We start from the raw sequence: 56,164 nt of genomic DNA, 5'->3' as shown, positions 1-56,164 counted from the left end.
CGCTCTCGCGCCAACGCGCGTGAAGCGCGGTTTTCCCTCCAGTTCAAAACGACAATGGCACTCATCGTACACAAATACGGCGGCACTTCGATGGGCTCGGTCGAGCGCATCAAGAACGTCGCCAAGCGCGTCGCCAAATGGCACAAGGCCGGCCACAAGATGGTCGTCGTGCCCTCGGCGATGTCCGGCGAAACCAATCGCCTGCTCGGTCTCGCAAGAGACATCAAGGCCGACCCGGACCCGCGCGAACTCGACATGATTGCCTCGACCGGCGAGCAGGTGAGCGTGGGGCTTCTCGCCATCGCGCTGCACGCCGAAGGTCTCGACGCCGTGAGCTACGCCGGCTGGCAAGTGCCGATCAAGACGGACAGCGCGTTCACGAAGGCGCGCATCAGCGAGATCGACGGCGAGCGCGTGCTGAAGGATCTCGACGCGGGCAAGGTCGTGGTCATCACCGGCTTCCAGGGCGTCGATCCCGAAGGCCATATCGCGACGCTCGGCCGCGGCGGCTCGGACACGTCGGCGGTGGCGATCGCGGCGGCCATGAAGGCGGACGAGTGCCTGATCTACACCGACGTCGACGGCGTCTACACGACCGACCCTCGCGTCGTCGAAGAAGCCCGCCGTCTGGACCGCGTGACCTTCGAGGAAATGCTGGAAATGGCGAGCCTCGGCTCGAAGGTGCTGCAGATCCGCTCGGTGGAATTCGCCGGCAAGTATCAGGTGAAGACGCGCGTGCTCTCCAGCCTGACCGATCCGCTGATGCCGCTCGCCGATGAGATGCACTCCGGCACCCTGATTACTTTTGAAGAAGACGAGAACATGGAAAAAGCAGTGATTTCTGGCATCGCGTTCCAGCGCGACGAAGCGCGCATCGCGGTCATGGGCGTGCCCGACAAGCCGGGCGTCGCGTATCAGATTCTCGGGCCGGTCGCCGATGCGAATATCGACATCGACATGATCATTCAGAACCAGAGCGTGAACGGAAAGACCGACTTCACGTTCACGGTTGGCCGCGGCGATTACCACCGCGCGCTCGAAATCCTGAACAACCAGGTGAAGGGCCACGTTCAGGCGGAAACCGTTCTGGGCGACCCGAAGGTGTCGAAGGTGTCGGTGGTGGGCGTCGGCATGCGCTCGCACGTTGGCATCGCGAGCACGATGTTCCGCACGCTGTCGGAAGAGGGCATCAACATCCAGATGATCTCCACTTCGGAAATCAAGATTTCGGTGCTGATCGACGAGAAGTACACCGAGCTCGCCGTGCGCGCGCTGCACAAGGCATTCGAACTCGACCGTGCGTAATTGCGTGTGACACGCGTGTGAAGGCTCGCAGGCGTTTCGAGTCATTCACGCCGTTGCGGTTTGCGGACCCGGCGATTCGGTATTGACCGTTTTGAAAAAAATAATCATGCGAATTTGACCCGCGCCTGCGAACACGCTATTATCTCGATCTCGTTGCACTGCACTCCCGGTGCAACGAAAAGTTTGGGAGACGTGGCCGAGAGGTCGAAGGCACTCCCCTGCTAAGGGAGCATCTGGCTAAAAACTGGATCGAGGGTTCGAATCCCTCCGTCTCCGCCAGTTGTCGTAGAAAGGCCCCGCAAGCTTAAAACTTGCGGGGCTTTTTCTTTTTGCGCTGCGATCTGCCTTCGTGGCTCTCCATTATTTCGTCATCCTGCACGAATCGCATGCGACAAGAGACACTCTAGCTTTAGGAAATGTCCGCTTTCTATGGTGACCGTAGGTAACTAACCTCGCGGGTTGCTTGTCCTTGGGCAAGCAAAGTGCAACGTACGCAACGTACGCGTTCGTTGTCCCGATTGACGGTTGTTGCCCAATGCGCAGTCGGCATCAGGCAACACCATTTCAAGGTTGGCCAGTTCAGTCATGGTATCTATCAGGAAGCTCATTGCTCCAGCGCTCATGTCGCTGCTTTGCGCAGCACAGGCGCATTCGGAATCGCTCGATCCGACTCTTCTCAAACTGATGGGCGTACAGGGCCCGCATAGCCAGTTCGCCGGTCCTTATGTCGGCGCCAAGTTCGGTGCCAACTGGTCGGACATCACGGGTCCGAATCAGAAGACCACGCATACGACGTTATTTCCGGGCCTCGTGGCTGGCGTCAATTACGACGTCGACCGTTTCGTGGTTGGTTTCGAGGGATTCATGGATTTCCACGGCGGCTCGACGACCAAGAAGGACGGTGGCATCGACGTGAGGTTCGGCATGCCGGTCAACGAGAACATCTTGCCGTACGCACGCATCGGCTTCACGGGTACGTGGCCCGATACGCGCCTGCATTACGGCGGCGGCGTCGAATACAAATTCGAAAAGAACTGGAGCGTGGCCGCCGAATACACCGGCGATACGTCGAGCTACCAGGGCGGTCATCGCCGCAACGATAGCCTGACCGTGGGCGTGCACTACTACTTCTTCTGATCGGTTCCTGCCGACACGCGCGTCACCGCGCGCGTTGCGCTCAACTACCCGTTACTTTCCCGACGCGATCCGATCCTGAATATGCTTCGCCCGCGCCGGCGACGACGGATGCGAGTCGAGCATGCTCGATTTGCCGCCATCGATCGATGCGAGCTTCTGGAACGCCGTCACGAGTCCCGCCGGGTTGTATCCCTTCTTCTTCTGCATGTCGAACGAGTAGTCGTCGGCGGCGGATTCCTGCGACTGCGAGAACTGCGCATTCACGAACTTCTCCGACAGATCGCCGAGCTGCGACGCCGACAGGTTTCCGACGACGCCGCCTGCCGACGACGCCACCGAGCGTGCCGCCGACGTCGCATACGCGACCTGCATCGCCTTCTTGGTGTGGCCGAGCGCGACGTGACCCATTTCGTGGCCGACGACGCCGCGCACTTCGTCATCGTTCATCAGGTCCATGAGGCCGCTGTAGACGCGCACGCAACCGTTGGCCATCGCCCACGCGTTGACGTCCTTCGTGATGTACACCTTGTAGTTGACGGGCACGCCGTTGATGTTGTCGCCGAGTTGCTTCGAGATCTTGTTCAGGCGCTGCGTGTATTGGCTCGACGCGGGCGCGACCTTGTTCTCGCTGTCGAGTTGCGCGCACGACTTGTCGGAGATCGTGCGCACGTCGGAATCGCTGAGCGACAGTGCCTGCGTCGCCAATTGCCCGGATTGCAACAATTGGTTCGGATCCATGCTGCTCATGCTGCTGCACGACGCAAGGGTGAACACGGCGGATGCCGCCAGCGCGATGCGGAAGATCGTCATAGTTTTACCTTTGGAATGTCATTGTGGTTGTCGTTGCGCGCGGATGCGCGGACGCCGGCGCAATGCTAATGACAGGCGACTTGTAAGCAACACGAAAATTCCGATTTTGCTGGCAGAACGGATGGAAAATCCAGCGCCAAGCGCGAATCAGTCGCGCATGCGAAGCGAATCAATCGCTCGCGCGGTTTCGTGCGATGCGCACGCGCGCGGCAATCGAGCCGATCGGCGATGCGTCGGTGGCCTGGGCGGGCGCGCCGGGCAGGGCGTCGGCGAGCAGGGAGGTCAGCGTCTGTCCCGGCGGCATCTCGACGAAAACATTCGCGCCGAGCTCGGAGAGCGCAATCGTCGAATCGTGCCAGCGCACCGGATAGGGGAGATTGGCGGCGAGGTATTCCCGAATGGCGTCGGCGCGGCGCAGCACGCGCACCGCGATTGCCGACATTACGCGATGCGCGGCGTGTCGATGCGCACCGTGCTCGCCGCTTCGATCAGACGGTCGGCGGCGCTTTCGAGCAGCACGCAATGCGACGGCACGCTCACGCAGAGCCGTTCGGCCTTGCGCGCGCCGCGCGACAGTGCGATCTCGCGGACCTGCGCGAGCGCGGCGTCGCTGCCCGATACGACGATCTGGCGCGGCGCGTTCAGATTGCCGATGTAGGCATCGGCGCCGCCGGAGACCAAAGGGCAGGAGCTGCCGAACTGAGTGATGTAAAGCCCGTGCGCGGACTGCGGCCTTCGTGATTCGAAGACCGCTTTTCTATAGACGCGAGCTTACGTTTTCGTAAGCTTTTCTTCGGTAATAGCAGGTTACGAAGTCGAACACTTGAAGCCCCATCCGTCCGATATAGTCCCGTCAACACAACAAACAACCCATCGAGGTGGGGCATCACATGAACAAGGTATCGAAGGCTTCCGTGCTGGCGGGCGCCGTGATGATCGGCGGTCTGATGCTGTCCGGCGCTGCCAATGCAGGCGTATCCGTGGGCGTCAACATCGGGGTGCCCGCGCCCGTGTACGTCGCGCCTGCGCCGGTCTATGCGCCGCCTCCGCCGCCCGTCGTGTACGCGCCGCCTCCGCCGGTCTATGCGCAGCCCACAATCGTGGTCGGCTGGCATGGCGATCGTTACTGGGATGGCCGTCGCTATTGGGATCGAGACGACTACTATCGTCATTACGATCACGGTCATGATCACGGCCACGGTCATGGACACGACAACGGCCGTCACAACGGCTGGCATTGAGCGTCGCGCATTGCAGGCAAACGGCCCCGAAAGCCACCCGTTCTAGCGGGTGGCTTTTTTGTTGCGGCGCTACCTGACCAGGGCAGCTTCGCCGATAAAGCAGCAGCCTAAGGCAATATGCCGCCTCGACGCAATGTAACAAAAGGTAAGCTTTCTCCTGACATTTGGCCGGAGCGCAGAGGAACTTACAAAGCTGAAATATTGCGTTGAAAGCTTTCCGTTATATTTCGGCCAAGCGAACAAGCATAAAAGCGAGGTCGGATTGCAGATGAACAGGAAATTCTCGGGTCGATTCGTGGCGGGTGTGCTGGCGATTGCGGCGGTGAGCGCGACGAGCGCGGCACGCGCCGACGTGCACGTGGGCGTGAACATCGGCATTCCGGCACCGGTGTATGTCGCGCCTACGCCGGTCTATGCGCCGCCTCCGCCGCCGGTCGTCTATCAGCCCGCGCCGATGTATGCGCCGCCGGTTTTCATCGGCTGGCACGGCAATCGGTATTGGGACGGCCGGCGCTACTGGAGCCGCGGCGACTGGGATCGCTATCACGGGCATGGGCGCGGGCCGCATCATGGTCCGCCGCCGGGACACGGTCATGGAAACGGGCACGGTCACGGTCACGGCGGTCCGCACGGGCATCGCTGAAGGCCGGGCGCGAATCGGCCGCAGCCAGCAAAAAGCGCCGCTCACGCAAGGTGAGCGGCGCTTTTTTTGATGCAGGGAACAAGCGGTTATTCCGCTTCGCCGCCCATTCCGCCGACGACCGCATGGAACCCGGCATCGACGTGAACGACTTCCGCGCTCACGCCGCCCGACAGATCCGACAGCAGGAACGCCGCGACATTGCCCACTTGCTCGATCGTCACGTTGCGCTTGAGCGGCGCGTTCTCTTCGACGAAGTTCAGGATCTTGCCGAAGCCCTTGATGCCGCTCGCCGCGAGCGTCTTGATCGGGCCGGCCGAAATGGCGTTGACGCGCACGCCCTTGCCGCCGAGCGACGGCGCTGCCGCCATATAACGCACGCTCGCCTCGAGCGATGCCTTCGCGAGACCCATCGTGTTGTAGTTCGGCAGCGCGCGCTCGGCGCCGAGATAGCTCAGCGTGAGCAGCGACGAGCCGTCCTTCAGCATCGGCAGGGCGGCCTTCGCAAGCGCGGGGAAGCTGTATGCGGAGATGTCGTGGGCAACGCGGAAGTTCTCGCGCGTCATGCCGTCGAGAAAGTCTCCCGCGATCGCCTCGCGCGGCGCGAAGCCGATGGAATGCACGAGGCCATCGAGCGCGTCCCAGCGTTCCATAAGCGATGCGAAGAGCCCTTCGATCTGCGCATCGTCGGCGACGTCGCAGGGATAGACCATGTCGCTGCCGAACTCGGTCGCGAATTCGGTGATGCGCTCCTTGAATCGCTCGCCGACATACGTGAACGCCAGTTCCGCGCCTTCGCGCTTGCAGGCCGCGGCAATGCCGTAAGCGATCGAGCGGTTCGACAGCAGGCCTGTCAGCAGAATTCGTTTTCCAGCGAGAAAGCCCATGAATGCTCCTTCTTTGATGTCAGTGTCGCGCGCGGGCGCCGGGGTGAACGAAAGCCGCGGATGCCGCGCGTAGCGTGCGTCGTGCGATCGGCCTGCATCGGGACGCCTGGATGCCGGGCCGAACGGTGCGTGATTTTGGGTAGAATTCTCTCACATCGCAATGCCCCGCCAAGGATTCTCGCGGCGTTCGCTTCGGGCGTCTGCCCGGGTCACTCAAACGCATCACACCCTCATATCGCGCCAAGAGGCACATGACGACCCGTACGACGATCCGCCCATTTCGCGCCTCATCCCGTTTCTTCGCGCTTGCACTGGCCGGATCGATCGCATCGTTCGCGAGCCCGGCGCATGCGGTTCACGCGATCGCGCAATACGGCGAGCCGAAATATCCCGCGGGTTTCAAGCACTTCGATTACGTCAACCCCGGCGCCCCGCGCGACGGCACGCTCGTGCTCGCGAATCCGAGCCGGCTGACGAGCTTCGACAAGTTCAATCCGTTCACGTTGCGCGGCAACCCGGCGCCCGGTCTTTCGCTGATGTTCGAAAGCCTGACGACGGGCAGCTCCGACGAAGTATCGACCGCGTATGGCCTGCTCGCCGACGATATCTCGGTCGCGCCGGACGGCATGTCGACGACCTTTCACATCAATCCGAAAGCGCGCTTCTCGAACGGCGATCCGGTCACGGCCGAGGACGTCAAATTCTCGTTCGAGACGCTCAAAAGTCCGCTGGCCGCGCCGCAGTTCTCCGTCTACTTCGGGCAGATCGCGCGCGCGGTCGTCGTCGATCCGCTCACGATCCGCTTCGAGTTCAAGACCGCGACGCGCGAAATGCCGCTGCTCGCGGGCGGCATTCCCGTGTTCTCGCGCAAGTGGGGGATGAAGCCGGACGGTACGCGCATTGCGTTCGATCGAATTGCGTTTCAGAAGCCGATCGGCAGCGGGCCGTATCTGATCGACCGCTACGACAACGGCCGCACGATCTCATACAGGCGCAATCCGGAGTACTGGGGCGCGTCGCTGCCGGTGCGCGTCGGCATGTTCAATTTCGCGCACATCGACTACAAGCTCTACGGCGATCCCACCGCGCGTCTAGAAGCCTTCAAGGCGGGCGAGTATGACGTGCTCGTCGAATATGTCGCGCGAAGCTGGGTGCGGCGCGATATCGGCAAGCGTTTCGACAGCGGCGAACTCATCAAGCGCGAGTTCCCGCAGCACAACGGCACGGGCATGCAGGGATTTTTCATCAACACGCGCAAGCCACTCTTCAAGGACGTGCGCGTGCGCCAGGCGCTCGATCTCGCGCTCGATTTCGAGTGGCTCAACCGGCAGCTTTTCTTCAATCAGTACAAGCGCATCGACAGCTTTTTCGTCAATACCGATCTGCAAGCGAGGGCCACGCCGAGCGAAGGCGAACTCGCGATCCTGAACCCGCTGAAGAGCCAACTCGATCCGGCCGTGTTCGGCGAGATGCCGCGTCAGCCGGACACCGATCCGCCCGGCTCGCTCCGCGCGAATCTCATCAAGGCGCGCGAATTGCTCCGTGAAGCCGGCTGGACATATCGCGACGGCGCGCTGCGCAACGCGAAGGGCGAGCCCTTCGTCTTCGAGATTCTCGACGACACGGGCGGCGGCGCATCGATGGAGCCGGTCGCGGCCGCGTTCGGGCGCAATCTGCAGAAGCTCGGCATCACGATGAACTTTCGCACCGTCGACTACGCGCTCATCCAGAAGCGGCTCGATGCCTTCGATTTCGACATGACGAGCGTGCGCATGCCAGACGTGCAGGTGCCGGGCACCGAGCAGGTCTCGCGCTTCGGCAGCAAGTCCGCCGACGAGCAGGGCTCGGACAATCTCGCGGGCGTGAAGTCGAAGGCCGTCGATGCGATCCTGCAGAAAGTGATTTCCGCACAGACGCGCGAGCAACTTGTCGACGCGACGCACGCGCTCGATCGCGTGCTGATGAACGGCTACTATGTGGTGCCGCACTGGTACTCGGCGACGCATCGCGTGGCGTATCGCAATACGCTTGGCTTTCCGTCGACGTTGCCGCTGTATTACGGCGCCGAGGAATGGGTCATATCGACGTGGTGGGCCAAGTCCGCGCCCGCGGCGAAATAAAGGACGGTGCGCCATGTGGAGCTACATCCTTAAACGCATTCTCCTGATGATCCCTACGCTCATCGGCGTGCTGACGCTCACGTTCGTCGTGATCCAGTTCGTGCCGGGCGGTCCCGTCGAGCAGGCCGTGCACGATCTGCGGCGCGGTCAGTCGGAGGGCGGTGGCGGCGGTTTCGGCCTGCGCACGCATACGGGCGTCGATGCGCAGCAGGTCGAGCAGCTCAAGAAGCTCTATGGCTTCGACAAGCCGCCGCTGCAACGCTACTTTCTGATGCTCGGCAAGTTCGCGCGCTTCGATCTCGGCGAGAGCTACTTCAGGCATCAGAGCGTGTGGTCGCTGATCGTGTCGAAGCTGCCGGTGTCGATCAGCATCGGCTTGTGGACCTTTTTCATCACGTATCTGATATCGGTGCCGCTCGGCATCGCGAAGGCCGTCAGGAATGGCTCGAAGTTCGATGTCGCGACGAGTCTCGTCGTGCTCGTCGGTTTCGCTATTCCGGGCTTCGTGCTGGGCGTGCTGCTGCTCGTGCTCTTCGGCGGCGGATCGTTCTGGCAACTGTTCCCGCTGCGCAATCTCACGTCCGACAACTGGGCGGCGCTTTCTCTCGGCGGCAAGATTCTCGACTATCTGTGGCACATCACGTTGCCGGTGACGGCGTCGGTGGTGGGCAGCTTCGCCATCATCACGATGCTCACGAAGAACGCGTTTCTCGACGAGATTCGCAAGCAGTATGTGCTGACCGCGCGCGCGAAAGGCCTGGGCGAGCGTCGCGTGCTGTGGAAACACGTGTTTCGCAATGCGCTCCTGCCGCTGATCGTCGGCTTTCCGGCGGCGTTCATCGGCGCGTTCTTCACGGGCAGCCTGCTGATCGAGACGCTGTTCTCGCTCGACGGGCTGGGCCTGCTTTCGTACGAATCCGTCGTGCGGCGCGACTATCCGGTCGTGCTCGGCACGCTCTATCTCTTCACGCTGATCGGCCTCGCGACGAAGCTCGTCTCGGACCTTTGTTACGTCTGGGTCGATCCGCGCATTCAATTCGAACAACTGGAGCGCTGATTTGAATCGAGCCGCTTCATCGGAATCGTCACGGCGCGAGCCCAACGGCAGCGACGCGCAACCGTTGCGCGGCGAGGCATCGGTGCCGCCGGGGCGGCGCGTCTGGCTGCGCTTCAAGCGCAACCGCCTCGGGTACTGGAGCCTCGTCGTGTTCATCGCGGCGTTCGTCATCAGCCTCGCGGGCCCGCTCTGGTCGAACGACAAGCCGCTCGTCGTCCGGTACCAGGGGCACATGTACTTTCCGCTCGTGAAGACCTATGCGGAGACGACTTTCGGCGGCGATTTCCCGACGCCCGCCGATTATCTCGATCCCTTCGTGCGCGACCGTTTCAGCGCGCCCGGCAACTTCGCGATCTATCCGCCGAATCACTACTACTACGACACGCTCAACTATTTCTCCAAAGGCTCGAACCCGGCGCCGCCTTCGCGCGAAAACTGGCTCGGCACCGACGACCGCGGCCGCGACGTGTTTGCGCGGCTCGTGTACGGCTTTCGCGTGTCGGTGCTGTTTGCCCTCGTGCTGACGGTGATCGGCACGATCCTCGGTGTCGTCGCGGGCGCGGTTCAGGGTTACTTCGGAGGACGGATCGATATCACCGGGCAGCGGCTGATCGAGATATGGAGCGCGCTGCCGGAGCTCTATCTGCTCATCATCTTCGCGTCGATCTTCGAGCCGAGCCTGATCCTGCTGATCATCCTGCTGTCGCTGTTCGGATGGATCGGCTTGTCGGATTACGTGCGCGCGGAGTTTCTGCGCAATCGCACGCAGGACTATGTGCGCGCGGCGCGCGCGATGGGCCTGTCGAACTGGCAGATCATCTGGCGGCACGTGCTGCCCAATAGCCTCACGCCTGTCATCACGTTCCTGCCGTTTCGCATGAGCGGCGCGATTCTCGCGCTGACGAGCCTCGATTTTCTCGGTCTGGGCGTGCCGTCGCCGACGCCCTCGCTCGGCGAGCTGCTCGCGCAGGGCAAGGCCAATCTCGACGCCTGGTGGATTTCGCTTTCGACCTTCGGCGTGCTCGTCGCCACGCTGCTCTTGCTGACCTTCATGGGCGATGCCTTGCGCAACGCGCTCGACACGCGCATCGCCGATGCAGTGAAAGCGGGAGGCGGGCAGTGAGCGAGCCACTTCTTTCGATTCGCGACCTGCGCGTGCGCTTCGGTGACACGCTCGCCGTCGACGGCGCGAATCTCGATATCCGCGCGGGCGAGCGTGTGGCGCTCGTCGGCGAATCGGGCTCGGGCAAGAGCGTGACGGCGCTGTCGATCCTGCGCCTGCTGCCCGACGCCGAGGTGGCCGGCTCGATCCGCTTCGCCGGCGAGGAATTGCTGTCGAAGAGCGAGCTCGCGATGCGCGGTTTGCGCGGCTCCGATATCGCGATGATCTTCCAGGAGCCGATGACGGCGCTCAATCCGCTCTACACGGTGGGCGACCAGATCGGCGAGACGATCCAGCTACACGACGGCACGAGTCCGCGCGAGGCCCGGCAACGCGCGATTGCGCTGCTCGCGCGCACCGGCATCACCGAGCCGGAAAGGCGTGTGGACAGCTATCCGCATCAGCTTTCGGGCGGGCAGCGCCAGCGCGTGATGATCGCGATGGCGCTCGCATGCCGGCCGCGCCTTCTTCTTGCCGACGAACCGACCACGGCGCTCGACGTGACGATCCGCGCGCAGATCGTCGAATTGCTGCTGGAGCTTCAGCGCGACGAAGCCGAGAAACGCGGCATGGCCGTGCTGCTCATCACGCACGACCTGAACCTCGTGCGGCGCTTCGCGCAGCGCGTCGCGGTGATGGAGAAGGGCGTGCTCGTCGAAAGCGCCACCGTGGAGGAAATTTTCACGTCGCCGCAGCATCCGTACACGAAGCGGCTGATGCAGAGCAAACCGAAGCGCAACGTGCTGCCGGTGCTGCCGATCGCGCCGGTGCTGCTCGACGCGAAGGATGTGTCCGTCGATTATCCGACGCGCCTGACCGGTTTCGCGGGCTGGTTCCGGCGCGGCCGCTTCAGGGCCGTCGATGACGTCACGCTGACGGTGCGGCAGGGCGAGACGCTCGGCATCGTCGGCGAATCGGGTTCGGGCAAGTCCACGCTCGCGATGGCGCTGCTCGGGCTGCAGCGGACCTCGACCGGCACGGTGCAGTTTCAGGGGCGCGCAATCGGCGATTTTCGCGGACGCGAAAAAGCCGTGCTGCGCTCGAATCTCCAGGTGGTCTTTCAGGACCCGTTCAGTTCGCTGTCGCCGCGGCAGACGGTGGAGAGAATCGTCGGGGAAGGGCTCGCGCTGCATCGTCCGGAACTCGATGCCGCCGCGCGACGCGCGAAGGTGATCGCGGTGCTGCGCGAAGTCGGCATGGAGCGTGCGGCGCTCGATCGCTATCCGCACGAATTTTCCGGCGGGCAGCGGCAGCGCATCGCGATCGCGCGCGCGCTGGTGCTCGAACCGAGCATCCTGATCCTCGACGAACCGACGAGCGCACTCGATGTTTCCATTCAGGCTCAAGTACTTGCGCTCTTAGCCGACATTCAGAAGAAGCACAACCTCGGTTACGTTTTCATCAGCCATGACCTGCAGGTGATCGGCGCGATGGCGCATCGCGTCGCGGTCATGCGGAATGGATTTGTCGTCGAGTCGGGCGAAGTAGAGAAGATTTTTGCGAACCCTTCTGACGAATACACAAGAAAGCTACTGAGAGCAGCCCTGAATTCCTAAAAATCTTTCTTTTTCACCAATTGGGTGCCCGTCTTAATTGTATTTTTCTATTTCTTTTGACAGTTAAATACTTTGTGGCTAGTATCCCTCCAAACTTTCTCGTATCTCCCTGATTTCGCAGCTTTTAATTGTAAAACCTACCGACCGATGCAACCACTAACGTTGACTCAAACATGCGCGCGCGCCGCCGCGGGTATGTTAATCGGCCTTCTGATGACAACAACTTCCGGCGCATTCGCCGATGAAGTCAGCAGTAGTAGCCAAAATGCCAACAACGGCATTTTTTCGTCCAGTAAATCCAGTGACGCAAGCGCAGACGCCGCCCGCACTCCGGGCGGTGCAAAGTCATTTCTGTCCGGCGTGGCGAGCAAAGCGGGCGACGTCGTCGTCGGCGCGCTCAACATGATCGGCGTGCGCTATCGCTGGGGCGGCAACACGCCGGATTCCGGCCTCGACTGCAGCGGCTTCGTGCGCTACGTCTTCCAGGACACGCTGGGCATGACCTTGCCGCGCCGCGCGGAGGAAATGAGCCGTGTCGGAGAAAAGGTGACCGTTTCCGATCTCAAGCCGGGCGATCTCGTGTTTTTCAACACGATGCGCCGCTCGTTCTCGCACGTCGGTATTTATATCGGCGACAACAAGTTCGTGCATTCGCCGTCCACCGGCAGCACGATCCGTGTCGACGACATGGAAGACGGCTATTGGGAGAAGCGCTTTCAGGGCGCGCGCCGGATCGAGAATGCGCCGGTCGGCGATGGCTCGGAACTGCGCCAGCGTGTGAGCGCGTCGATCGGCGGTTACTGATCGTCATCAAGCATATGAAAAAGCCTGCCTCCTTCAGGGACGCAGGCTTTTTTTGTTTTCCGCCAGGTTCAGCGCAATGGCGCGGCAAGTGTGAAGCGGTCAGGGCATACCGAGGACCCGTCACCGGGAACGTCAAACGGCGCCATCGGAAAGCCTCATTGCACGCGCCTCTAAAAGCCGTTATAGTTTTTGAATGAACTTTTTCCCGTTCCCCTCCTCGCTATTCCCGGCTGGTGCGTCGCTACACGCACTATCGCTGCTAGCGCGCCTACCGCGCTGATTCGTCTCGCCTCCCGTCTGCTCGTCTTTCAGGTTTTCGACGCCAGCGGTGGCGCGAACACCCGAATTCCCTTTTGCCTTATCGTTTTTCACCCAACAATCGATAAATCTCCCCACAGGAGCCCAGCATGGCAGCAGACAAGTTGATCATTTTCGACACGACCTTGCGCGATGGCGAGCAGTCCCCCGGCGCGTCGATGACGAAGGAAGAGAAGATCCGCATCGCGAAGCAACTGGAGCGCATGAAGGTGGATGTGATCGAGGCGGGTTTCGCGGCCAGTTCGAACGGCGATTTCGACGCGATCAACACCATCGCATCGCTCGTGAAGGACAGCACCGTCTGCTCGCTCGCACGCGCGAACGACAAGGACATCCAGCGCGCCGCCGATGCGTTGAAGCCCGCGAATCAATTCCGCATTCACACGTTCATCGCCACGTCTGCGCTGCACATGGAAAAGAAGCTGCGCATGACGCCGGAGCAGGTCTACGATCAGGCGCGCCTCGCAGTGCGCTTCGCGCGCAAGTTCACCGATGACGTCGAGTTCTCGCCGGAAGACGGCAGCCGATCGGACATCGACTTCCTCTGCCGCGTGCTCGAAGGGGTCATCGACGAAGGCGCACGCACGATCAACATCACGGATACGGTCGGCTACGGCATTCCGGAGCACTACGGCAACCTCGTCAAGACGTTGCGCGAGCGCGTGCCCAATTCCGATAAGGCTATCTGGTCGGTTCACTGCCACGACGACCTTGGTCTCGCGGTCGCGAATTCGCTCGCGGGCGTGCAGATCGGCGGCGCGCGTCAGGTCGAATGCACGATCAACGGTCTCGGCGAGCGTGCAGGCAATACGTCGCTCGAAGAAATCGTGATGGCCGTGAAGACGCGCAAGGACTATTTCGGGCTCGATGTCGGCATCGACACGACGCAGATCGTTCCCACCTCCAAGCTCGTCTCGCAGATCACCGGTTTCGTCGTGCAGCCGAACAAGGCGGTCGTCGGCGCAAATGCGTTCGCGCACGCGTCGGGCATCCACCAGGACGGCGTGCTGAAGGCGCGCGACACTTACGAAATCATGCGCGCGGAAGACGTGGGCTGGAGCGCGAACAAGATCGTGCTCGGCAAGCTGTCGGGCCGTAACGCGTTCAAGCAGCGTCTGGAAGAGCTCGGCGTGACGCTCGAATCCGAAGCCGACGTGAACGCCGCATTCGCGCGCTTCAAGGAACTCGCCGATCGCAAGGCCGAAATCTTCGACGAAGACATCATGCAGATCGTCTCCGAGGAATCGGCGGAGGCGCAGGCGAAGGAACACTTCCGCTTCGTCTCGATGAAGCAGCATTCGGAAACCGGCGAGCAGCCGCAGGCGAAGGTCGTCTTCGCGGTGGAAGGCAGCGAAGTCACGGGCGAGGCGGGCGGCAACGGTCCCGTCGATGCGACGCTGCACGCGATCGAATCGAAGGTCGGCAGCGGCGCGGAACTCGTGCTGTACTCGGTGAACGCGATCACCACCGGCACGCAGGCGCAAGGCGAAGTGACGGTGCGTCTGTCGAAGAGCGGGCGCATCGTGAACGGCGTCGGCACCGATCCGGATATCGTCGCGGCGTCGGCGAAGGCCTATATCGCCGCGTTGAACAAGCTGCATTCGAAGGTCGAGAAGCTCAATCCGCAGCTTTGATTCTCGGGGCGCAGTCTGGTCTGAAATGGAAAAAGCCCTCGCGAGAGGGCTTTTCGCTTGGCGCGGCGCGGATGCGCTCAGAACAAATTGCGTCGGTCGGGATCGTGGAGCGGATCGGGCGTCTTCTGCGTCATGCGCAAAATGCCCTGATCGTCAAAATAGAAGTTGTACATCAGATACCAGATGTTCGCTTCCATATACCGATAGGTCCAGACTTCGCGCTTCATCAGCGGAAAATAGGATGTCTCCACGGGCCGGCCGAAGTTCACGAGCACATCCTTTCTCGTCCACGTGCCGATCTGCGCCTTGTAGAACTCGTTCTCGTCGAGCACCTGTCTGACGTTGACGATCTTGCCGGATGCGTCGATGTCGGCGGCGGTGGTGAATTCGCCGAGCGGTTGCGTCGGCCACATCAGGCGCTTGCCGCCGTCGGGCAGATCGTAGACTTCGCGCGGCGGACCGAGGCGGGCGACGATCGTCGATGCATCGGCGCCCGTCTGATAGTTCTGCCACGGCTGCGCGCAGGCCGACAGAAGGAGCGCGACGCTCGCGCATGCAAGCGACGCGCGCATGCGGTTGAGTTTGTGCAGCATTGAAGCCTCCACGTGCTTGCTCCTCGCGGCGGCGAGCAGCGTTTATTCGATGTTTCCCGTGATTTTGACACGCGCGCGCGGCAAACGATTCTCCGGTACGCCGCGGTATTCGGGCGGATGTGTCGGCAATGCCGGACTTGCGCGGCCCGCCCGGTGCGGCCTATGATCCGCGCTTTCGGCGGATCGGCGGAACGGCATGGAGAAAGAAATCAGCGCGACGCGTTGGCGTCGCATTGTGGCATCGGCGTGCTTCGCGTTGTCTTTGACGGCGCATGCGGCCGATTTGCCGCCCATCAAGCTTGGGCTGATCGAAGGCATGTCCGGCCCGTTCGCGAACGCCGGCGCGATGGTCGAGCGCAACTTGCGCTTCGGCGTCGAGCGCGTGAACGCGCAGGGCGGCGTAAAGCTCGCCGACGGCATGCATCCGCTGCAACTCGTCGTGCTCGACGGCAAGGGCAGCAGCGAGGCGAGTCTCGTGCAACTGCGCGCGGCGATCGACGACGGGATCGGCTTCGTCATGCAGGGCAACAGTTCGGCGGTGGCGGCGGCGCTCGTCGCGGCGATCGACAAGCAGAATGCGCGCGAACCGGACCGCCGCGTGCTCTTCCTCAATTATTCCGCCGACGATCCCGCGCTCACCAACGACGCGTGCAGCTTCTGGCATTTCCGCTTCGACGCGCACGCTGGCATGCGCATGGACGCGCTCGCCGACGCGTTGAAGGACGATCGCGCTGTCAAGAAGGTGTATCTGCTGAATCAGGATTACAGCTTTGGTCACGACGTGAGCCGTGAGGCGCAGCGCGCGCTCAAGGAGCAGCGGCCGGATATCGTGATCGCTGGCGACGAGTTTCATCCGATCGGCCGCGTGAAGGACTTCGCGCCTTACATTGCCAAGATCCGTTCGAGCGGGGCGGACGCCGTGATCACCGGCAACTGGGGCAACGATCTGACGCTGCTGGTGAAAGCGGCGCGCGAGCAGGGGCTCGACGCAAAGTTCTACACGTTCTACGGAAACAGTCTGGGCGCGCCGGCCGCGCTCGGCGACGCTGGCGTGAAGCGCGTGATCGCCGTGGCCGACTGGCATCCGAACGTGGGCGGCGCGGCCTCGGACGCTTACTACCGCGCGTTCCGCGCCCGCTATCCGAACGCCGCGGACGACTACCTCGTGGCACGCATGCCGCTGATGGTCGAAATGCTTGCGTCCGCGATGACCCGTGCGGGCAGCGCCAATCCGTTCACGGTGGCGCGCGCGCTGGAAGGCATGAAGTTCGACGGCGAAGGCTTCCACGCGATGACCGTGCGCGCGGACGATCACCAGGTGATCCAGCCCCTTTACGTCATGGAAATGGACAGGGCGGGAGCGAAGGGCGTCGCGCTCGATAACGAAGGTTCCGGCTACGGCTTTCGCACGCTGCTCGCCGTTCCCGCGGGAAAAACCGTCCCGCCGACGACTTGCAGAATGTCGCGTCCGGCACGGTAGGGTCGTCGGTGCCTGTCGGAACCGTGCCTCGGGCGGCGGGACGTATGCTATACTCTGCGCTTCGTCTCCGGTTTCGACCGAGCCGATATCCGAAATTGGCAAACCCACGGCACGGCCTTTCTTCCGTGACCGCCTGTCTGTATCAAAGGAAAAGCAAATGTCCGTAGCAGAAATCAAGAAGTCCGACATCGTCGCAGAATATGCGCGCGGCGCCAACGACACCGGCTCCCCCGAAGTGCAAGTTGCACTTCTCACGAGCCGCATCAACGAACTCACCCTCCACTTCAAGTCGCACTCGAAGGATCATCACAGCCGCCGCGGTCTGCTGCGCATGGTGAGCCGCCGTCGCAAGCTGCTCGACTACCTGAAGGGCAAGGATGCGGATCGTTACCGCTCGTTGATCGAGAAGCTGGGTCTGCGCAAGTAATTGGCGTCAAACGGCCGCCGTTAGAACGAAGTGCCTGTGTCAGTCCGCTGATACAGGCACTTTGTTTTTATACGTTCCGGCCGTGAAGCGGTGCCTGATCGCATTTTTCATCGATCGACCCGTCGTAGTAGGTAATTCGGCAGTTCATGGCTTTACCCGGATGCATCATCCGGTTCGACACCCGGTCCGGCCTCGCGGCAGAGCTTTGTGTCATTCCAGCGCGGCGCCTGCGCGCACATCCGGCCAGGCGCCGCGCTGGAATGGCATAACACACCTCCCAAGCGTGGCTCGCGACCGCTCCAGCCAGCGCCCGACAGCCGGCGCGGCGCAACTAGAAGGAGTGACAATGTTCAATAAAATCGTCAAAGAATTTAAGTGGGGACAACACAATGTCCGCCTGGAAACGGGTGAAATCGCCCGTCAGGCAAGCGGCGCGGTGATCGTCGATGTCGAAGACACCGTCGTGCTCGCGACCGTCGTCGGCGCGAAGACCGCCAAGCCGGGCCAGGACTTTTTCCCGCTGACTGTCGATTACCTCGAAAAGACCTACGCCGCAGGCAAGATCCCCGGTGGCTTCTTCCGCCGCGAAGGCCGCCCGTCGGAAGGCGAGACGCTGATCTCGCGCCTGATCGACCGTCCGCTGCGTCCTCTCTTCCCGGAAGGCTTCTATAACGAAGTGCAGGTCGTCATCCACGTCCTGTCGCTGAACCCGGACGTCCCGGCGGATATTCCCGCGCTGATCGGCGCATCGGCGGCGCTCGCCGTGTCGGGCTTGCCGTTCAACGGTCCGGTCGGTGCCGCGCGCGTCGCGTACATCAACAATGAGTACGTGCTTAACCCCACGCGCCCGCAAATGAAGGAATCGGCGCTCGATCTCGTCGTCGCCGGCACGGAGCGCGCGGTGCTGATGGTGGAATCGGAAGCGCAGCAACTCTCCGAAGAAGTGATGCTCGGCGCGGTCGTGTTCGGCCACGAGCAGATGCAGACGGCCATCGACGCAATTCATGAACTCGTTCGCGAGGGCGGCAAGCCCGAGTGGGACTGGCAGCCGGCGCCGAAGAACGAAGCGCTCATTTCGCGCGTCACGGAAATCGCCAAGCCGGAACTCGAAGCGGCTTACCAGTTGCGCAACAAGCAGGCGCGTTCCGCCAAGCTGAAGGAAGTGTACGCGGCGACTTCGGCGAAGCTCGCCGAGGAAGCCGTGGCGGCCGATGCTGCAACCATCGGCAACGTGTTGTTCGATATCGAAGCGAAGATCGTCCGCTCGCAGATCCTGAACGGCGAGCCGCGCATCGACGGCCGTGACACGCGCACGGTGCGTCCGATCGAAATCCGCACGGGCGTATTGCCGCGCACGCACGGTTCGGCGCTCTTCACGCGCGGCGAAACGCAGGCGCTCGTCGTCGCGACGCTCGGCACCAAGGGCGATGAGCAGAACATCGACGCGCTCGAAGGCGAATACCGTGAGCGCTTCATGCTCCACTACAACATGCCCCCGTTCGCAACGGGCGAGACCGGCCGCGTCGGTTCGCCGAAGCGCCGTGAAATCGGTCACGGCCGACTGGCCAAGCGCGCGCTGGTCGCGTGCCTGCCGAGCGCCGATGAATTCGGCTACTCGATCCGCGTCGTGTCGGAAATCACGGAATCGAACGGTTCGTCGTCGATGGCTTCGGTCTGCGGCGGCTGCCTCGCGCTGATGGACGCCGGCGTGCCGATGAAGGCGCACGTCGCGGGCATCGCGATGGGCCTGATCCTCGAAGGCAACAAATTCGCGGTTCTGACCGACATCCTCGGCGACGAAGATCACCTCGGCGACATGGACTTCAAGGTGGCCGGCACGGCGCAAGGCGTGACCGCGCTGCAGATGGACATCAAGATCCAGGGCATCACGAAGGAAATCATGCAGGTCGCGCTCGCGCAGGCGAAGGAAGGCCGCATGCACATCCTCGGCAAGATGACGGCCGCGGTACCGCACACGAACACGGAACTGTCCGACTACGCGCCGCGCATGATCACCATCAAGATCAATCCGGAGAAGATCCGGGACGTGATCGGCAAGGGCGGCTCGGTGATCCGCGCGCTGACGGAAGAGACGGGCACGACCATCGACATTTCGGACGACGGCGTCGTGACGATCGCGAGCACGAGCGCGGAAGGCATGGCCGACGCGAAGAAGCGCATCGAGAACATCACGGCCGAAGTGGAAGTCGGCCAGGTCTACGAAGGCCCGGTGCTCAAGCTGCTCGACTTCGGCGCCATCGTGAACATCCTGCCGGGCAAGGACGGTTTGCTGCACATCTCGGAGATCGTCAACGAGCGCGTGAAGGACATCAACGACTATCTGAAGGAAGGCCAGATCGTGAAGGTCAAGGTCATCCAGACGGACGAAAAGGGTCGTGTGCGTCTGTCGGCGAAGGCGCTTCTGAACGAAGCGGCGCAACAGGTAGAGCCCACGCACCCGCAGCAGTAATGCGGTAATGTGTAGACGGCCGGCCGCTGATGCGAGCCGGCCGTTTTCATGTATGACGCGTCGGATGCTATGCATTGTCCGACGCGTCATCGGACTCGATGGCAGTGTGGAGCGTAATTGCGTCAGGCGCGCGCAGTGCCATCCGGTCCGAATGCACACTGACTCCGGTCGTCACAGGGAGAGGATATGAAGGCCATCGAAATCACCGAGTTTGGCGCACCCGACGTCCTGAAACTGGGCGAACGTCCGACGCCTGCGCCAGGCAAGTGCGAAGTCTTGATCAAGGTGGCCGCTTCCGGCGTGAACCGGCCGGACGTGTTTCAGCGGAAGGGCGCCTACGCGCCGCCGCCCGGCGCTTCGGATCTGCCGGGGCTCGAGGTGGCCGGTGAAATCGTCGATGGCGATTTCGATCCCAAGCACAACCCGTTTGGTCTGAAAAAAGGCGATCGCGTGTGCGCGTTGCTCGCGGGCGGCGGATATGCCGAGTATGCGGTCGCCCCGCTCGAGCAATGTCTGCCGGTGCCGAAGGGCCTGTCGGAGATCGAAGCGGCATCGTTGCCGGAGACGTTCTTCACGGTCTGGAGCAACGTGTTCGAGCGCGCTCAGTTGGGCGCGGGTGAGAACGGCGCGGAAGAAACGCTGCTCGTGCAGGGCGGATCGAGCGGCATCGGTGTGACGGCAATCCAGATCGCGAAGGCGCTCGGCTTTCGCGTGTTCGCCACGGCCGGCACCGACGAAAAATGCCGCGCGTGCGAAGCGCTCGGTGCGGAGCGCGCGATCAACTATAAGACGGAAGATTTCGTCGAAGTGGTGAAGTCGCTGACGAATGACCGCGGCGTCGACGTGATTCTGGACATGGTCGCCGGCGACTATCTGCCGCGCGAACTCAAGGCGCTCGCGGACGGCGGGCGCATCTGCGTGATCGCGCTGCTGGGCGGCGCCAAGGCGGAGATCAACCTGAACGACGTGCTGCGCCGGCGCCTCGTCATCACCGGCTCAACCTTGCGTCCGCGTCCCGTCGCGTTCAAGGCGAAGCTCGCGGCGAAACTGAAAGAGCGCGTCTGGCCGGAAATCGAGGCGGGACGCATCAAGCCGGTGATCCACCAGGTTTTCCCGGCGCACGATGCCGCCGCCGCGCATACGTTGATGGAAAGCAGCACGCACGTCGGCAAGATCGTGCTCGACTGGCGTGAGGACGCGTGACGTTTTCATCCGGCTTGCAGCGTTTCACGTTGCGGCGCGCTTTTGCGGTTTGACCGGTTTCGTCGTAACACAGTAAAATCGCCTGTTTTGCAAGCAGTTTGCGGTTCGTGGCGGTTCATTTTTATAACAGGGCGGCTCTTGCAAGCCGCCGCCGAATGACGAGACATATGTCCAGAGAACGAGCGAAACTGGTGGTGGGCAACTGGAAGATGCACGGTCGCATCGGTGACAACGCGACCTTGCTGACCGAAGTCGCCGCAGGGGCATCGGCTTTGCAAAAGGGCGTGCGCGTCGGAGTGTGCGTGCCGTGTCCTTATCTCGCACAATCGCAGGCGCTTCTGAGCGGCTCGGTCGTGCAATGGGGCATTCAGGACGTGTCGGCGCATGCGGGCGGCGCGTTTACCGGCGAAGTCGCGGCGGAAATGGCGGCGGACTTCGGCGTCACGTATGCAATCGTCGGGCATTCGGAGCGACGTGCGTATCATCGCGAAAGTCCGGAACTCGTCGCGTCGAAAGCTCAGCGCGCGATCGAAGCAGGACTCACGCCGATCGTCTGTGTCGGCGAGACGCTCGAAGAGCGGCAAGCGGGTACGACCGAGCAGATCATCGGTACGCAGCTCGAAGCCGTGCTGCAGATTCTGACCGAAGAACAGGCGGCGGGCATCGTGGTCGCGTACGAACCGGTCTGGGCAATCGGCACGGGCAAGACCGCGCGCCCCGGCCAGGCGCAGGACGTTCACGCATTCCTGCGTCGCAAGCTGCTGGAGAAGGGTGCGTCGGTAGCAAACGTGCCGCTTTTGTATGGCGGCAGCGTAAAGCCTGAAAACGCGGAAGAGCTGTTCGGGCAAAAGGACATCGACGGCGGGCTGATCGGCGGCGCGTCGTTGAAGTCGAAGGATTTTCTGGCGATCTGCCGGGCGGCGCAAACCGTGACGCATTGAGCGTCGAACGGCAGGCGGGCAGGGCAGGCGAACGGGCATAGTGCGACACGAAGGTGTCGCGGAAACATCAGGGATCGGGTGAGTTGAAATGCTGTATTTGAAGACATTGATTATCGTAGTCCAGTTGCTGTCGGCGCTGGGCGTTATTGGCCTCGTGCTGCTTCAGCATGGCAAGGGCGCGGACATGGGCGCGGCGTTCGGCAGTGGCGCATCGGGCAGTCTGTTCGGTGCGACGGGCTCGGCCAACTTTTTGTCGCGCACCACGGCTGTTCTCGCCGCGGTCTTCTTCATCACGACGCTGACGCTGACATATCTCGGCAGCTATAAGCCGCAAACGTCGGCCGGCGTGCTCGGTGGCGCCGCATCCGTGCCGGCATCGGCTCCAGCGGCGGCGGCATCGGCGGCTTCCGCGCCGGCTTCTGCACCTGTCGCGTCGTCCGCGCCGGGCGCTGACGTGCCCAAATAACGACAGAACGAATTTTTCGCAGAATTTGCATTTTGTGCGTTGAACAATTCGTAGGGCCCAGTTATAATTCAAGTCTTGAAGCGATTCGCGGCAATTTAGAAGTAGTTTTCCCGGATTGCAGTACAGTGCCGACGTGGTGAAATTGGTAGACACGCTATCTTGAGGGGGTAGTGGCGAAAGCTGTGCGAGTTCGAGTCTCGCCGTCGGCACCAAAGTTATCCAATGCCAGCCGCTTGCATCGCTTCGGCTGGCATTGTCACTTCTGGAGTACCCTTACGGTTTCGCGGCAGCATCGACAGCGTCAAAGCGGTTGTCACAGTGTGCTGATATCGTGAGCGGTCCCAAGTGAATTCTCCCGCCGGGTGGTCCGTCCCGGCTGAAGGCCCCAATCAATAACAGACCACATCTACCGATCAGAGGATAGCCTTGAACCTCGCACCCTATTACCCCGTCTTCTTGTTTCTTCTAGTGGGCCTTGGTTTAGGTATTGCGTTGGTCAGCATCGGCAAGATCCTCGGTCCGAACAAGCCCGACACGGAGAAGAACGCGCCTTACGAGTGCGGCTTCGAAGCCTTCGAAGACGCGCGTATGAAGTTCGATGTGCGTTACTATCTCGTCGCGATTCTTTTCATCATTTTCGACCTTGAGACGGCGTTCCTGTTCCCGTGGGGTGTGTCCCTGCGCGATATCGGCTGGCCCGGCTTCATCGCGATGATGATTTTTCTGCTCGAATTTTTGCTCGGTTTCGCCTACATCTGGAGAAAGGGCGGACTCGACTGGGAATGACAGTTAGATCACCGGATTCATGGGCGGCTTTGGCTGGCTGCTCATCTGGAGTGGAAAACAAATGAGTATCGAAGGGGTCTTGAAGGAAGGCTTTGTCACCACTACGGCTGACAAGCTCATCAACTGGACGCGCACTGGCTCCCTGTGGCCGATGACGTTCGGTCTCGCGTGCTGTGCGGTCGAGATGATGCACGCGGGTGCTGCCCGTTACGACCTGGACCGTTTCGGCGTGGTGTTTCGTCCAAGTCCGCGCCAGTCCGACGTGATGATCGTCGCCGGAACGCTGTGCAACAAGATGGCGCCCGCGCTTCGTAAGGTGTACGACCAGATGGCCGAGCCGCGCTGGGTCATCTCGATGGGTTCGTGCGCGAACGGCGGTGGCTATTACCACTATTCATATTCCGTCGTGCGCGGTTGCGACCGGATCGTGCCGGTCGACGTGTACGTTCCTGGTTGTCCTCCGACCGCCGAAGCGCTGGTCTACGGCGTGATCCAGTTGCAGGCGAAGATTCGCCGCACCAACACCATCGCCCGTCAGTAAGGGCCTGAGTCTCCCCAAACTATGGCAAGCAAACTCGAGACCCTCAAAGCGAACCTCGAGACGGCGTTTGGCGGCCGTCTCCAGAGCATCACGGAGTCGCTGGGTCAGGTGACGGTCGTCGTCAAGGCGGTCGACTATCTGGACGTCTGCAAGCAGCTGCGCGATGACCCGTCGCTGCGCTTCGAGCAGCTCATGGATCTCGCCGGCGTCGACTATTCGACCTATGGTGACGGTGCCTACGACGGTCCGCGTTTCGCGGCCGTCAGCCATCTTCTCTCGATCACGAACAACTGGCGCGTGCGTGTGCGCGTGTTCGCTCCGGACGACGAAGTGCCCATCGTGCCTTCGGTAGTCGATATCTGGACGTCGGCGAACTGGTACGAGCGTGAAGCGTTCGACCTCTACGGCATCGTGTTCGAAGGCCATCCCGACCTGCGCCGCATTCTCACGGACTACGGCTTCATCGGCCATCCGTTCCGCAAGGACTTCCCGGTCTCAGGCTATGTGGAAATGCGCTACGACCCGGAAGAGAAGCGCGTGGTCTATCAGCCCGTGACGATCGAACCGCGCGAAATCACGCCGCGCGTGATCCGCGAAGATCGCTATGGCGGTCTGAAACATTAAGAGAACGCCATGGCAGAGATCAAGAATTACACGCTGAACTTTGGCCCGCAGCACCCGGCAGCGCACGGTGTGCTGCGTCTTGTGCTGGAACTCGACGGCGAAGTGATCCAGCGCGCCGACCCGCACATCGGCCTGCTGCATCGCGCAACCGAGAAGCTGGCCGAGACGAAGACCTTCCTCCAATCCGTGCCCTACATGGACCGCCTCGACTACGTGTCGATGATGGTCAACGAGCACGGCTATGTGCTCGCCATCGAAAAGCTGCTCGGCATCGACGTGCCGGTGCGCGCGAAGTACATTCGCGTGCTGTTCGACGAAATTACGCGCGTGCTGAACCACCTGATGTGGATCGGCTCGCACGCGCTCGACGTCGGCGCGATGGCTGTTTTCCTCTACGCGTTCCGCGAGCGCGAAGATCTGATGGACGTGTACGAGGCGGTGTCGGGCGCGCGCATGCACGCGGCGTACTATCGTCCGGGTGGCGTTTATCGCGATCTGCCGGACGCAATGCCGCAATACAAGGCATCCAAGATCCGCAACGCGAAGGCGCTCGACAAGATGAACGAGAACCGTCAAGGTTCGTTGCTCGACTTCATCGAGGACTTCTTCAATCGTTTCCCGCGTTGTGTCGACGAGTACGAAACGCTGCTCACCGACAACCGCATCTGGAAGCAGCGTCTCGTGGGTATCGGCGTGGTCAGCCCGGAGCGCGCGTTGCAGATGGGTCTTTCCGGCGCAATGCTGCGTGGCTCGGGCATCGAGTGGGACTTGCGCAAGAAGCAGCCGTACGAAGTGTACGACCAGCTCGACTTCGATATCCCGGTCGGCGTGAACGGCGATTGCTACGACCGTTATCTCGTGCGCGTGGAAGAAATGCGCCAGTCGACCCGCATCGCCAAACAGTGCATTGCGTGGCTGCGCAAGAATCCCGGCCCTGTGATGGTCGATAATCACAAGGTTGCACCGCCTTCGCGCGTCGGCATGAAGAGCAACATGGAAGAGCTGATTCACCATTTCAAGCTCTTCACGGAAGGCTTCCACGTGCCGGAAGGCGAAACGTACGCGGCGGTCGAGCATCCGAAGGGCGAGTTTGGCATCTACCTGATTTCGGATGGCGCGAACAAGCCGTATCGCCTGAAGATTCGCGCGCCGGGCTATGCGCACCTCGCATCGCTCGACGAAATGGCGCGCGGCCACATGATCGCCGACGCTGTGACGATCATCGGTACGCAAGACATCGTGTTCGGCGAGATCGATCGCTGATTTCATCGCCGCCTGCACGGCGCGCTCGTCGAGCCGCCGTTCCGGATTCGCGAAAGCAATAACAGGAACCCGCAGGAACGCCAGGTCTGCCGCAACACGAAGGGCGCGGCAGGTTTTCGTTCGGTAGGAATTGAAAGAGTCGTGTCTGAAAATGATCTCAGCTGAAGGCCTGAAAGAAATCGATCGCGCGGTCGCGAAGTATCCCGCCGAGCAAAAGCAATCGGCGGTGATGGCGGCGCTCGCTGTCGCTCAGGAAGAGCATGGTTGGCTCTCGCCCGAAGTCATGCAGTTCGTGGCCGATTACCTGAGCATGCCGCCGGTCGCGGTGCAGGAAGTCGCCACGTTCTACACGATGTACGAGCTGAAGCCGGTCGGTAAGCACAAGATCACGCTCTGCACGAACCTGCCTTGCCAGCTCGGGCCGGACGGCGGTTCGGACAGCGCTGCCGAGTATCTCAAGCAGAAACTTGGAATCGATTTCGGCGAGACGACCCCGGACGGCAAGTTCACGCTGAAGGAAGGCGAGTGCTTCGGCGCATGCGGTGACGCACCTGTGATGCTCGTGAACAACCATCGCATGTGCAGCTTCATGAGCCGCGAGAAGATCGACCAGTTGATCGAGGAACTTTCGAAATGACGTCACTCCACGATCGTCACATCAAGCCGCTGATCCTCGCGGGCCTTACCGGCGAGAACTGGCATCTCGAGGACTACGTTGCACGCGGCGGCTACAAGCAGCTGCGCCGTATTCTCGAGGAGAAGATTCCGCCCGAGCAGGTGATCGCCGACGTCAAAGCATCGGGTCTGCGCGGCCGCGGCGGCGCGGGCTTCCCGACTGGCCTGAAGTGGAGCTTCATGCCGCGTCAGTTCCCGGGACAAAAGTATCTCGTCTGCAACTCGGACGAAGGCGAGCCGGGCACGTTCAAGGATCGCGACATCCTGCGCTGGAATCCGCACGCGCTGATCGAAGGCATGGCCATCGGCGCGTACGCGATGGGCATCACCGTCGGCTACAACTACATCCACGGCGAGATTTTCGAAGTCTATCGGGTGTTCGAAGCGGCGCTCGAAGAAGCGCGCGCGGCAGGCTATCTCGGCGCGAACATTCTCGGGTCAGGCTTTTCGTTCGAGTTGTATGCGCATCATGGTTACGGCGCGTATATCTGCGGCGAAGAAACCGCGCTGCTCGAATCGCTGGAAGGCAAGAAGGGTCAGCCGCGCTTCAAGCCGCCGTTCCCGGCGAGCTTCGGCGTGTACGGCAAGCCGACCACCATCAACAACACCGAGACTTTCGCGGCCGTGCCGTTTCTGCTTGAAATCGGCCCGCAGAATTATCTCGAGCTCGGCAAGCCGAACAACGGCGGCACGAAAATCTTCTCCGTGTCCGGCGACGTCAATCGTCCGGGCAACTACGAGATTCCGCTCGGCACGCCGTTCTCAAAGCTGATGGAACTGGCGGGCGGCGTGCGCGGCAAGTCCATCAAGGCCGTGATTCCGGGCGGCTCGTCCGCACCGGTCGTGCCGGGCGACATGATGCTCGCGACCGACATGGACTACGATTCGATCGCCAAGGCCGGCTCGATGCTGGGTTCGGGCGCGGTGATCGTGATGAACGAAACCCGCTGCATGGTGCGCTCGCTGCTGCGCCTGTCGTACTTCTACTATGAAGAGTCGTGCGGCCAGTGCACGCCTTGCCGCGAGGGTACCGGCTGGTTGTATCGCGTGGTGCACCGTATCGAGCATGGTCTCGGCCGCAAGGAAGATCTGGATCTGCTCAACTCGGTGGCCGAGAACATCATGGGTCGCACGATCTGCGCGCTGGGCGATGCAGCGGCGATGCCCGTGCGCGGCATGCTCAAGCACTTCTGGGACGAATTCGAATATCACGTCGAGCACAAGCATTGTCTCGTCGGCGGGCACGCGCATCACGCGCCGTCCGAAGCGCTTACCGCGTAATCAGGCGCGCAGTCAGATGCGCGAGACAAGGGTTGAGGATCTCTATCCATCATGGTTGAACTAGAAATTGACGGCAAGACGGTCGAGGTGCCTGAAGGCAGCATGGTGATCCAGGCTGCGCATAAGGTCGATACTTACATTCCTCACTTCTGCTATCACAAGAAGCTGTCGATTGCGGCGAATTGCCGGATGTGCCTCGTCGAAGTCGAAAAGATGCCGAAGGCCGTCCCCGCCTGCGCGACGCCGGTTTCGGCCGGCATGGTCGTACGCACCACCTCCGACAAGGCCGTGAAGGCGCAACAGTCGGTGATGGAATTCCTGCTCATCAATCACCCGCTGGATTGCCCCATCTGCGATCAGGGCGGCGAGTGCCAGTTGCAAGATCTGGCCGTCGGTTACGGCAAGTCGCAGTCGCGCTACAGCGAAGAAAAGCGCGTGGTGTTCCACAAGAACGTCGGTCCGCTCATCTCGATGGAAGAGATGTCGCGCTGCATCCATTGCACGCGCTGCGTGCGCTTCGGCCAGGAAATCGCTGGCGTGATGGAACTCGGGATGCTGGGCCGCGGCGAGCATTCGGAGATCACGTCGTTCGTCGGGAAGACGGTGGACTCGGAACTCTCGGGCAACATGATCGATCTGTGCCCGGTCGGCGCGTTGACGAGCAAGCCGTTCCGCTACAGCGCGCGGACGTGGGAACTGTCGCGCCGCAAGTCGGTGAGCCCGCACGATTCCGTCGGCGCGAACCTCGTCGTGCAGGTGAAGAACAATCGTGTGATGCGCGTTCTGCCGATGGAAAACGAAGCCATCAACGAATGCTGGATTTCCGACAAGGACCGCTTCTCGTACGAAGGGCTGAACAGCGACGAACGTCTCACCACGCCGATGCTCAAGCAGGGCGGCAACTGGATCGAGACCGACTGGCAGACCGCGCTCGAATACGTGGCGAAGGGTCTGAAGGGCATCAAGGCGGATCATGGCGCGAACGCCATCGCCGCACTGGCCACGCCGCATAGCACGGTCGAAGAACTGCATCTGCTGAAGCAACTGGCTGAGGGCGTCGGCACGCCGAACATCGACTTTCGTCTGCGTCAGCACGATTTCTCGGCACCGGTCGGCATCGGAGCGCCGTGGCTCGGCACGATGATCGCGGATCTCTCGATCATCGACACCGCGTTCGTGATCGGCTCGTTCCTGCGCCGCGATCATCCGCTGTTCGCCGCGCGTCTGCGTCAGGCAGCGAAAAACGGCGCGAAGATCACGTTCCTCAACGCCAGCAACGACGATTCGCTGATCCCGACCGCACACCGTCTGGTCGCCGCACCGTCCGCGTGGCTCGACCAGCTCGCGAGCATCGCGGCGGCGGTTGCCGAAACGCGTGGCGTTACGGTTCCGGAGGCGTTCTCGGGCCGCGAAGTGTCGGCGGCGGCGAAGGATGTCGCGGCATCGCTGTCCGCGGGTGAGAAGCGCGTGGTGCTGCTCGGCAATCTCGCGGTTCAGCATCCGGACTTTGCACAGATTCAGGCGGCGGCCCAATGGATCGCCGACAATACCGGCGCTACGCTCGGCTTCCTCACGGAAGGCGCGAACTCGGTCGGCGCGCATCTCGTCGATGCATTGCCGGGCGAAGGCGGTCTCAACGCACGCGAAGTGTTCGAGCAGCCGCGCAAGGGCTATGTGCTCCTGAACGCGGAACCCGAATTCGACACGGCCAATCCGGCCCAGGCCATCGCCGCGCTGAAGGCTGCGGAAATGGTTGTGGTGATGTCGCCGTTCCGGCACGGCATGGATTACGCGGACGTGCTGCTGCCGATCGCCCCGTTCACGGAAACGTCGGGCACGTTCGTCAACGCGGAAGGTACGGCGCAGTCGTTCAATGGCGTCGTGCGCGCGCTGGGCGACACGCGTCCGGGCTGGAAGGTGCTGCGCGTGCTGGGCACGATCCTCGGCTTGCCGGGTTTCGAGTTCGACACGGCTGAAGAAGTGCGTATCGCGGCGCTCGGCACGGGCGAACTGACCGCGCGTCTGTCGAACAAGACCACGGTAGGCGCCAGGCGCGCCGCATCGAATGTCGCGCTGAACGGAAGCGGCCTGCAGCGTCTCGCCGATGTGCCGATCTATCACGCCGATGCGCTCGTGCGCCGCGCGCCGTCGCTGCATCTGACGGCCGCCGCACGCGACGCGAATGTCGCCGGTTTGCCGACCGCACTCTTCGACAAGCTCGGCCTGAAGGACGGCGAAGCAGTGCGTATCAAGCAAGGCAATCTGTCGGTGACGTTGCCCGCGGTCCGCGACGCGAATCTCGCAGAGTCGGTGGTCCGCGTGTCGGCGGGCACGATGGCTGGCGCCGCGCTCGGCGGCCTGTTCGGTGAACTGGTAGTGGAGAAGGCGTAAAAATGGGCTTGTTCGATACGATCAACGCAGGCGGCACGCAGCTTCTTGGCGTCGCATGGCCGACGGTGTGGGCGGTCGTCCGCATCCTCGTGGTTTCGGTGGTCATCCTGCTGTGCGTGGCGTACCTGATTCTTTGGGAACGCAAGCTCATCGGCTGGATGCACGTGCGTCTCGGCCCGAACCGCGTCGGTCCCGCAGGTCTGCTGCAGCCGATCGCCGACGTGCTGAAGCTTCTGCTCAAGGAAGTCATTCAGCCGACGCAGGCGAGCAAATGGATCTACGTGATCGCGCCGATCATGACCGTGGTGCCCGCGTTCGCGGTCTGGGCGGTCATTCCGTTCCAGGCGCAGGCGGTGCTCGGGGACGTCAACGCGGGTCTGCTGTACGTCATGGCCATCTCGTCGATCGGCGTGTACGGCGTGATTCTCGCGGGCTGGGCGTCGAACTCGAAGTACGCGTTCCTCGGTGCGATGCGCGCCGCGGCGCAGATGGTGTCCTACGAAATTTCGATGGGCTTCGCGCTCGTCGTGGTGTTGATGGTCGCAGGCACGCTGAACATGTCCGACATCGTGCACTCGCAGCAACGCGGTATGTTCGCGGGCTGGGGCGTCAACTTCCTGTCGTGGAACTGGCTGCCGCTCCTGCCGATGTTCGTCGTGTACTTCATTTCGGGCATCGCTGAAACCAACCGTCACCCGTTCGACGTGGTGGAAGGCGAATCGGAAATCGTCGCGGGTCACATGATCGATTACTCGGGCATGGCGTTCGCGCTGTTCTTCCTCGCCGAGTACATCAACATGATCGTGATCTCCGCGATCGCGACGACGCTGTTCCTCGGCGGTTGGGATGCGCCGTTCGGCTTCCTGTCGTTCATTCCAGGCGTATTCTGGTTCGTTTTCAAGGTTTTCCTGCTGCTGTCGGTGTTCATCTGGGCGCGTGCGACTTTCCCGCGTTACCGCTACGACCAGATCATGCGCCTCGGCTGGAAGGTATTTCTGCCGGTGTCGGTGATTTGGGTGGTCGTTGTCGGCTTCTGGATCATGTCGCCGCTCAACATCTGGAAGTAAGAGACAAGAGCGGACGAAATCATCATGAACGCAATTCAGAACTTCTTCAAAACTTTCTTCCTGACCGAACTGCTGAAGGGTCTGGCGCTGACGGGCCGTTACACGTTCCAGCGCAAGATCACGGTGCAGTTCCCGGAAGAGAAGACCCCGATCTCGCCGCGATTTCGCGGTTTGCATGCGCTGCGCCGGTACGAGAACGGCGAAGAGCGCTGCATCGCCTGCAAGCTGTGCGAAGCGGTGTGCCCGGCGATGGCGATCACGATCGAATCGGAAACGCGCGCGGACAACACCCGTCGCACGACGCGTTATGACATCGACCTGACCAAGTGCATTTTCTGCGGTTTCTGCGAAGAGAGCTGCCCGGTCGATTCGATCGTCGAGACGCATATCCTCGAATATCACGGCGAAAAGCGCGGCGATCTGTACTTCACGAAGGACATGCTGCTTGCGGTGGGCGATCGTTACGAAACGGAAATCGCCGCTGCGAAGGCGGCGGACGCGCCTTATCGTTGATACGAGTTCGATGCCGGAACCCTGCGTTTCGGCATCGCGCCAGAGCGATTTTGTTGTTGCTGTTTGGCACACTGCGGCGCGCGCCGAGGCCGTGTTCTGTCCGTTCAAAGGAAGAGCACGCCACGAGTGCCGACACACCATGCCTGATGATGGCCTAACGATGAACCGGTAATCATGGAATTCACAACCGTACTGTTCTATATCTTCGCGCTGATGCTGACCGTGTCGGCGCTGAAGGTGATCACCTCGCGCAACCCGGTGTCATCCGCGCTCTTCCTCGTGCTCTCGTTCTTCAACGCGGCCGCGATCTGGATGTTGCTGCAAGCCGAATTCCTCGCGATTCTGCTGGTTCTCGTGTACGTAGGCGCCGTGATGGTGCTGTTCCTCTTCGTCGTGATGATGCTCGACATCAACATCGATGTCCTGCGGCGAGACTTCAAGCGCTTCGTGCCGCTCGCGAGCATCGTCGGCGCAATCATCGTGATCGAGACGGCGCTGATCCTGTGGCACGGCTATGGCGCGACGACGACGCCGCTGCGCGATGCTTCGGCCGGCGCGGGTGTTTCCGGCGCGGCACTGATGCCGAACACGCAGCTGATCGGCAAGGTCATCTACACCGACTACATCTTTGCGTTTGAAATTGCAGGCCTCGTGCTGCTGGTCGCGATCATCGCGGCGATCTCGCTCACGATCCGCGACAAGAAGGACAAGAAGACGCAAACCGTCAGCCAGCAAGTCAAGGTGCGCGCGCAAGACCGCGTGCGCATCGTGAAGATGAAGTCGGAAACAGAGGCGCCGGACGCCAATACGGAACCCGCCGTGACCGGCAACATCGGCGCGGGCACGGTCGACAACAAGGGCTGAGCGCGAAGGAGAAATCGAATATGTTGAGTCTTGCCCATTACCTCGTGCTCGGCGCGATCCTTTTTGCGATCAGCATCGTCGGCATCTTCCTGAACCGGCGCAACGTCATCATCATCCTGATGGCCATCGAATTGATGCTGCTCGCGGTGAACACCAATTTCGTCGCCTTCTCGCATTATCTGGGCGACGTACACGGCCAGATTTTCGTGTTCTTCGTGCTGACCGTGGCGGCGGCTGAAGCCGCAATCGGTCTCGCGATTCTCGTGACCCTGTTCCGTAGCCTCGACACGATCAACGTCGAGGACCTCGATCAGCTCAAAGGTTAATTTCAGGCTAGGCTGTTATGTCCACGACACTCAATGAAAACCTCCTGCTCGCGGTTCCGCTGGCGCCGCTGGCCGGCTCGCTGATCGCAGGGCTATTCGGGAAGGCGGTAGGGCGCAAGGGCTCGCATCGCGTCACGATTCTCGGCGTCTTCGTCTCGTTCATCCTCTCCGCGATCGTCTTTAACGACGTGATGCATGGCGCGAGCTTCAACGCGACCATCTACGAATGGATGAACGTCGGCACGCTCAAGATGGAAGTCGGCTTCCTGGTCGACTCGCTCACGGCCATGATGATGGTCATCGTCACCTTCGTCTCGCTGATGGTGCACATCTATACGATCGGCTACATGGCGGACGAGGAAGTGGGCTACGAGCGCTTCTTCTCGTACATCTCGCTGTTCACGTTCTCGATGCTGATGCTCGTCATGAGCAACAACTTCCTGCAACTGTTCTTCGGCTGGGAAGCGGTGGGTCTCGTGTCGTACCTGCTGATCGGCTTCTATTTCACGCGTGAGAGCGCGATCTACGCCAACATGAAGGCGTTCATCGTGAACCGCGTGGGCGACTTCGGCTTTCTTCTGGGCATCGGCCTGTTACTCGCGTTCGGCGGTTCGCTGAATTACGGCGACGTGTTCGCGCAAGGCGACAAACTCGCGACGATGACCTTCCCCGGCACGCAATGGGGCTTGCTGACGGTCGCGTGCATTTGCCTCTTCATCGGCGCGATGGGTAAGTCGGCGCAATTCCCGCTTCACGTCTGGCTGCCGGACTCGATGGAAGGCCCCACGCCGATCTCCGCGCTGATCCACGCGGCAACCATGGTGACGGCCGGCATTTTCATGGTGACGCGCATGTCGCCGCTCTTCGAGCACTCGGATGCGGCGCTCTCCTTCGTCACGGTGATCGGCGCGATCACGGCCTTGTTCATGGGCTTCCTCGGCGTCGTCCAGAACGACATCAAGCGCGTGGTCGCGTACTCGACGCTCTCGCAGCTCGGATACATGACGGTTGCGCTCGGCGTATCGGCTTATCCGGTCGCCGTGTTCCACCTCGGCACGCACGCGTTCTTCAAGGCGCTGCTGTTCCTCGGCGCGGGTTCGGTCATCATCGGCATGCACCACGATCAGGACATGCGCAATATGGGCGGCCTGCGCAAATACATGCCGATCACCTGGATCACATCGCTGATCGGCTCGCTCGCGCTCATCGGCACGCCGTTCTTCTCGGGCTTCTACTCGAAGGATTCGATCATCGAAGCGGTGAAGTACTCGCATCTGGCGGGCTCGGGCTTCGCGTACTTCGCGGTGGTCGCGAGCGTGTTCGTCACGTCGCTGTACTCGTTCCGCATGTATTTCATGGTGTTCCATGGCGACGAGCGCTTCCGCGGTCCGAAGCATCCCGACTCGCCGATGGGCCAGGCGGAGGCGCACGGCCACGGTCATGACACGCACGGTCATCACGATGATCACGGTCATGGTCCGCATGTTCCGCACGAAACCCCTTGGGTGGTGACGCTGCCGCTCGTGCTGCTCGCGATTCCGTCGATCATCATCGGCGCGATCATGATCGGCCCGATGATCTATGGTGACTTCTTCGCGCACGGCGTGGCGTTCGACAAGGTGATCTTCATCGGCGAGAACCACGAAGGCCTGAAGGAAATGGCCGAAGAGTTTCACGGCTGGGTCGCGATGGCGCTGCACGGCATCATCACGCCGGGTCCGGTGTGGCTCGCGGCGCTGGGCGTGATCGTCGCGTGGTTCTTCTATATGAAGCGTCCGGATCTGCCGGCGGTCGTCGCGAAGACCTTCCGTCCGATCTACGTGCTGCTCGACAACAAGTACTACTGCGACAAGATCAACGAGGTCGTGTTCGCGAAGGGCGCGGTCGCCATCGGCCGCGGTCTGTGGAAAGAGGGCGATGTGGTCGTCATCGACGGCATCGTCAACGGCAGTGCGCGGTTCATGGGCTGGTTCGCCGGTGTGATCCGCTTCCTTCAATCCGGTTACATCTATCACTACGCGTTCGCCATGATTATCGGCATGTTGGGGCTCCTGACCCTGTTTGTGACGCTCGGCGGCAAATAAGGCGAGGGATCCTATGCACTCTTTTCCGATTCTCAGTGTCGCGATCTGGCTGCCGATCATTTTCGGCCTGCTGGTACTCGCAGTTGGTAACGATCAGAACCCGGCGCCCGCGCGCTGGGTGGCGCTGATCGGCTCGGTGCTCGGCCTGATCGTCACGATTCCGCTCATCACCGGCTTCGATACGTCCACGGCCGCGCTGCAGTTCGTCGAGCAGTCGAACTGGATCGAACGCTTCAACATCACGTACCACCTCGGTGTCGATGGCATCTCGATGTGGTTCGTCGTGCTGACCGCGCTCATCACGGTGATCGTCGTGATCGCCGGTTGGGAAGTGATCACGGAACGCGTGTCGCAGTACATGGCCGCGTTCCTGATTCTCTCGGGCATCATGATCGGCGTGTTTTCGACTGCGGACGGCCTGCTGTTCTACGTGTTCTTCGAAGCCACGCTGATCCCGATGTACATCATCATTGGCGTCTGGGGCGGCCCGAATCGCGTGTATGCGGCGTTCAAGTTCTTCCTGTACACGCTGGCCGGCTCGCTGCTGATGCTGGTTGCGTTGCTGTACCTCTACACGCAGACGCATACGTTCGATCTCGCTACGTGGCAAGCCGCGAAGCTCGACATGACGCCGCAGGTGCTGCTCTTCATCGCGTTCTTCCTGGCGTTCGCCGTGAAGGTGCCGATGTGGCCGGTGCACACGTGGTTGCCGGACGCGCACGTGGAAGCGCCGACAGGCGGCTCGGTCGTGCTGGCCGCGATCATGCTGAAGCTCGGCGCGTACGGTTTCCTGCGCTTCTCGCTGCCGATCGCGCCCGACGCGAGCCACTTCCTGGCTCCTGTCGTCATCACGCTGTCGCTGATCGCGGTGATCTACATCGGTCTCGTCGCATTGGTGCAGGCTGACATGAAGAAGCTCGTCGCGTATTCGTCGATTGCGCACATGGGCTTCGTCACGCTCGGCTTTTTCATGTTCGGGCCGTCGAGCCAGCTCGCCGTCGAAGGCGCGATCATCCAGATGATCTCGCACGGCTTCATCTCCGGCGCGATGTTCCTTTCGATCGGCGTGCTCTATGACCGCGTCCACTCACGTCAGATCGCGGATTACGGCGGTGTCGTCAACACGATGCCGAAGTTCGCCGCGTTCGCGATGCTCTTCGCGATGGCCAACTGCGGTCTGCCGGGCACCTCGGGTTTCGTCGGTGAATTCATGGTGATTCTGGCGGCCGTGAAGTACAACTTCTGGATTGCCTTCCTCGCCACGTTCACGCTGATTCTGGGCGCGGCCTACACGCTGTGGATGTACAAGCGCGTGTACTTCGGCGCGGTTGCGAACGACCACGTCGCGAAGCTCAAGGACATCAACAAGCGCGAATTCCTGATGCTCGCCGTGCTCGCACTCTTCACGCTGTATATGGGCCTGCATCCGAAGCCCTTTACCGATGTGATGCACGAATCGGTGGCAAACCTGCTCTCCCACGTCGCGCAGTCCAAGCTGCCGCTGGCTCAGTAACGTCGTGCGGAGGAACTAAAAGATCATGCAAAACGCCTCTATGAGTACCCTTTGGCCTGACGCGATCCTGATGGCCGCGGTCGTGCTGGCCTGGCTGAACGACACGATGTTCGGCGAGAAGAGCCGCGGCACGACGTATCTGATCGCGCTCGTCTCGACGATCGTCGTCGGCGTGTGGTTCGCCGTCACGGCGCTCGATCCGACGCCGCATTACTTCTTCACGCGCATGTATATCGTCGATCCGTTCGCGAGCGCGATGAAGGCGGTGGTCTGTCTCGGCTACGCGGTGTCGATCATCTATTCGAAGAAGTATCTGGAAGACCGCGGCCTGTTCCGCGGCGACTTCTTCCTGCTTGGCATGTTCTCGCTGCTCGGGCAGTGCGTGATGATTTCGGGCAACAACTTCCTTACGCTGTATCTCGGCCTCGAACTGATGTCGCTGTCGCTGTACGCGGTCATCGCGCTGCGCAAGGATTCGCCGCAGGCAAATGAATCGGCGATGAAGTACTACGTGCTCGGCGCGCTCGCATCCGGTTTCCTGCTGTACGGCATCTCGATGCTGTACGGCGCAACCGGCTCGCTCGAGCTGAACGAAGTGCTGAAGGCCGTCGCTTCGGGCCGTATCAACGATGCCGTTCTGCTGTTCGGCGTGATCTTCGTCGTGGCGGGTGTCGCCTTCAAGATGGGCGCCGTGCCGTTCCACATGTGGGTGCCTGACGTGTATCAAGGCGCACCGACCGCGATGACGCTGCTCACCGGCGGCGGCCCGAAGGTCGCAGCCTTCGCGTGGGGCCTGCGCTTCCTCGTGATGGGCCTGCTGCCGTTCGCGGTGGACTGGCAAGAAATGCTCGTGATTCTCGCGGCGTTGTCGCTTATCGTCGGCAACATCACGGGTATCGTGCAGAAGAACATCAAGCGGATGCTGGCTTACTCAGCCATCTCCAACATGGGTTTCGTGCTGCTCGGCTTGCTCGCTGGCGTGGTCGACGGCAAGGTGGCGGGCGCGGCCGGCGCGTATAGCTCGGCGATGTTCTACAGCATCATCTATCTCGTGACGACGCTCGGCACGTTCGGCGTGGTGATGCTGCTCGCGCGCCGCGACTTCGAAGCCGAAATGCTCGAGGACTTCAAAGGTCTGAACCAGCGCAGCCCGGTATTCGCGTTCGTCATGATGATCATGATGTTCTCGCTCGCCGGCATTCCGCCGACGGTCGGTTTCTACGCGAAGCTCGCCGTGCTCGAAGCGACGATGAACGCCGGCCTCACGTGGCTCGCCGTCCTCGCCGTGATGACCTCGCTCGTGGGCGCGTTCTACTACTTGCGTGTCGTGAAGCTGATGTACTTCGACGCGCCGCAAGACGCATCGCCGATCGTTGCCGGCGGCCTGAACCGCTCGCTGCTCGCGTTCAACGGTCTCGCCGTGCTGGTGCTCGGCCTCGTGCCGGGTCCGCTGATGACGGCGTGCCTGACGGCGATCTCGCATACGCTGCCCCTGTAATGTCGGCGGCAGGCTGGTTCATCGTCCTGTTGGCGATCGTTCTCGCGAATGTGCCGTTCCTGAATCAGCGTCTCTTTGCCGTCGCCCCGTTGCGCCTTGCGGCGTCGACGGGAGGCAAGGCGGCGAAGAAGAGCGCGTGGATTCGCATCGGCGAGCTGATCGTTCTCTACTTCGTGGTGGGCGCGCTTGGCTTCATGCTCGAAGCGCGCGCCGGCAACCGATTCGATCAGGGATGGCAGTTTTATGCCGTTACCTTCAGTCTCTTCATCGTGCTGGCCTTCCCGGGCTTCACGTATCAGTATCTCGTCAAACGCCGCTGACGGTTTTTCGCCGTCAGCGGCGTGTTTGCTTTGAAAGCACAGGGCTCAAGATGGCAGATCAATCCTCGATTCCCGGCAACGATGACGGCCTCATCGAAAGGAAGGTCGAAAGCGTCACGTTGCACGAGGGCAAATTCCTCACGTTGAAGCGCGATACCGTGGAATTGCCCGACGGCAAGCACGCGACGCGCGAATTCGTCGAGCATCCGGGTGCCGTGGTGATCCTGCCGGTCTTCGACGACGGCCGCGTGCTGCTCGAACGCCAGTTCCGTTATCCCGTGGGCCGCGTGCTGCTCGAATTTCCGGCGGGCAAGCTCGATCCCAACGAAGACGAACTGACGTGCGCAAAGCGCGAGCTGCAGGAAGAGACGGGCTACACCGCGCGGGAGTGGACGTTCCTCACGCGCATCCATCCGGTGATTTCGTATTCGACCGAGTTCATCGACATCTATCTCGCGCGCGGCCTGCAAGCGGGCGATGCCAGGCTCGACGAAGGCGAGTTCCTCGAAACCTTCATCGCCGATGAAGTTCAACTGTTGAACTGGGTGAAGGACGGCAGCATCAGCGACGTGAAGACGATAATCGGCGTCTTCTGGCTGGAGAAGCTCCGTTCGGGCGAGTGGAAGCTGGGCGAGACGATCACGGACTGAGCGTTGCCTGATTGATCCATGCAGAAGCGGCCCCGAGGGCCGCTTTTGTCGTTTTTGCGTCAGCAAGAGCGTCGAGTGAGCTGACCGGCTAGAATGGGTATTTCGTCGCCCGGCGATCGTTCTCATTCGCCCGAATTTTGGAACGATCGTTCATAAATCGCGACTTTGAGATAAACTTCAACGAAGCCCCATCAGCATGAAGGTCCTCGATTTAAAGTGCTCGCGCGAACATCGGTTCGAAGGCTGGTTCGCCTCGACCGAGGACTTCGAGTCGCAGTTGTCGCGCAAACTGGTTGCGTGTCCGGTTTGCTCGGAGACGGACGTGAGCCGCATGCCGTCCGCGCCGCGCCTGAATCTTTCGTCGGCGCGAGGCGAGGCGGCGCCGCAGCGTACGCAGGCGCAAGCCGCGCCCGAGGCGGCGGCACTTCAGGCACGCGCTTTGAAGTTCATGCGTGAGTTGATCGAGAAGACCGAAAACGTGGGCGAGCGGTTTGCCGAGGAGGCGCGGCGCATTCATTACAACGAGGCGCCGGCGCGCAACATTCGCGGCATCACGACGCCCGAAGACGCGCATGCCTTGCTCGAGGAAGGGATCGACGTGATGCCGTTGCCTGTTCCGGAAGCTTTAAAAGAGCCGCTGCAGTAAGGCTTGAGCGCGGCGTCTTCTGGCTCCTGAACGGGCCATAAGGGAGACACCGCGCATGAACCTCAGTTATTCCCCCGCCGACGACGCCTTTCGCGCTGATGTCCGCATCTGGCTCGAAGCCAGCCTCCCAGGCGCGCTGCGCGAAAAAGTTCTCCATCACAAGCGTCTGACCCGCGACGATTACACGAGCTGGCACAAGCTGCTCGCGGCGCGCGGCTGGTCGGCGGTCGCGTGGCCGAAGGAATATGGCGGCCCCGGCTGGGACGTGACGCAACAACACATCTGGGACGAGGAGTGCGCCCGCGCCGGCGCGCCGATGGTCCTGCCCTTCGGCGTATCGATGGTCGCGCCGGTGCTGATGAAGTACGGCAGCGCTGTTCAGAAATCCCGCTATCTCCCGCGCATCCTTGACGGCACCGACTGGTGGTGCCAAGGCTACTCGGAACCCGGCTCGGGTTCCGATCTCGCCTCGCTGCGCACACGCGCCGAGCGGCGCGGCGAGCACTACATCGTGAACGGGCAGAAGACCTGGACCACGCTCGGCCAGCATGCCGACATGATGTTCTGCCTCGTGCGCACCGACCCTGAAGCGAAGAAGCAGGAAGGCATCTCGTTCCTTCTGATCGACATGAAGACGCCGGGCATCACCGTGCGGCCCATCATCACGCTCGACGAGGATCACGAAGTCAACGAGGTCTTCTTCGAGGACGTCGAAGTGCCGGCGGACAATCTCGTCGGTGAGGAAAATCGCGGCTGGACCTATGCAAAGTATCTGCTCGGACACGAGCGCACGGGCATCGCGCGTGTCGGGCAGTCCAAGCGCGAGTTGCTGTTTCTCAAGCGACTCGCGTTGAACCGCAACAAAGGCGGCAAGCCGCTCCTGCACGATCCGCTCTTCGCCGCGAAAATCGCCGCGCTCGACATCGAATTAATGGCGCTCGAAGTGACGGTTCAACGCGTGGTCGCGAGCGAGGCGGGCGGCCAAGGTCCGGGTCCGGAAGCGTCCATGCTGAAGATCAAGGGCACCGAAGTGCAGCAGGCGCTGACCGAGCTGATGGTTGAAGCAATCGGCCCGCAGGCAGCCGCTTTCGATCCCGCATTCCTCGAAGGCGAGCGTCCGCATAGCGTCACGGGCGACGACGATGCCGCGCCGCTCGCAGCGTACTACTTCAACTTCCGCAAGACATCGATCTACGGCGGCTCGAACGAGATTCAAAAGAACATCATCGCGCAGATGATTCTGGGACTTTGAGGAGCGCGCATGGACTTCACTTTCAGCGATGAACAGCAACAGTTCCGCGATGCGCTGCGCCGTTATCTTGACAAGGAATATGCGTTCGATGCGCGGCAGAAGATCGTCGCGTCGGAGGCGGGCGCCGATGAAAAACATTGGCGCGCGTTCGCCGAACTCGGTTTGCTCGCGCTGCCCGTTCCGGAAGCGCACGGCGGCTTCGACGGCGGTCCGGTCGACATGCTCGTCGTGATGCAGGAGCTCGGACGTGCACTCGTCGTCGAACCGTATTGGGCGACGGCCGCGGGTATCGAAGCGCTGCGGCTCGGTGAGCACAAGGGCAGTGCGATCGCGGGGGAGTTGCTCGAACGCGCCGCGCGCGGCGAGATACGTCTTTCGGTCGCGTTCCACGAGCCGCATGCGCGATACGATCTCTTCGATCTGCGCACGATCGCGAGCGGCGAAGGCGAGCGCTTCACGCTGGCTGGCACGAAGTCGATGGTCCAGCACGGCGCGCAGGCCGATTACTGGATCGTGCCGGCGCGCGTGGAAGGCGAAGTGGCGCTGTTCATCGTCGGGAAGGATGCGGCGAACGTCGGCATCACCGAGTACCGCACGATCGACGGGCAACGCGCCGCGACGCTCACCTTCGACGCAACACCCGCGACGCGCCTTGCTGGCCGCGATACGGGCGCCGCGACTTTCGGGCGCATCGCCGACTACGCGACGTTTCTGCTCTGCGCGGAAGCGCTCGGCGCACTCGATGCGCTCAATCGCGCGACCGTCGACTATACGAAGGCGCGCCAGCAGTTCGGCATGCCGATCGCGCGCTTTCAGGCGCTGCAGCATCGCATGGTCGACATGCTGATCCACACGGAGCAAGCGCGCTCGATCACCTATCTGGCCGCCGCGCGTTACGCGAGCGACGATGCCGTGACACGCGCGCAAGCCGTCTCGGCGGCGAAGGCGCGCGTCGGTCAGGCCGCGCGCTTCGTCGGGCAACAGGCGGTGCAGTTGCACGGCGGCATGGGCATGACCAACGAACTGCCCGCGGCGCACTGGTTCAAGCGCCTGTCGATCATCGAGACGACGCTCGGCGATGTCGATCATCATCTCGCGCGCTTCGCAGCGCTTCCCACTTTTTCCGTTACCGAAGACTGACGCCCATCGAGGAGCTTTTGCATGACATACGCTTATGAGGATTTCGATATCGGCAGCGCCGTTCAGCTGAGCGCGCATACGTTCACGAGAGAAGAGATCGTCGGATTCGCCGAGCGTTACGATCCGCAGCCTTTTCACCTGTCGGAAGCGGCGGGCGAAGCGTCGCATTTCGGCGGACTCGTCGCGAGCGGCTGGAACACGTGTTCCGCGATGATGGGCATCCTCGTGCGCGACATGATCGCCGATTCGACCTCGATGGGCTCGCCCGGCCTCGATAACATCCGCTGGATCAAGCCCGTGCGCGTCGGCGATACGGTACGGCTCACCGTGCGCGTGCTCGACAAGCGCGTGTCGAAGAGCAAGCCGGATCGCGGTATCGTGCAGACGCGCTGGGAAGCCCACAACCAGCACGGCGAACTCGTGCTCACGGTGGATTCGGCCGCGCTCTTCGGCCTGCGCAATCCGGGTGCGCAGGCATGAGTGTCGCGTCGCTGAAGAGCGTCGCGGACGTGTTCGCGGCGGCGGGCGTCGCACGCTACGAACGCGAATGGACGACGATCGATCAGGCGCGCGTGAACCGCTTCGCCGACGCCACCGACGATCATCAATGGATCCACGTCGATGCAGAACGCGCCGGGCGGGAGTCGCCGTTCGGCGGCACCGTCGCGCACGGCTTTCTCACGCTCTCGCTCGTACCGATGTGGCTTCTGCAATGCGTGCCGCTCGCCGCGCGCATCAGCGTGAACTACGGCATGAATCTGGTGCGCTTCATCTCGCCCGTGCGCGTCGGCGTACGTCTGCGCGCGGTCTTTGCGATCGACCAGGCGGTCGAAGTCGAAGCGGGCAGCGTGCAGGTGACCTGGCTCGTCACGGTCGAATGCGAAGGCGCCGCTAAGCCCGCGTGCGTCGCGGAGTTCATCACGCGGCACGCGTTCTAAGTTCTTCAGACGTCGGCGTATCTGCCGAACTCCAGTTTCGCGATGGCGTTGCGATGCACTTCGTCGGGGCCGTCGGCGAGCCGCAGCGTGCGGGCCGACGCATACGCATATGCGAGCGGAAAGTCGTCGCAGACGCCGCCAGCGCCATGCGCCTGGATCGCCCAGTCGATGACCTGACACGCGACGTTCGGCGCCACGACCTTGATCATCGCGATCTCGCCGCGCGCGCCCTTGTTGCCGACGGTGTCCATCATGTATGCGGCCTTGAGCGTCAGAAGCCGAGCCTGCTCGATCATGATGCGCGCCTCGGCGATGCGCTCTTGCGTCACGCCGTGGTGCGCGATCGGCTTGCCGAACGCGACGCGCCCGAGCGTGCGCTTCGTCATCAGCTCCAGCGCGCGTTCCGCGAGTCCGATCAGGCGCATGCAATGATGAATGCGCCCCGGCCCGAGACGGCCTTGCGCGATTTCGAAGCCGCGCCCAACGCCCAGCAGCATGTTCGTCGACGGCACGCGCACGTTATCGAGCGTGATGTCCATGTGGCCGTGCGGGGCATCGTCGTAACCGAAGACATTCAGCGGCCGATGCACCGTGATGCCGGTCGCATCGGCGGGCACGAGAATCATCGACTGTTGCGTGTGCCTGGGCGCTTGCGGGTCGGTCTTGCCCATCACGATATACACCTTGCAGCGCGGATCGCCCGCGCCCGATGACCACCACTTGTGGCCGTCGATGACATAGCTGTCGCCGTCGCGCACGATGCTGCACCGGATGTTGGTCGCATCCGACGAGGCGACTTCCGGCTCGGTCATCAGAAACGCCGAGCGGATTTCGCCGCGCAACAGCGGTTCGAGCCATTGGGCCTTCTGCGCGTCGCTGCCGTAGCGCTCGATGGTTTCCATGTTGCCCGTGTCGGGCGCGCTGCAGTTGAACACTTCCGGCGCCCACGGCACGCGGCCCATGATTTCGCAGAGCGGCGCGTATTCGAGATTCGTCAGGCCTGCGCCGCGTTCCGATGCAGGCAGAAAGAGATTCCAGAGTCCTTCGGCGCGTGCCTTCTCCTTCAGGCCTTCGATCAGTCGCGTCGGCGTCCATGCATTGCCCGCCGCGCGATTCGTCGCGATTTCGTCGGCGTAAGCGCGTTCGTTCGGATAGATGTGCGCATCGAAGAACGCGAGCAGCCTTTCGCGCAATGCTTGCACGTTGGGCGTGTAGTCGAAGTTCATGCCTTTCGTCTCCCTGGCTTTTATCGGCCGACTTTCTGCGCGTATTGCCACGCAAGTTCGGCCATCGGCCGCGCGCGCTTGCCCGCATCGACGGCTTGCGCGCTCGCGGCCGTGCCATCGACGACGCGCTTCATGATGCCTTGCAGGATCGCGGCGATGCGGAACATGTTGTAGGCGAGATAGAAGTTCCAGTCGCCTTCGATCGTGAAGCCCGTGCGTTCGCAGTAGCGCTTCACGTAGGCGGTTTCATCAGGGATGCCGAGCGCGGCCCAGTCGAGCCCGGCGATGCCGCGAAACTGCGACGGATCGACATGCCATGCCATGCAGTGATACGCGAAGTCGGCGAGGGGATCGCCGAGCGTCGACAATTCCCAGTCGAGCACGGCAAGCACGCGCGGCTCGCTCGGATGAAAGATGAGATTGTCGAGCCGATAGTCGCCATGCACGACACTGACGCGCGCGCCTTGCATCTGCGGAATCTGCTGCGGCAGCCATTCGATCAGGCGATTCATCGCCTCGATCTTCCCGGTTTCCGACGCGACGTACTGCTTGCTCCACCGCCCGATTTGCCGCTCGAAGTAATTGCCCGGCTTGCCGTAGCTCGACAGCCCGGCGGCTTCGACATCGACCGTATGAAGTGCTGCGATCACGCGATTCGTTTCGTCATAGATCGCGGCGCGTTCGGCGGGCGTCATGCCCGGCAGCGACTGGTCCCAGAGGACGCGGCCCTGCACGAACTCCATCACGTAGAACGCGCGGCCGATCACGCTCTCGTCCTCGCACAGCGCGAGCATGCGCGCGACGGGGACATCGGTGGATGCGAGCGCGTCCATCACGCGATACTCGCGCTCGATTGCATGCGCGGAAGGCAAAAGTTTCGCCGCGGGTCCCGGCTTCGCGCGCATCACATAGCTGCGGGCGGGCGTGACGAGCTTGAACGTCGGGTTCGACTGACCGCCCGCGAATTGCTCGACGGTCAACGGACCGCCGAAGCCGTCGACATGCGCTGCGAGCCATGTCGAAAGGGCATGGGCATCGAAACGCTGGTTGTCCTGCACCGGGCGCGTTCCTTCGAACGCGGAGAAATCGGAGTGCTTCTTCTGTTGTTCGTCCTGCATCGTCTCCTCCCGTTTTTGCGCGGCGCCGTCAGTCCATGTCGCCGGGCTTGTAGCGAACGAACTGCGCATAGAGCAGTTCCATCGTCGTGTTGCGCACGTCGGCGTGCAGCGGCGACGGCGGCGAATGATTGATCGCGTGCACGACCCAGTCGCCGGACTTGTCGCCGACGTCGAGCGCGTTGATACAGCCCGTCGCCTGCGACAGATGTCCGAAGAACGCGCGGCCGCCGGCGGTGATCGCGTGCGAGAGCAGCGCGCGATTGACGCCGCCATGCAGCACGAGCAGCACCGTGTCCCACGAGCGGTCCTCGCGCAGGCGCGCAACCGCAGGCAGCGCGCGATCGAGCAACTCGCCGATCGTCTCGCCGCCGAGAAATCGTGTCTCTTCGGGCACGACGCCATCGAACACGGAAAGAAACGCGCGCTCGATGTCCGACGTCGTGAGGTCCTTGAGTTTGCCGCCGCGAATTTCCTGCCACTCGGGCCAGATTTCCGGGTCGATCGATTGACCCGTTTCCGCGAGCACCCGCCGCGCCGTTTCCACCGTGCGCGGCAATCCGCTCACGATCACGCGATCGAAGCGAATCTTTTGCGCGGCGAACTCGCGGCCCGCCGCGCTCGCTTCCTCGCGTCCGCGTTCGTTGAGCGGGACGCTTTCGGGATCGATCGCGCGGCCGCTGTCGTCGAAGTACGTGACGTCGCCATGACGCATCAGGAAGATGCGGCGGCGCCTGGGCAATTCGTAATGAGCCATGGGCTTAACGATAATTCGGCTGGCGCTTTTCGAGGAACGCGGTGATGCCTTCGAGCGCGTCGCCGTGATGGAGCGCATCGACGAAGCTGTCGCGTTCCATGTCGAGATGCGCGTCGAGCGGCTGCACGTCGGCGGCGTTGATCAGCGACTTGATGCGCGCCATCGCTTTGGGCGACACGCTGCCGAGATCGTCGGCCCAGGCGATGGCCGCATCGAGCGCGATGCCTTTTTTCGTCAGCCGGTTCACGACGCCGACTTCATGCAGCCGCGCCGCGCCGATCGGCTTCGCTTCGAGCAGCACTTCGCTCGCGAGCGTGCGCGGCAGCGCGCGCGACAGGAACCACGAAGCGCCGCCGTCAGGCGTGAGGCCGACGCGCGCATACGACATGACGAACCTGGCGTCGTCGGCGGCGACGATCAGATCGCACGCGAGCGCAAGCGAAAAGCCCGCGCCCGCCGCCGCGCCTTCTACCGCCGCGATCACCGGTTTTGTCGATGCACGCAGCGCGCTGATCCATTCCGCCAGCATGTCGATGCTCGCGCCTTGCACCGACGGATCCTGCGCACGGTTCTCGAGCAGGCGATTCAGATTGCCGCCCGCGCAGAAGAAGTTGTCGGCGCCGGTCAGCACGATCGCGCGCACGGTGTTGTCGCGCTCCGCCGTATTCAACGCCTCGATGCCGGCGGCGTACATGTCCGGATGCAGCGCGTTGCGCGCGCCGGGATTGGACAACATGAGCACGAGCGTGGTGTCGCTGCCCGCGGGACGGTCGGTCAGTAGTTCGGCGCTCATCTGAGCTCCTCGATATGGGTAAGCGAAAGTCCGAGCTGCGCCCGCCGCGTGAGCCAGGGCGCCGGCCGGTAGCGCGGGTCGCCGAGCACGGCGTGGATGTTGCGCAGGATCGTCAGGATGGTCGTCGCGCCGATGGCATCGCCGAGCGCGAGCGGGCCGCGCGGATAACCGAGGCCCAGCATCACCGCGAGATCGATGTCCTCGGGCGTGGCGATGCCTTGCTGCGCGATATCGCAGCCGATGTTTACGATTGTCGCCACGACGCGCTGCGCGACGAAGCCCGTCGAATCGCGGATCACGGTGACGGGCACGCCGTCGAAGGAGAAGAGGGCGTGCGCGGCGTCGCGCATGGCGGGCGCGGTCGCGGGCGTCGTCATGATCGTGCGGCGCGCGACGGTATCGAGCGGGAAAAGCGTATCGACGGCCACGACGCGTGTTGCATCGAGATGTTCGTTGACGGCCGCGGTCGTCGCATCGAAGCCGAGCGGCGTCACGAGGATCAGCGAATCCGGCTCGGGCGTGTGGCCCGCGTCTATATGCACGGAGCAATCGCATCGGGCGATCAGCTTGAGCACGTCCTCGCGTCCGGCGTGCGACGCCCGGCTTATCCAGACGCGCGTTGGCAGTTGCGTGGGCGCGGCGGGTTCCGGCGGCATGTCCTGCTTGCCGTCGACATAGCGATAAAACCCTTCGCCCGCCTTGCGCCCGATGAGGCCGCCGGCGAGCCGCGTGCCGGTGATCGGCGAGGGCCTGAAGCGCGGCTCTTCATAGAACTGGTGATAGATCGATTCCATCACCGGATGCGAGACGTCGAGCGCGGTGAGATCGAGCAACTCGAACGGCCCGAGGCGAAAGCCCGCCTGCTCGCGCATGATGCGGTCAATATCCGCGAAGCTCGCGACGCCTTCGCTCGCCACGCGCAGGCCCTCGGTGTTCATGCCGCGCCCGGCATGATTGACGATGAAGCCCGGCATGTCCTTCGCGCGCACCGGCGTGTGTCCCACGCGGCGCGCGAGGTCCATGAGTGCATCGCCGGCGCGCGGATCGCCGCGCAGGCCGTCGATGACTTCCACGACACGCATCAGCGGCACGGGGTTGAAGAAGTGAAAGCCCGCGACCCGCCCGGGATGCGCGCAGCCGGCGGCGATCGCGGTGATCGACAGCGACGAGGTATTCGACGCGAGAATGCAATGCTCGCCGACCACGGCTTCGAGTTCGCGGAATAATTCGCGCTTGATGTCCAAGTTCTCGACGATCGCCTCGACGATGGCGTCGCAATCGGACAGCTCGCTCGTGTCGCCCGCATCGCGGATGCGCGCGAGCGCCGCGTGCGCGTCGGCTTCCTTGAGCTTGCCCTTGGCGGTGAGCTTCGCGAACGTCTCCGACAGATATTCGCGCGCGGCGGCGAGCGCTTTCGGATTCGTGTCGTAGATATGCACGTTCAGCCCGCCGAGCGCCGCGATCTGCGCGATGCCGCGCCCCATCGCGCCGCTGCCGACGATGCCGAGCGTCTCGATCCTGTATGCGTGCTGGCTCATGATGCGGTTCTGCTCCTCGGGGATGGGAACGCGCGTGGCGTCGGGTTCGATGCGGCTCGGCAGGGGCGCCGTCGCTCAGAGTCTGGCGAGACGTTCGAGCGCAAGCGCGAGCGTTTCTTCTTTCTTCGCGAAGCAAAAGCGCACGACGCCCGATTCGTGGCTCTCGTGATAGAACGCCGACACGGGAATCGCGGCCACGCCGATTTCGCTCGTGAGCCATTGCGAAAACTCGGCTTCGGGCAAGTCGCTGATCTTCGAGTAATCGACGCACTGGAAGTACGTGCCGTCGCAAGGCAGAAGCGAGAAGCGCGTGTTCGCAAGTCCCGCGCGGAAGAAGTCGCGCTTCTTCTGATAGAAGGACGGCAGTTCGAGGTACGGCTTCGGATCTTCGAGATAGTGCGCGAGGCCGATCTGCATCGGCGTGTTCACCGTGAACACGTTGAACTGGTGCACCTTGCGGAATTCGGCGGTGAGCGCGGCGGGCGCGGCCACGTAGCCCACTTTCCAGCCGGTCACGTGAAAGGTCTTGCCGAAGCTCGACACGACGAAGCTGCGCTTGGCCAGTTCCGGGTAGCGCGACACGCTTTCGTGCGGTGCGCCGTCGTAGACCATGTGCTCGTAGACTTCGTCGGAGACGATCAGCACGTTGGTGTCGCGCACGATCTCCTCGAGCTTTTTCATGTCCTCGGCGCGCCACACGCGACCGGTCGGGTTGTGCGGCGTGTTGATCATCAGCAGCCGCGTCTTCGGCGTGATCGCGGCGGCGATCTTGTCGAAGGGCAGCGCGTAGTCGGGCGCTTCGAGCGACACGAACACCGGCTTGCCGCCCGCGAGCTCGATCGACGGCACATAGCTGTCGTACATCGGCTCGATGACGATGACTTCATCGCCCGGATGCACGCAGCACAGGATGGCCGTGAGCAGCGCCTGCGTCGCGCCGGCGGTCACGGTGATCTCCGTGTCCGGGTCATAGGCGCGGCCGTAGAGCGCGTCGATCTTGCGCGCGATCGCCTGCCGCAAGGGCGCGGCGCCCGCCATCGGCGGATATTGATTGTGGCCGTCGCGCATCGCGCCGGCGACCGCATCGACGATGCGCGCATCGCAGTCGAAATCGGGGAAACCCTGACCGAGATTCACCGCGCCTTTTTGCGTCGCGAGCGCGCTCATCACGGTGAAGATGGTCGTGCCCACATTGGGCAGACGCGACGGGAAAGAAAGCTCGGGCGGTGTCGGCGGCAATTCGTGCGTGGCGTTCATGATGATATGGACGTGGAAGAGGGCTCGCGGCTATTTTAAGACAGCATCAGCCGATGGCCGTCTGTGCTTCTAACTCGAGCACGAAGGGTTTCGGTTCGGCGATGCGAAAGGCGAAGTCGCGCGCGATGCGGCGTGCGAGCTTCAGCACCGCGCGATCTTTCGAGACGAGCCATTCGGCGCCCGACGCGTGCGCGAGCTCGAGAAATTTCTGGTCGTCGCGGTCGCGGCATTTGGGCAGCGCTCGCTCGCCTTCTTCGATGGTCGCGGCGACGAGCGTCGACAGTCGCGTGACGGTCGCGAGCGCGGCTGCCTTGTCGATCTCCATGCGCACGAACTGCGGATAGTCGAGCACGCGCGTGAGCTCGCGCAGGCAGCGCGCGTCGATCAGCGCTTCGAGCGTGCGGGCTTCGAGGGCCGCGTGGATGGGACGCGTAGCGGGGTCGTCGAATACGAGGATGTCGATCCACACATTCGAATCGAGCACGACGCGCATCGGCGGCGACAATGGCAACGGCGCGGCGGAATTGTCCATTCGATACAATCTGGGGTTTATGCCAATGATCGCCGGCGGGGTGCCGGCGAGCCTCCATGATAATCGTTCTCTCTCCCGCCAAATCGCTCGACTACGAGACGCCTGCCCATATCAGGAAGCACACGCTGCCCCAGTTCGTCGATGACGCCGCCGAGTTGATCGACGGACTGCGCGAACTCTCGCCGCAGCAGATCGGCGGCATGATGGGCATTTCGGATCAGCTCGCGGCGCTGAATTTTCAGCGCTACGCAGACTGGTCGACGACTTTCGATACGCGCAATTCGAAGCAGGCGGTGCTCGCGTTCAACGGCGACGTCTACGAAGGTTTCGCCGCGAAGACGCTCTCGGCGGGCGATCTCGACTTCGCGCAGAACCACGTGCGCGTGCTGTCGGGGCTGTACGGCTTGCTGCGCCCGCTCGACCTGCTGCAGCCGTATCGTCTGGAGATGGGCACGAAATTCCCCAATGCGCGCGGCAAGGATCTCTACGCTTTCTGGGGCGATCGCATTACCGCGGCGCTCAACGAACACCTGAAAAAGCAGCGCGGCGCGCGCGTGCTGGTGAATTGCGCGTCGGAAGAATACTTCAGGTCGGTCAGGCCGAAACTGCTCACGGCTCCCGTTATCTCGCCCGTTTTCGAAGACTGGAAGGGCGGCCGCTACAAGATCATCAGCTTTCACGCGAAGCGCGCGCGCGGTCTGATGGCGCGCTATGCGGTCGAGAACCGCATCGACGAGCCGGACGCGCTGAAAAGCTTCGACAGCGAAGGCTACAAGTTCGACCCGAAGGCGTCGAACGACACGACATACGTATTTCGTCGCCGCACCGGGGAATGAGGCCCGCGCGGCAAGCACGCAAGGAAACGCAGATGACACTTTCCATTTCAAGCAACTTCGACGCGGGTGCGATCGAAGTCCTCAACGCCGACGATCCCGCGGACATTCGGCTGCGCATCCGGCCCGACTCGCATGCCGATTTCGCGCAATGGTTCTACTTTCGCGTATCCGGCGCGCGCGGCGAGCGTCTCGTGATGACTTTCGAGAATGCGGCGCAGTGCGCGTTCCCGGAAGGCTGGCGCAACTATGAAGCCGTCGCGAGCTATGACCGCGTGAACTGGTTCCGCGTGTCGACGGAGTACGACGGCCAGGTGATGAAGATCGATCACACGCCGGACTTCGACCGTATCTACTACGCGTACTTCGAGCCGTACAGCGAGGAGCGCCACTCGGAATTTCTCGGCGCGGTTCAGCAGATGCCGCTCGCAACGCTGACCGAGCTCGGCAGCACCGTGCAGGGCCGCCCGATGTCGGTGCTCTCGCTCGGCATCCCGGACTTCGGTGACGCCGAGCCGAAGAAAAAAGTCTGGATCATCGCGCGCCAGCATCCGGGCGAGACGATGGCGGAATGGTTCGTCGAAGGGCTCGTGAAGCGTCTCGCGGGCTTCGGCGACTGGGCGGGCGATCCGGTCGCACGCGCGCTCTTCGAGCGGGCCATCTTTCATATCGTGCCGAACATGAATCCCGACGGCAGCGTGCTCGGCAACCTGCGCACGAACGCCGCGGGCGCGAACCTGAATCGCGAATGGATGGAGCCGAGCGCGGAACGCAGCCCGGAGGTGCTCGCCGTGCGCGAGGCCATTGCGGAGACGGGCTGCGATCTGTTCTTCGATATCCACGGCGACGAAGCCATTCCCTATGTGTTCGTCGCTGGATCGGAGATGCTGCCGGGCTTCACCGCGCAACAGGCAGAGGAGCAGAAGGCATTCGTCGAATTCTTCAAGCAGGCGAGCCCCGATTTCCAGGACGTGTACGGCTACGAGTCGAGCAAGTATCAGTCGGATGCGCTCAAGCTCGCGTCGAAGTACATCGGCAACGAGTACAAATGTCTGTCGCTCACGCTGGAAATGCCGTTCAAGGACAACGTGAACTTGCCGGATGAGAGCGTCGGCTGGAACGGCGCGCGTAGCGCGGCGCTCGGTGCATCGATGCTTCAGGCGATTCTGTGGCATCTGCAGTCGTTTGCCGCCTGACGGCCGGCGATCTGACGCTGATGTAAAAAGGGCGTGGCCGCATGAAGCGGCCACGCCCTTTTTGATGGTGTCTTCTTCGCAGTGAAGGTATCGGCTAGTGCTTCTTGGTCGTCTTCTTCGTCGACTTGCCCGAAGACTTCGACGTGCTCTTCGTCTTGCCCGCGCTCGCCTTTGTTTTCGCGCCGTGCTTACCCTTCGCGCTTTGCGTCGAGTGCGGCTCGGCGCGCGGGCGCAACGCGGGCACCGGATCGTTCCAGCCAAAGGCAAGCATCTGGCTGCCGACGTAGCCGCAGCGGAACTTGAGCGGAGTGGGATCGCGCTCGCCGTTCTTCGGCATGCCCTGACCTTCGACGGTCACCACGTTGTCCACTTTGATTCGCTGCTTCTTTTCGTCGAACGAATCGTTCCATGGCTCGATCGCGGAATGCGCGGCATCGAACGAGTTGGGCGGGAATTCGACGTGATCGAATGCCGAAGACGTGCTGGCGATGAAGTTGCCATGCGCGGCGCAATCCGCGACAAGCGGGTTGGCCTTGAAGTCGGTGACGAAGTGGTGAATCAGTTCGTTGCGCTCGTCGAGCGAATCGGCAAAAGCGGACACCGCGCATGTTAGTGATGCGCATACCGCCAACCGGCCGACGAGCCGCAGGAGCCGGCGCGGTGCGTAGTTACGTTCCATCAAGTCTGGCGCTAAGAAGACACGGGCAAGTAAGATGCGCCGTGTGGGGAAGGAGTTCAATCTTATCGTACTTTGTGCGCGCGCCCATCGCCCGGAATCCGATATCCGGGGTTCTGCATTGCACGAGGCAGGTAGGGTTCGCGAGACTCAGACGCGCGGACCGCGATCGAGGCGATAGCGGCGCACGTCATATGTGGTGATCCACGCTGGTTTGTAAACAGCAATCAGGATGGTGAGCAGACCGGTGAAGAGCGCTTCTCCTGCAACGAGCAGCAGCGAGCCTCGCGTGAACGCCGGAGGTACGACGAACGGCCCGCTGGCGAGCGCCATCTCGAGCAGTACGGTCGCGCCGCATGCCGCCGCGACCGCCGCACCCGAAGTGATGAATCCGTGCCCGGCGATGAAGGTGAAAAGATTGCGCGGCAACCAGGCGTTGCTCAGACGCTGCAGCAGGGTCGATACCGCGACCGGCAGTGCCCCGAAGAGAAGATAGGTGGTCGCCACCGAGAGCCACGACGCATCGAGAACGACCGCGGCGAGGCCCGTGGTCGCTGCTGTTCCGATGAGCGCGAGGCGCCAGTCGAACAACGTGACCATCAGCGTTGCGCCCAAGAGATGGATGACGGGTCCGTCATCGAACCATGCATTACATGCCCACAGCACCGACACCGCGACGATGATGCCGAGCCACACGTTCTGCAGCGTGGCGTCTTGCAGACGAGCGAAAGGTCGCTGCAGCAGCGCGAGCGCGAGCACTCCCGTGGCGACGATCCAGCCGCCGACGGTAAGCCAAAGCGGGAGCGGTGTGTAGAAGAACCCCATGCCTTGCATATTACTCGTTGCGCGTAAAACGTGTGCGCAAAGGACGAACCCGTTTGCCTGGATTGTTGCTAGAACGTCGATTCAGGCTCGGCGGCCATCGGGAGCGCGGCCGCGTCATTGTCGAGAAGCGACGGATAGCGCGTCCGTGGCCGGCGTAGCGGGATAACGCCTGGCTGCCCTGCGACGGCACGCACGGGTTTCTCGCTTCCGCTGCGCAGGATTTCGAGATGCGAGTTCTGCACGCCGTTGTAGATCGCGACTGCGGCGGCGCGGTTCGTCGCGCCTAGTTGCTGGAAGATGCTTGCAAGGTGGATCTTCACCGTGCCTTCGCTGATGCCGAGCGTCTTCGCGATCATCTTGTTCGTGCTGCCCATGTGCACGCAGCGCATGATCTGCTGCTGTCGGGGCGACAGAGCCGGATGGTGGCGGATCCTGTGCGGCAGTGTGGCGACGTCCCGAGCACGGCGAGCGGTGAACTCGAGCGTCAGTTCGGGGTCGACTACGTCGGGCGGAATGTAATGGCCGCCGACGAGCACCATCTCCAGCGCGCGCAGGATCAGGATTGGATCGAGCGCGCGCGGGATCACGCCCATTGCGCCGACGCTCATTAGCGCGTAGACCAGCGCGGCACCGCAGCGATCGACCATGATCGCCGCGGGCACGCGGGGCGCTTCGTCCAGCAGAATCCGTAGGTCGCTGGTACGCAGGTCGGGCGCCCAGTCGATCACGGTCATGTCGGGTTCGGAGCGTTTCAAGGCGGAACGGGCTTGCCTCCAATCCTTCGCCTCGGTGAATTGCGCATGGCGCGCAACACGGCGCAGCAATGTTTTAAGGCCCGCCCGGCGCTCCGCGTCGGAACCAATAATGTTGATTATCATGCTTTACCTCATGTCAATACACCCGTCGCCCTCAGCTTCGGGACTCGACGCCGGCTTACACGTTGGCGTCAGTGGCTATATTGACAAATTTGCGCTGATTTGGCCCCCTATCCGAATGGCATAGGCCTAAATACACAAAACCCCGCACGGAGCGGGGTTCGTCCTGGCCGAAAACGGCTCTTTCGCCGGCTTTCAGTGGAAATGAGGCTGCGCCGGCTCCGCATCCTCCGGCATCTCGGCATGAACGATTTCACCGAGCGGATCCGCGTAGAGTGGCACACCGCAGTCGTCGCAAAACTCCGGCTCGAAGCGTCCCGCGTGGCGGCGAACGTCCGAGACGCCCGTTTTCTTCAGCAACTCGACAATTTCCTCGACCGGGCCATTGGCGCCCTCGAGATCGACCGCGTCCTCGTCCATCCCCAGCTCTCCGTTTTCGCGTCCGTAGAGTGGCCATACGACCCCGTAGATCACATCGTTGCTGCCGCGCCGCGTGAAACCAATGCGGTATTCGTCGATACGGCGCTCGCCGAAGCCCGCGATGACCGCCCGTAAATCCTGAGGCGCGGTGCCGAGTGTGTCGAACAGATACCGGACGGCGGTGCGCACGGTGTGCGGACGAACCTGCTCGTCGGCATCGCGGCAGGCCGAGTAGTAGGCGTCGGGAAGCAGGCACTCGAATTCGCAACCAGGCAGGATGGCGGCGAAACTCGGTCCGCCTTGAGCGGCCCACTGCTCGAGGCATTGACCGCGTTCGACGCGGCTGCCGTTTTCGTCCTCTTGCCAGCGGAAGAACGCCGTGCCGGCCGGTACGACGACTAGCGCCAGCAGGAATCGCGGGTCGGCGAGAATCGGCGAGGTTTCCGGAAGATCGGACAGGTTCAGACGCGCGACGCTACCGTTCAAAACCGTCTGCAACAACTGTTGCGCGAGGCGCGCGGTATCCACGTGGTGTCGCGGTAATTGATCGATGCTATAGAGATAGGGCGCGACAGCGACGCGCGCGTCTGCTGCGAGGACATGCGCCTGCATTTGCGTGCGCAGGGCATCGACGGCTTCGCCTTTCAGCGCCCCCGACGGAATCGCGTAGCGCGTCCACGCGAGCACCGGCGCGGAAATAAGCAATGCTTCGTGGGGTGCGCCGTCGATGTCGACCTTGAATGACTCGCTATGCGTCTCGGCCATATCGGCGAGCGCTCCATAGGCGTCCGGATGGTTTTGCTGCAGATGGTCGAGCGCGGCGTCGAGCGTCGTCTGATTGCCGTTACGCACGAGTTTGACGATGAGGCTGTCGAGGCGAGCTTCCCAGAATCGATCCTCGACACGGCTACCGGACGCGAAGAGCGCGAGGGAGAGGCTGACGAGCTTGTCGGCATCCGGGGGAATACGTTTTGCGATTCGCGAGCGCATATGGATACAAGAGTAATTGGTGCGGTGAACCTTTAATTGTAGTCGCTCGGACGATGCTTTTATCGTGCGACGTTGCAGTAGGTCGATTCACGCGCGGCGAGGCATTCGGAGCGGTCGAACTATTTTTTCGCATTCCTCTTGCGAAGCTGAGGTTCACTCACTAGAATTCCGTTCCTTCGCGATTCGATGAACGCGAAGGAAGCGAGAGTAGAGGCGGTATCGGTGGTGTGCTCGGAGTAAGCGGTAGAAGGCTCTGAGCGCGGTTGGCAAGAACGGAAAGCGTCGAATTCTTGTTGACACGAACCGAAATGTTGTTCATAATCTCGTTTCTATGCTGCTGATGCAGCGACGCAAGACAGAAGGTGAGGTAGGGGTCTTGCGATGTGCTCTTTAAAAACTAACAGCCGATAAGTGTGGGCGCTTGATGTTGGGTGCGGTCTGGTTCTTCGGGGCTGGATATAGCGAAAGTATCAAGAGTCTCACACGAAGTATCAGAGGAAGGTTTTTC

The 56,164-nt window shown here is 62.3% G+C and carries 55 protein-coding genes and 2 tRNA genes; 41 read left to right on the top strand and 16 right to left on the bottom strand.

The genetic code is table 11. From position 1 onward, the window contains the following. The first annotated feature begins 54 nt into the window (after positions 1-54). The 3 genes from NCT32_RS08725 (at position 55) to NCT32_RS08715 (ending at position 2,442) form a co-directional block, all read left to right on the top strand. Complete coding sequence (locus tag NCT32_RS08725) at positions 55-1,305, top strand: aspartate kinase (protein WP_061119636.1); 1,251 nt, start codon at positions 55-57, stop codon at positions 1,303-1,305. A 186-nt stretch (positions 1,306-1,491) separates the two neighbouring features. Continuing rightward, positions 1,492-1,584: transfer RNA gene (locus tag NCT32_RS08720), tRNA-Ser, on the top strand. A 342-nt stretch (positions 1,585-1,926) separates the two neighbouring features. Beyond that, positions 1,927-2,442 (top strand): outer membrane protein, encoded by a 516-nt coding sequence (locus NCT32_RS08715; RefSeq protein ID WP_250490101.1) that lies wholly within the window; start codon positions 1,927-1,929, stop codon positions 2,440-2,442. A gap of 51 nt (positions 2,443-2,493) precedes the next feature. Here the strand turns inward: NCT32_RS08715 and NCT32_RS08710 are convergent, their stop codons facing one another. From NCT32_RS08710 to NCT32_RS08700, 3 genes are all read right to left on the bottom strand, one after another. Continuing rightward, entirely contained in the window at positions 2,494-3,252 is a 759-nt protein-coding gene (locus NCT32_RS08710; RefSeq protein WP_284503678.1) for a M48 family metallopeptidase, read from the bottom strand. 169 nt (positions 3,253-3,421) lie between these two features. After that, positions 3,422-3,694 carry a hypothetical protein gene (locus NCT32_RS08705; RefSeq protein WP_250490100.1) on the bottom strand — a complete coding sequence of 91 codons (273 nt, stop codon included), beginning with the start codon at positions 3,692-3,694 and terminating at the stop codon, positions 3,422-3,424. Beyond that, positions 3,694-3,933 carry a hypothetical protein gene (locus tag NCT32_RS08700; protein ID WP_250490099.1) on the bottom strand — a complete coding sequence of 80 codons (240 nt, stop codon included), beginning with the start codon at positions 3,931-3,933 and terminating at the stop codon, positions 3,694-3,696. Before NCT32_RS08700 ends, NCT32_RS08705 begins: the two co-directional genes overlap by 1 nt. Positions 3,934-4,142: 209 nt before the next feature. Here NCT32_RS08700 and NCT32_RS08695 point away from each other — a divergent pair, with 209 nt between their 5' ends. Both NCT32_RS08695 and NCT32_RS08690 read left to right on the top strand, forming a co-directional pair. Next, the gene (locus NCT32_RS08695; protein ID WP_061119633.1) at positions 4,143-4,493 is read left to right on the top strand and encodes a hypothetical protein; all 351 of its coding nucleotides are present in this window, start codon (positions 4,143-4,145) and stop codon (positions 4,491-4,493) included. A 268-nt stretch (positions 4,494-4,761) separates the two neighbouring features. After that, positions 4,762-5,136 (top strand): hypothetical protein, encoded by a 375-nt coding sequence (locus NCT32_RS08690; protein WP_250490098.1) that lies wholly within the window; start codon positions 4,762-4,764, stop codon positions 5,134-5,136. An 86-nt stretch (positions 5,137-5,222) separates the two neighbouring features. Here the strand turns inward: NCT32_RS08690 and fabI are convergent, their stop codons facing one another. Next, positions 5,223-6,020: an enoyl-ACP reductase FabI gene (gene fabI, locus NCT32_RS08685; RefSeq protein ID WP_250490097.1), complete on the bottom strand. Its 798-nt coding sequence runs from the start codon at positions 6,018-6,020 to the stop codon at positions 5,223-5,225. A gap of 251 nt (positions 6,021-6,271) precedes the next feature. Here fabI and NCT32_RS08680 point away from each other — a divergent pair, with 251 nt between their 5' ends. From NCT32_RS08680 to NCT32_RS08655, 6 genes are all read left to right on the top strand, one after another. Next, the gene (locus NCT32_RS08680) at positions 6,272-8,140 is read left to right on the top strand and encodes an extracellular solute-binding protein (RefSeq protein ID WP_061119631.1); all 1,869 of its coding nucleotides are present in this window, start codon (positions 6,272-6,274) and stop codon (positions 8,138-8,140) included. A gap of 13 nt (positions 8,141-8,153) precedes the next feature. Next, complete coding sequence (locus tag NCT32_RS08675) at positions 8,154-9,197, top strand: microcin C ABC transporter permease YejB (RefSeq protein WP_250476793.1); 1,044 nt, start codon at positions 8,154-8,156, stop codon at positions 9,195-9,197. A 1-nt stretch (position 9,198) separates the two neighbouring features. Then, entirely contained in the window at positions 9,199-10,320 is a 1,122-nt protein-coding gene (locus tag NCT32_RS08670) for an ABC transporter permease (RefSeq protein WP_061119629.1), read from the top strand. Then, complete coding sequence (locus tag NCT32_RS08665; RefSeq protein WP_250490096.1) at positions 10,317-11,915, top strand: ABC transporter ATP-binding protein; 1,599 nt, start codon at positions 10,317-10,319, stop codon at positions 11,913-11,915. Before NCT32_RS08670 ends, NCT32_RS08665 begins: the two co-directional genes overlap by 4 nt. 147 nt (positions 11,916-12,062) lie before the next feature. Further along, positions 12,063-12,719 carry a C40 family peptidase gene (locus NCT32_RS08660; protein ID WP_061119627.1) on the top strand — a complete coding sequence of 219 codons (657 nt, stop codon included), beginning with the start codon at positions 12,063-12,065 and terminating at the stop codon, positions 12,717-12,719. A gap of 407 nt (positions 12,720-13,126) precedes the next feature. Continuing rightward, complete coding sequence (locus tag NCT32_RS08655; RefSeq protein ID WP_061119626.1) at positions 13,127-14,671, top strand: 2-isopropylmalate synthase; 1,545 nt, start codon at positions 13,127-13,129, stop codon at positions 14,669-14,671. Between the two features lie 77 nt (positions 14,672-14,748). On the opposite strand, the gene NCT32_RS08650 is transcribed toward NCT32_RS08655, so the two are convergent. After that, on the bottom strand, positions 14,749-15,264 hold the full coding sequence (locus tag NCT32_RS08650) for a hypothetical protein (RefSeq protein ID WP_061119727.1): 516 nt from the start codon (positions 15,262-15,264) through the stop codon (positions 14,749-14,751). Between the two features lie 196 nt (positions 15,265-15,460). Here NCT32_RS08650 and NCT32_RS08645 point away from each other — a divergent pair, with 196 nt between their 5' ends. From NCT32_RS08645 to NCT32_RS08510, 28 genes are all read left to right on the top strand, one after another. Next, positions 15,461-16,744 (top strand): branched-chain amino acid ABC transporter substrate-binding protein, encoded by a 1,284-nt coding sequence (locus NCT32_RS08645; RefSeq protein WP_061119625.1) that lies wholly within the window; start codon positions 15,461-15,463, stop codon positions 16,742-16,744. Positions 16,745-16,901: 157 nt separating this feature from the next. Beyond that, complete coding sequence (gene rpsO, locus NCT32_RS08640) at positions 16,902-17,171, top strand: 30S ribosomal protein S15 (RefSeq protein ID WP_061119624.1); 270 nt, start codon at positions 16,902-16,904, stop codon at positions 17,169-17,171. 340 nt (positions 17,172-17,511) lie between these two features. Further along, complete coding sequence (gene pnp / locus NCT32_RS08635; protein ID WP_250490095.1) at positions 17,512-19,641, top strand: polyribonucleotide nucleotidyltransferase; 2,130 nt, start codon at positions 17,512-17,514, stop codon at positions 19,639-19,641. 186 nt (positions 19,642-19,827) lie between these two features. After that, complete coding sequence (locus NCT32_RS08630) at positions 19,828-20,844, top strand: NAD(P)H-quinone oxidoreductase (RefSeq protein ID WP_061119622.1); 1,017 nt, start codon at positions 19,828-19,830, stop codon at positions 20,842-20,844. 167 nt (positions 20,845-21,011) lie between these two features. After that, entirely contained in the window at positions 21,012-21,785 is a 774-nt protein-coding gene (gene tpiA / locus NCT32_RS08625; protein WP_061119726.1) for a triose-phosphate isomerase, read from the top strand. Between the two features lie 88 nt (positions 21,786-21,873). Next, complete coding sequence (gene secG / locus NCT32_RS08620; protein ID WP_061119621.1) at positions 21,874-22,251, top strand: preprotein translocase subunit SecG; 378 nt, start codon at positions 21,874-21,876, stop codon at positions 22,249-22,251. A 127-nt stretch (positions 22,252-22,378) separates the two neighbouring features. Next, positions 22,379-22,463 (top strand) — tRNA-Leu (locus NCT32_RS08615). A 214-nt stretch (positions 22,464-22,677) separates the two neighbouring features. Continuing rightward, positions 22,678-23,037, top strand: a complete 360-nt coding sequence (locus tag NCT32_RS08610; RefSeq protein ID WP_008341784.1) for an NADH-quinone oxidoreductase subunit A — start codon at positions 22,678-22,680, stop codon at positions 23,035-23,037. A gap of 61 nt (positions 23,038-23,098) precedes the next feature. Then, positions 23,099-23,578, top strand: coding sequence for an NADH-quinone oxidoreductase subunit B family protein (locus NCT32_RS08605; protein WP_006052903.1), 480 nt, complete (start codon positions 23,099-23,101; stop codon positions 23,576-23,578). Positions 23,579-23,599: 21 nt separating this feature from the next. Continuing rightward, positions 23,600-24,202: an NADH-quinone oxidoreductase subunit C gene (locus NCT32_RS08600; RefSeq protein ID WP_061119620.1), complete on the top strand. Its 603-nt coding sequence runs from the start codon at positions 23,600-23,602 to the stop codon at positions 24,200-24,202. Between the two features lie 9 nt (positions 24,203-24,211). After that, positions 24,212-25,465 (top strand): NADH-quinone oxidoreductase subunit D, encoded by a 1,254-nt coding sequence (locus NCT32_RS08595; protein WP_061119619.1) that lies wholly within the window; start codon positions 24,212-24,214, stop codon positions 25,463-25,465. A 151-nt stretch (positions 25,466-25,616) separates the two neighbouring features. Further along, on the top strand, positions 25,617-26,102 hold the full coding sequence (nuoE, locus tag NCT32_RS08590; RefSeq protein ID WP_061119618.1) for an NADH-quinone oxidoreductase subunit NuoE: 486 nt from the start codon (positions 25,617-25,619) through the stop codon (positions 26,100-26,102). Beyond that, positions 26,099-27,421 (top strand): NADH-quinone oxidoreductase subunit NuoF, encoded by a 1,323-nt coding sequence (nuoF, locus tag NCT32_RS08585; RefSeq protein WP_061119617.1) that lies wholly within the window; start codon positions 26,099-26,101, stop codon positions 27,419-27,421. Before nuoE ends, nuoF begins: the two co-directional genes overlap by 4 nt. A 51-nt stretch (positions 27,422-27,472) precedes the next feature. Then, complete coding sequence (nuoG, locus tag NCT32_RS08580) at positions 27,473-29,812, top strand: NADH-quinone oxidoreductase subunit NuoG (protein WP_061119616.1); 2,340 nt, start codon at positions 27,473-27,475, stop codon at positions 29,810-29,812. Positions 29,813-29,814: 2 nt separating this feature from the next. Beyond that, complete coding sequence (gene nuoH, locus NCT32_RS08575) at positions 29,815-30,879, top strand: NADH-quinone oxidoreductase subunit NuoH (protein ID WP_061119615.1); 1,065 nt, start codon at positions 29,815-29,817, stop codon at positions 30,877-30,879. Between the two features lie 24 nt (positions 30,880-30,903). Then, a complete protein-coding gene (nuoI, locus tag NCT32_RS08570) occupies positions 30,904-31,392 on the top strand; it encodes an NADH-quinone oxidoreductase subunit NuoI (RefSeq protein ID WP_061119614.1) in 489 nt (162 codons plus the stop codon). Positions 31,393-31,566: 174 nt separating this feature from the next. Continuing rightward, a complete protein-coding gene (locus NCT32_RS08565; protein ID WP_061119613.1) occupies positions 31,567-32,256 on the top strand; it encodes an NADH-quinone oxidoreductase subunit J in 690 nt (229 codons plus the stop codon). Positions 32,257-32,276: 20 nt separating this feature from the next. Continuing rightward, positions 32,277-32,582: an NADH-quinone oxidoreductase subunit NuoK gene (gene nuoK, locus NCT32_RS08560; RefSeq protein WP_007588140.1), complete on the top strand. Its 306-nt coding sequence runs from the start codon at positions 32,277-32,279 to the stop codon at positions 32,580-32,582. Between the two features lie 17 nt (positions 32,583-32,599). Next, positions 32,600-34,666 (top strand): NADH-quinone oxidoreductase subunit L, encoded by a 2,067-nt coding sequence (gene nuoL, locus NCT32_RS08555; RefSeq protein ID WP_061119612.1) that lies wholly within the window; start codon positions 32,600-32,602, stop codon positions 34,664-34,666. A 13-nt stretch (positions 34,667-34,679) separates the two neighbouring features. Next, positions 34,680-36,179 carry an NADH-quinone oxidoreductase subunit M gene (locus NCT32_RS08550; protein WP_061119611.1) on the top strand — a complete coding sequence of 500 codons (1,500 nt, stop codon included), beginning with the start codon at positions 34,680-34,682 and terminating at the stop codon, positions 36,177-36,179. 40 nt (positions 36,180-36,219) lie between these two features. Beyond that, positions 36,220-37,677 (top strand): NADH-quinone oxidoreductase subunit NuoN, encoded by a 1,458-nt coding sequence (nuoN, locus tag NCT32_RS08545; protein WP_250476786.1) that lies wholly within the window; start codon positions 36,220-36,222, stop codon positions 37,675-37,677. Further along, positions 37,677-37,997, top strand: coding sequence for a DUF2818 family protein (locus NCT32_RS08540; protein WP_061119609.1), 321 nt, complete (start codon positions 37,677-37,679; stop codon positions 37,995-37,997). The genes nuoN and NCT32_RS08540 overlap by 1 nt, the downstream gene beginning before the upstream one ends. Before the next feature lie 50 nt (positions 37,998-38,047). Further along, a complete protein-coding gene (locus NCT32_RS08535; RefSeq protein WP_061119608.1) occupies positions 38,048-38,647 on the top strand; it encodes an NUDIX domain-containing protein in 600 nt (199 codons plus the stop codon). Positions 38,648-38,843: 196 nt separating this feature from the next. Then, entirely contained in the window at positions 38,844-39,293 is a 450-nt protein-coding gene (locus tag NCT32_RS08530) for a DUF1178 family protein (RefSeq protein ID WP_061119607.1), read from the top strand. Positions 39,294-39,348: 55 nt separating this feature from the next. Further along, positions 39,349-40,545 (top strand): acyl-CoA dehydrogenase family protein, encoded by a 1,197-nt coding sequence (locus NCT32_RS08525; RefSeq protein ID WP_061119606.1) that lies wholly within the window; start codon positions 39,349-39,351, stop codon positions 40,543-40,545. Between the two features lie 9 nt (positions 40,546-40,554). Further along, positions 40,555-41,685, top strand: coding sequence for an acyl-CoA dehydrogenase family protein (locus tag NCT32_RS08520; protein ID WP_061119605.1), 1,131 nt, complete (start codon positions 40,555-40,557; stop codon positions 41,683-41,685). Between the two features lie 21 nt (positions 41,686-41,706). Continuing rightward, positions 41,707-42,165 (top strand): MaoC family dehydratase, encoded by a 459-nt coding sequence (locus tag NCT32_RS08515; protein WP_061119604.1) that lies wholly within the window; start codon positions 41,707-41,709, stop codon positions 42,163-42,165. Beyond that, positions 42,162-42,623, top strand: a complete 462-nt coding sequence (locus tag NCT32_RS08510) for a MaoC family dehydratase (RefSeq protein ID WP_061119603.1) — start codon at positions 42,162-42,164, stop codon at positions 42,621-42,623. The genes NCT32_RS08515 and NCT32_RS08510 overlap by 4 nt, the downstream gene beginning before the upstream one ends. Before the next feature lie 5 nt (positions 42,624-42,628). Here the strand turns inward: NCT32_RS08510 and NCT32_RS08505 are convergent, their stop codons facing one another. The 7 genes from NCT32_RS08505 to NCT32_RS08475 form a co-directional block, all read right to left on the bottom strand. Beyond that, positions 42,629-43,849, bottom strand: coding sequence for an acyl-CoA dehydrogenase family protein (locus tag NCT32_RS08505; protein WP_061119602.1), 1,221 nt, complete (start codon positions 43,847-43,849; stop codon positions 42,629-42,631). Between the two features lie 20 nt (positions 43,850-43,869). Further along, positions 43,870-44,967, bottom strand: coding sequence for a phosphotransferase (locus tag NCT32_RS08500; protein ID WP_061119601.1), 1,098 nt, complete (start codon positions 44,965-44,967; stop codon positions 43,870-43,872). Between the two features lie 28 nt (positions 44,968-44,995). Further along, positions 44,996-45,721, bottom strand: coding sequence for a histidine phosphatase family protein (locus NCT32_RS08495; RefSeq protein WP_061119600.1), 726 nt, complete (start codon positions 45,719-45,721; stop codon positions 44,996-44,998). Between the two features lie 4 nt (positions 45,722-45,725). Then, complete coding sequence (locus NCT32_RS08490) at positions 45,726-46,514, bottom strand: oxepin-CoA hydrolase, alternative type (RefSeq protein WP_061119599.1); 789 nt, start codon at positions 46,512-46,514, stop codon at positions 45,726-45,728. Next, positions 46,511-48,052 (bottom strand): 3-hydroxyacyl-CoA dehydrogenase, encoded by a 1,542-nt coding sequence (locus NCT32_RS08485; protein ID WP_061119598.1) that lies wholly within the window; start codon positions 48,050-48,052, stop codon positions 46,511-46,513. Before NCT32_RS08485 ends, NCT32_RS08490 begins: the two co-directional genes overlap by 4 nt. 75 nt (positions 48,053-48,127) lie before the next feature. Then, positions 48,128-49,309 carry a pyridoxal phosphate-dependent aminotransferase gene (locus tag NCT32_RS08480; protein WP_061119597.1) on the bottom strand — a complete coding sequence of 394 codons (1,182 nt, stop codon included), beginning with the start codon at positions 49,307-49,309 and terminating at the stop codon, positions 48,128-48,130. A 46-nt stretch (positions 49,310-49,355) separates the two neighbouring features. After that, complete coding sequence (locus NCT32_RS08475) at positions 49,356-49,841, bottom strand: putative toxin-antitoxin system toxin component, PIN family (RefSeq protein ID WP_061119596.1); 486 nt, start codon at positions 49,839-49,841, stop codon at positions 49,356-49,358. 56 nt (positions 49,842-49,897) lie between these two features. Between NCT32_RS08475 and yaaA the strand changes: the two genes are divergently transcribed. Together yaaA and NCT32_RS08465 are read left to right on the top strand one after the other, a co-directional pair. Next, a complete protein-coding gene (gene yaaA, locus NCT32_RS08470; RefSeq protein ID WP_061119595.1) occupies positions 49,898-50,677 on the top strand; it encodes a peroxide stress protein YaaA in 780 nt (259 codons plus the stop codon). A gap of 32 nt (positions 50,678-50,709) precedes the next feature. Beyond that, positions 50,710-51,870, top strand: a complete 1,161-nt coding sequence (locus NCT32_RS08465) for a M14-type cytosolic carboxypeptidase (protein WP_061119725.1) — start codon at positions 50,710-50,712, stop codon at positions 51,868-51,870. A gap of 94 nt (positions 51,871-51,964) precedes the next feature. On the opposite strand, the gene NCT32_RS08460 is transcribed toward NCT32_RS08465, so the two are convergent. The 4 genes from NCT32_RS08460 to NCT32_RS08445 form a co-directional block, all read right to left on the bottom strand. After that, a complete protein-coding gene (locus NCT32_RS08460; RefSeq protein WP_061119594.1) occupies positions 51,965-52,549 on the bottom strand; it encodes a BspC domain-containing protein in 585 nt (194 codons plus the stop codon). 147 nt (positions 52,550-52,696) lie between these two features. After that, complete coding sequence (locus tag NCT32_RS08455) at positions 52,697-53,371, bottom strand: energy-coupling factor ABC transporter permease (RefSeq protein WP_061119724.1); 675 nt, start codon at positions 53,369-53,371, stop codon at positions 52,697-52,699. Positions 53,372-53,439: 68 nt separating this feature from the next. Continuing rightward, complete coding sequence (locus NCT32_RS08450; RefSeq protein ID WP_061119593.1) at positions 53,440-54,249, bottom strand: response regulator transcription factor; 810 nt, start codon at positions 54,247-54,249, stop codon at positions 53,440-53,442. A 192-nt stretch (positions 54,250-54,441) separates the two neighbouring features. Continuing rightward, positions 54,442-55,656, bottom strand: coding sequence for a DUF2863 family protein (locus NCT32_RS08445; protein WP_061119592.1), 1,215 nt, complete (start codon positions 55,654-55,656; stop codon positions 54,442-54,444). Positions 55,657-56,164 lie beyond the last annotated feature (508 nt).

Source organism: Caballeronia sp. INML2, assembly GCF_023631365.1.
GTDB lineage: Bacteria > Pseudomonadota > Gammaproteobacteria > Burkholderiales > Burkholderiaceae > Caballeronia > Caballeronia turbans.
The sequence above is the reverse complement of the archived record's forward strand: the minus strand, read 5'-3'. Positions and strand labels throughout refer to the sequence as shown.

Bases quoted from the DNA above. Each gene is read 5' to 3' on its own strand.
- NCT32_RS08725 (WP_061119636.1), top strand. From the start codon at position 55: ATGGCACTCATCGTACACAAATACGGCGGCACTTCGATGGGCTCGGTC.
- NCT32_RS08715 (WP_250490101.1), top strand. From the start codon at position 1,927: ATGTCGCTGCTTTGCGCAGCACAGGCGCATTCGGAATCGCTCGATCCG.
- NCT32_RS08710 (WP_284503678.1), bottom strand. From the start codon at position 3,252: ATGACGATCTTCCGCATCGCGCTGGCGGCATCCGCCGTGTTCACCCTT.
- NCT32_RS08705 (WP_250490100.1), bottom strand. From the start codon at position 3,694: ATGTCGGCAATCGCGGTGCGCGTGCTGCGCCGCGCCGACGCCATTCGG.
- NCT32_RS08695 (WP_061119633.1), top strand. From the start codon at position 4,143: ATGAACAAGGTATCGAAGGCTTCCGTGCTGGCGGGCGCCGTGATGATC.
- NCT32_RS08690 (WP_250490098.1), top strand. From the start codon at position 4,762: ATGAACAGGAAATTCTCGGGTCGATTCGTGGCGGGTGTGCTGGCGATT.
- fabI (WP_250490097.1), bottom strand. From the start codon at position 6,020: ATGGGCTTTCTCGCTGGAAAACGAATTCTGCTGACAGGCCTGCTGTCG.
- NCT32_RS08680 (WP_061119631.1), top strand. From the start codon at position 6,272: ATGACGACCCGTACGACGATCCGCCCATTTCGCGCCTCATCCCGTTTC.
- NCT32_RS08675 (WP_250476793.1), top strand. From the start codon at position 8,154: ATGTGGAGCTACATCCTTAAACGCATTCTCCTGATGATCCCTACGCTC.
- NCT32_RS08660 (WP_061119627.1), top strand. From the start codon at position 12,063: ATGCAACCACTAACGTTGACTCAAACATGCGCGCGCGCCGCCGCGGGT.
- NCT32_RS08655 (WP_061119626.1), top strand. From the start codon at position 13,127: ATGGCAGCAGACAAGTTGATCATTTTCGACACGACCTTGCGCGATGGC.
- NCT32_RS08650 (WP_061119727.1), bottom strand. From the start codon at position 15,264: ATGCTGCACAAACTCAACCGCATGCGCGCGTCGCTTGCATGCGCGAGC.
- NCT32_RS08645 (WP_061119625.1), top strand. From the start codon at position 15,461: ATGGAGAAAGAAATCAGCGCGACGCGTTGGCGTCGCATTGTGGCATCG.
- rpsO (WP_061119624.1), top strand. From the start codon at position 16,902: ATGTCCGTAGCAGAAATCAAGAAGTCCGACATCGTCGCAGAATATGCG.
- NCT32_RS08630 (WP_061119622.1), top strand. From the start codon at position 19,828: ATGAAGGCCATCGAAATCACCGAGTTTGGCGCACCCGACGTCCTGAAA.
- tpiA (WP_061119726.1), top strand. From the start codon at position 21,012: ATGTCCAGAGAACGAGCGAAACTGGTGGTGGGCAACTGGAAGATGCAC.
- secG (WP_061119621.1), top strand. From the start codon at position 21,874: ATGCTGTATTTGAAGACATTGATTATCGTAGTCCAGTTGCTGTCGGCG.
- NCT32_RS08605 (WP_006052903.1), top strand. From the start codon at position 23,099: ATGAGTATCGAAGGGGTCTTGAAGGAAGGCTTTGTCACCACTACGGCT.
- NCT32_RS08600 (WP_061119620.1), top strand. From the start codon at position 23,600: ATGGCAAGCAAACTCGAGACCCTCAAAGCGAACCTCGAGACGGCGTTT.
- NCT32_RS08595 (WP_061119619.1), top strand. From the start codon at position 24,212: ATGGCAGAGATCAAGAATTACACGCTGAACTTTGGCCCGCAGCACCCG.
- nuoE (WP_061119618.1), top strand. From the start codon at position 25,617: ATGATCTCAGCTGAAGGCCTGAAAGAAATCGATCGCGCGGTCGCGAAG.
- nuoF (WP_061119617.1), top strand. From the start codon at position 26,099: ATGACGTCACTCCACGATCGTCACATCAAGCCGCTGATCCTCGCGGGC.
- nuoG (WP_061119616.1), top strand. From the start codon at position 27,473: ATGGTTGAACTAGAAATTGACGGCAAGACGGTCGAGGTGCCTGAAGGC.
- nuoH (WP_061119615.1), top strand. From the start codon at position 29,815: ATGGGCTTGTTCGATACGATCAACGCAGGCGGCACGCAGCTTCTTGGC.
- nuoI (WP_061119614.1), top strand. From the start codon at position 30,904: ATGAACGCAATTCAGAACTTCTTCAAAACTTTCTTCCTGACCGAACTG.
- NCT32_RS08565 (WP_061119613.1), top strand. From the start codon at position 31,567: ATGGAATTCACAACCGTACTGTTCTATATCTTCGCGCTGATGCTGACC.
- nuoK (WP_007588140.1), top strand. From the start codon at position 32,277: ATGTTGAGTCTTGCCCATTACCTCGTGCTCGGCGCGATCCTTTTTGCG.
- nuoL (WP_061119612.1), top strand. From the start codon at position 32,600: ATGTCCACGACACTCAATGAAAACCTCCTGCTCGCGGTTCCGCTGGCG.
- NCT32_RS08550 (WP_061119611.1), top strand. From the start codon at position 34,680: ATGCACTCTTTTCCGATTCTCAGTGTCGCGATCTGGCTGCCGATCATT.
- nuoN (WP_250476786.1), top strand. From the start codon at position 36,220: ATGAGTACCCTTTGGCCTGACGCGATCCTGATGGCCGCGGTCGTGCTG.
- NCT32_RS08540 (WP_061119609.1), top strand. From the start codon at position 37,677: ATGTCGGCGGCAGGCTGGTTCATCGTCCTGTTGGCGATCGTTCTCGCG.
- NCT32_RS08535 (WP_061119608.1), top strand. From the start codon at position 38,048: ATGGCAGATCAATCCTCGATTCCCGGCAACGATGACGGCCTCATCGAA.
- NCT32_RS08530 (WP_061119607.1), top strand. From the start codon at position 38,844: ATGAAGGTCCTCGATTTAAAGTGCTCGCGCGAACATCGGTTCGAAGGC.
- NCT32_RS08525 (WP_061119606.1), top strand. From the start codon at position 39,349: ATGAACCTCAGTTATTCCCCCGCCGACGACGCCTTTCGCGCTGATGTC.
- NCT32_RS08520 (WP_061119605.1), top strand. From the start codon at position 40,555: ATGGACTTCACTTTCAGCGATGAACAGCAACAGTTCCGCGATGCGCTG.
- NCT32_RS08515 (WP_061119604.1), top strand. From the start codon at position 41,707: ATGACATACGCTTATGAGGATTTCGATATCGGCAGCGCCGTTCAGCTG.
- NCT32_RS08510 (WP_061119603.1), top strand. From the start codon at position 42,162: ATGAGTGTCGCGTCGCTGAAGAGCGTCGCGGACGTGTTCGCGGCGGCG.
- NCT32_RS08505 (WP_061119602.1), bottom strand. From the start codon at position 43,849: ATGAACTTCGACTACACGCCCAACGTGCAAGCATTGCGCGAAAGGCTG.
- NCT32_RS08500 (WP_061119601.1), bottom strand. From the start codon at position 44,967: ATGCAGGACGAACAACAGAAGAAGCACTCCGATTTCTCCGCGTTCGAA.
- NCT32_RS08495 (WP_061119600.1), bottom strand. From the start codon at position 45,721: ATGGCTCATTACGAATTGCCCAGGCGCCGCCGCATCTTCCTGATGCGT.
- NCT32_RS08490 (WP_061119599.1), bottom strand. From the start codon at position 46,514: ATGAGCGCCGAACTACTGACCGACCGTCCCGCGGGCAGCGACACCACG.
- NCT32_RS08485 (WP_061119598.1), bottom strand. From the start codon at position 48,052: ATGAGCCAGCACGCATACAGGATCGAGACGCTCGGCATCGTCGGCAGC.
- NCT32_RS08480 (WP_061119597.1), bottom strand. From the start codon at position 49,309: ATGAACGCCACGCACGAATTGCCGCCGACACCGCCCGAGCTTTCTTTC.
- NCT32_RS08475 (WP_061119596.1), bottom strand. From the start codon at position 49,841: ATGGACAATTCCGCCGCGCCGTTGCCATTGTCGCCGCCGATGCGCGTC.
- yaaA (WP_061119595.1), top strand. From the start codon at position 49,898: ATGATAATCGTTCTCTCTCCCGCCAAATCGCTCGACTACGAGACGCCT.
- NCT32_RS08465 (WP_061119725.1), top strand. From the start codon at position 50,710: ATGACACTTTCCATTTCAAGCAACTTCGACGCGGGTGCGATCGAAGTC.
- NCT32_RS08460 (WP_061119594.1), bottom strand. From the start codon at position 52,549: ATGGAACGTAACTACGCACCGCGCCGGCTCCTGCGGCTCGTCGGCCGG.
- NCT32_RS08455 (WP_061119724.1), bottom strand. From the start codon at position 53,371: ATGGGGTTCTTCTACACACCGCTCCCGCTTTGGCTTACCGTCGGCGGC.
- NCT32_RS08450 (WP_061119593.1), bottom strand. From the start codon at position 54,249: ATGATAATCAACATTATTGGTTCCGACGCGGAGCGCCGGGCGGGCCTT.
- NCT32_RS08445 (WP_061119592.1), bottom strand. From the start codon at position 55,656: ATGCGCTCGCGAATCGCAAAACGTATTCCCCCGGATGCCGACAAGCTC.